Below are 57671 nucleotides of genomic sequence, written 5' to 3' on the forward strand. Positions count from 1 at the left end.
TTCGCGCCGCTAACGCTCGGACCTCATCAGCAACGACAGCAAATCCACGTCCTTGTTCGCCAGCTCGAGCAGCCTCTATCGCCGCATTTAAAGCTAATAAATTCGTTTGATCAGCGATCTCTCCAATGATGTCGAGGATACGATTTATCTCTTGTGTTTCTTTATTGATGTTAATAATTCTTTCAGAAACCTGATCAACATCGTCAATCATTTTTCTTGCAGTTGTCGCTGCTTCATTAACCGTGACACTGATTTCGGTCACTTGAGAATGCGTTGACTGAGTTAATTGTGAAGCTTGAGCAGTATTATTGGCTACGTCACTCGCAGTTGAACTCATTTCCTCAACCGCGGTAACGATCTGCTCCGTTTCTATTGAGTGACCATCCAATAACTTAGTGCTTGTTTCTGTTTGCAGTTTTAGCTCGTTGACACTTTGGGAAATGGATTGCGAGGACTGAGAAATATCTAGCATCATTTCTTGTAATCTTGAGACAAACGTATTTATACCTTGTGAAATTTGCCCCAAATCATCATCATTATCTACTGGTAACCGTTTAGTTAGATCACCATTTCCTTGAGATAAATCGATAACTAGCGACTTTAAATTAAGGATTGGTTGATACAATACTTTAAGTAACCCCAACACAATCGTGACGGAGATTAATACCATGATAAGAGAGGAAATAATCGATTCGGTGAGCGCTTTATTAGCGGCTGAGTAAGCAACTGATTTATCAATATTAACGAAAAGATACCAACGCTGGTCATTAGATAAGTTTATAGCCCTCGTGTAGGCAACCATCTCTTTACCTTGAAAGGTATACTCCATCATATTGGTCTCTTCCGTGCTCATCATTCTTTGCACATCAGATAAACCGGCATCGTTGAGCGTGGTTCCAAAACTTAAAGCCGAAAAATTAGACGCTAACGTATTACCTGCCTCATTTACAATGGCAGCGTGTGAACCAGGAATTTTAACATTAGCAATGACTTCCGATAATATGTCTAGCTCTATATCGCCAAGAATAGCACCGCCGCTGATGCTCTTTACTAATGAAATAACATACTTGCCGGTGGTTGAATCTGTGTAAACATCGGTAAATTCAACATGGTTAGCCGTCTTAGCTTGTGAATACCAAGGTCTTGAACGAGGATCGTAGTGGTTTGGATCAGCAACACCATTATTCCAACCTTTACCAGACAAAGTAGAGTATGCAATGCCATTGTCGAAGCCATAGAGAACGGTTGCTAGGTTACTCGTCTGCTGAGCTAACCTAGCAGTCTCGAGTAAACGTTTTGCATTATGTTCAACTTGATAATCCTTAGTGAGAACATCGATAGCTTGAGCTTTCTGTTTAAACCACCCTTCTATTCTATTCGCTTGATCGTTTACCGTGGCACTCGATCTTTGGCCAATATTATCAATGATTTGTTGTTTGATTTTTACATAAGACAACCAGTTTGATACTAGCAAACTAAGGATTACTAGTATAATAACCGATAGAGTAAGCTTTGCTTTGAAGCCAATTTTTTTCACTGTAAACCCTAATAGCCATGAAAATTGTAAGCTCAACTAGGTTGTCAAGCATCGTAACTGTCAACTTTATCACTAAAAAGAATCACGCGGTAACCTAATGTTAAAAAAACAAATTAAAAACTAACAAACAACTTTAAAGATCAGAGACCTAATTTTTTATTGTGATAATTAAACAGTTTTCGTATTTTCCAACCGAGTTTTGTGAGTGACAAGGACCATTTCATATGCCGTACTGATTGAGGCCCAATCAAACTCATATCGTGTAGCATTAATTCACTAATTCCATAACCAACCTAGACTCTTCATCACCAAAATAATTCGCCTCCTCCTCCAGAACTTTGAAACCGAGAGAGAGGTAGAGTGATAAAGCGGGTTGGTTATTTGGTTCAACGGTCAATTTAACTCGTGAGCTTGGTTTTAGCTGAGCCACGGCGCTTTCAATCAGAGCTCGAGCAATACCTTTACCCCGATGTTGAGTATCAACAGCCAGTGACATAATCCAATACTGGTGCTCTGTCGAACTCGGTGTTAACAGGATATAGCCTGTGACTTGCGCTCCTTCCTTCGCAACCAATAAGCTCTCTCCCCAGCAGTCGAAGGCTTGTCGAAAGAAAAATTGAGGGTAGGCATGTTCTCCAAACAAGGTATTTTCTAGTGTGAACACCGTTAATAGGTCGTCTTTACGTGCAGATAAAATGTCCATCAAATTGTTTCTCCTTTTGCATCGGTGGCAGCAGTATACCTAAATAGCATCAAGATTCAGAGAAACACGCTGTTATCCTTGATGCTTTAAGGTGTTGGTTTACACTCGCCCATCGCGTATTTTTTCTTAGCGCACACCAATGCATAATCTTCACCTGCAATATCAAAAACCAACTATCAAATAAAATTCAGATTATAAAACTGCAAAAAAGACATAAAACTGAAACTAAACACCAGATTTTGAAAAAATTCATAGTTTGATAAGTTACAACACCTGTCAATTCATAGCATGATTCACCCCATTGTAGATGTGATCACAAACACTAAAACCTATACCATCCGCCATATTATTATTTTTATAAAGACGAGTATGAAGTGAAAGAATCTCAAAATACGTTAAATTCCAGTGAATTAGACACAACTACCTCTTGGTCAAAACACGACACACATTGGGTTCTTAGCTTATTTGGTACCGCCGTAGGTGCTGGTATTTTGTTTCTGCCAATCAATCTTGGTATTGGCGGTTTTTGGCCATTGGTCGCGATGGCTACGTTAGCCTTCCCAATGACTTATCTCGCGCATCGTGGTCTCGCTCGATTCGTACTCTCGTCTAAGATCAAAAATGCAGACTTTACCGATGTAGTAGAAGAACACTTTGGTGCCAAGACAGGTCGTTCGATTTCACTGCTGTATTTTCTTTCTATCTTTCCGATCCTTTTGATTTACGGTGTTGGTATTACCAATACTGTTGACAGTTTTATGGTTCACCAAGCCGATATGGCGTCCTTACCTCGTCCATTACTCTCTGGCGTCCTGGTTTTTGCATTGATTGCTATTATGATGGCCGGCGAAAAAGTCATGTTGCGTGCTTTTGCCATCATGGTTTATCCATTAGTCGCGATTCTGGCCTTTCTCTCTTTTTATTTAATACCCAACTGGACCTTGCCTGTCATGGATGCGCCAGACGCGGCTACTTTTGCTAGCACCATGTGGCTAGCAGTTCCTGTGGTTATTTTCTCATTTAGTCACGCCGCTGCGATTTCAAGCTTTTCCAATGTACAACGTCGCCATTATGGTGAAAACGCGGAAGCTAAAACCGAAACGATTCTCCGACGCACGAGTATCATGTTGATTGCGTTTGTGCTTCTTTTTGTTTTTTCATGTATTTTGGCTTTATCCCCTGAGCAACTGGCTCAAGCCAAAGAGCAAAACGTGTCAGTGCTGTCTTATTTAGCGAACGCGACAGATAATCCATTTATTGCCACACTCGGTCCTTTGGTGGCTTTTGTTGCTATTACCTCCTCTTTTTTGGGCCACTTTCTAGGCGCACGAGAGAGTTTAAATGGTTTGATTACAAAACATTCTAATTTGCCAAAACAACGCGTTGAATACATCAGTGTTGTTATTCTGTTTCTCTCCATTTGGGCAACGACGATTATGAACCCTAGTATTCTTGGCATGATGGAAGCATTATCCGGCCCTGTTATCGCTATGATCTTATTTATTATGCCAATGTTAGCGGTATATAAGATCGACGCGTTGAAGCAATATCGTAACAATCATTCGACTTACTTTGTGTTAATGACGGGAATTATTGCGGTAAGCGCGTTGGTTTTTAGTCTGTTTAGCTAAGAAGAAAAAATTGAGCTGCATATTCAGGGGAATACCTTACAGAGAGTAAGGTGGCCCCTGAATTTCTGTTGCTTTATATAAGACTGTTCATTCCTGTTTTCGATTAGAGCAGGAAAAACCCCCACGCTCGTCAATACTCAATCGATGCAAATACGCCCCATAATGCCAAAGCGTGAAAGTGATTTATTTCTTAAACAAAATAACCTCTGTGCGTAAATTCATACCTTCTGTTTCTTTTCGGTTATTCAGATAACGCTCAATGCCTAACGGGTTGCTCTTCACTTTGATCCCACTCTGACGAGTCAAAGTCATGGCTAACGACCACGCGTTACCCAAAAATTGATACTCACCTCGATGTTCAACCACAAATGTGTCGCACTTTGGTATGGTTCCAGCAACAAAACCCTGTGGCGCAGTAGCCGGATTATCAAGCGGAAAACAGGTGATAAATTCAAGCGCTCCCTGCTGCATATCCATCGACTGGTAATAGCAAAATAACTCTCCGTTTACAGATATACCTTCTTTCTTTGTTAACTGCTTCAACTGTTGAAGATGACCTTCTATCATCGACCCGAGTTCGGTAATCGTGCCCACCCCCTTTACCCCAATGTAATGCATCTTAGACTGAGTTCGATTACCGATTTCAACTAAATCAGAGAATACTTGCCCCGTTTCGAGCCGACTTTTGAGCATTTGCAGTCCGCGTTGATAATCCATCTCAAGCATCGACTTAAACATGTTTTTGAGGAAGAACAGATACCACGGAACACGTGATTGCATTTGCCATTCAACTGAGCAACCGATCTGTGACGGCATCACAATGAGAGTCACCTTACCGTGACTTTTAATCGGATGAAAAAAGTGAAGCTCCATGTCTAAACGATGCTTTTGGGTACTTTCTAGCACGATAGCACCAGTACCGATACGCTGACCATCCCATTGGAATCCTGCCCCGACGTGACCTTGGTTATCACTAAACGTCAGTTCACAGCTCGGTTCAAGAATGAGCCACGGTGACCACTCAGGCCAATTGTTAAAATCCTTGAGATAGTCAATGATCTCGCTTTGAGTCTTATTAATTTCAATGCTTTTGCTGACCTGATAAGAAAGCATGGCGGCTCCTCAAGTTTCCGCTGAACTAACTTCAGTCTAATTCAATTCCCAGTTTTTTCTTGTTTCACTGTGAGTTAGTGAGGAAAAAGCAAAAGAGCGTCAATCGACGCTCTTTTTTATCTGAACCAATCTATTTATCTGAACCTATACATCTCAGTTAGGCGACTTCCGCTTGACCAATCCAATGATAATGATGATTGGCTTTTTTGCCGACTAAGCCAAGCTCCGCTAACTCTTCAAACACCTTATCCACCTCTTCGGCGGACAGTCTAAATTGTTTGGCAACGGCTTTCTTAGTACACGTGATTTGATGCGTTGTGAGGGCATCGCTGACTTGTTCCAATAACGTCATTGCCGCTTGAGGTGGTTCCGGTGGGGTTGGCATTTTTTGCTCTTCCTCTGCTTTGATATGTGGAAGATAACCTGCTGGTTCGGGATCAATATCACGGAGCGTTTCTAAAGTCCCCCCTTCATGGCGACGATAAAAATAGCGAAAGCGCTGTTCTTCTCCAATCAAGCCAACAAAAAAGGCAGCAAAGAAATCCAATAAAATCGATAAAAACACAACCAAACCAAGCTGGGCTTGTTGAGACGTCGTGCCGAACGCTTTGGCTAGGCTGTCGATCAAACCGATCACAGAACCTTGGGTTACGGGTGGTAAGTTATCTCGCTCCATCGCTAACCGCTGCTGTTCTTTACGCAGCTTTTTGTTCTGCCCTTGAATACGACTCACGCCTGTTGCAATACGTTCCATCTCGATATACTTCTGAGCCGCCATATTGTTGAGATCAATCTGTTTATCAATCGCCGCAATCTGGCGATTAAACGCTTCCACCTTTGCTTGCTCGACAGAAATATGACTTTGTGCACTGTTCGTTGCGCTATTGATGCCACCAATACTGCCACCGATAGAGATGGCGGCCAACACCGAGTAAAATGTCAACGCCGTTATCGCGCCTGCGTAGTTACGGTGTGCTCGACGCTCACCATATTCATACCAAGCATAGAACTTACCCGCTTCAAAAATAATCGCTAAGCCACCAAATAAGGCCTGCATCATGGGGTTTTCATCGATCGACAAAAACAGCAGTAAAGAAAAAATAGTCGATGCTAAAATCGCAGCACCAGTGAATGTATAAACACTCACCATCGCAAATCGACCTTTAGGGTATCGATATCCAATCTGTTGTTCGTATTTCATTTGAGAAATTTCTTAAGATTAATCGTCCCTCCTATTAAGCAGGACGGACGTTCAGGCATGTACAAAGGCGCGGAGAATACCGTATCCTTTATTAAATTACTGTCATAATTACGTTAATCGAAAACAAGTGAATACTCTGCGTACATTTTGAGTCCATATCGGCCAAGGCTAGCGCATAAAAACACCAATTTATTACCAGAATGCTATGGTTAAATCGCATGAGCGGAAACTTTGCCTTACCCAAGTGATGCACACTTGTATCACTTTTTAGCAAACTCGCAATTACATTATTTAGGTAATTTGTTAATATCTTGCACCGAAGAAAACAAACATCCAATCGTATGGAAACAGTCCGACTACCGCATAAAAAGCAACATATCACCGCTTTAGCGATCATATTCGCGGTGTTGTTTCAACTGTACCTTGCTTCCACTGCGGTACTTAATCCGACGCAACTCCACAGTAAAAACTGGCTTCATACAGTACAGAGTGAAAAAGTACTTCTTTGTACCGCTGACGGATTTAAATGGGTGGATATCAACACGCTGATTAAAGCCAACGCCCAATCTTCTTCTGGGTTCATTCAAAGTCTCCATTTACATGAAGGCTTTCAGTTTGAATGCCCATTACTCCAAGCCATACAGTTCTTTCTGCTGGTTGTTATTGGGCTCTACCTAGCGACCGTTCTCTGGTTACGACGTGTCAAGCATACCTTCAATCCTTATCGTTTCGCGAAATGCGACAAGCTCGTGTATAAACACATCGCCCCAAAACACTCCCCACCCAATGTTTTTCCTGCTTAATCATTACGAATTTTGGTTCAAAAACGACAACCATCTGATCAGCTTACGATCAGAATTGCTATATATTCAAAAGGAAAAACAGATGCTTAAACAAATGAAAACCGTCGCGATTGCTCTTGTTGCGCTTGTCGCCAGCCCAGTTAGTCTTGCTGACGATTATGAAGTGGGAGAGATCCATATTGCTCACCCATGGAGTCGAGAAGCGCCACCTAATGCCCCTGTGATTGGTGGTTTTTTCCAACTGACTAACCATGGTGATATCGAAGACGCTTTAATCGCAGCGGAAAGTCCGATTGCGGGACACGTTGAGATTCATACTCATAAAAAAGAAGACGGTGTGATGAAAATGATTAAGATCGATGAGGTGCGCGTCCCTGCCAGTGGCTCTGTATTATTTAAGCCGGGCAGCTTCCACTTGATGATTTTTAATCCAACTCAAATTCTAAAAGAAGGAAACCGTTTCCCTATGACGTTGACGTTTAAAAACGCCGGGAAAGTGCAAGTAGAAATGGTGGTAGAAAAGCAAGATCGTATGAAAAAAAACATGCATCATTAATTTTCTTTTCCGCTTTCTGGGATGTCTTAACTCAAAAGTCACAGGAGCCGAGTATATACTCGGCTTCTTTTTTTATGTTCTACCCATATATTAAGTCACTATTTCGATGGTTATAACGAGCTCAAACCTAGTGAGGTGCACACTAAAAGAGGGTTTAACACGCCAATTGAGATAATGACCGCTATGAGCTATGGATAAAGTCACGACTCCAAGCGGTCGGAAAGTTTGGTGAAGGGCATTTACGGGTTGTGATTATTTCTCAAGCTTTTCTTCAAATACGCCAAGCTCTCTACCTAACCAAATTGCACGTTCCGTATGATCAAGCAATTCTTCTTCACTCACAGGATGAATCAATACAGAAAAGTCGCCTCGGATAGTATCGAGCCAAGCAAGGAACTCTTCACTCAATGATTCCAAGTGAAGTTCAAACATCGGCATTTTATGTGGACCAACCAACCTTCCGACTAAAGGATACACACGCAACACATCTTGCCGTTCTTGGCGAATGATCTCATTCAAAGCCTGCGCTTTATCTTGTTGTCTTAAAGGAAAATAAACATGGGCGTGGTACATAACTTCTCCATAATACTTCTGCTTGAGTACCGTTTACACGATGCGAACTCAAGAATCGCCAAGGTTATACATTTATGATTCGTCACCCTACCTTGATTCCACTCTGTTGAAAAGAAGTTATCCCTTCCTCCAACCAGAGCTCGGGGTCTCCCCGTTATCACGAGTCCTCGCTCAAGCAACAACAACCAATTTACATACATAAATTAATAATGGTTCAGTTTGTCACATTTTACAGGCTAATTTTGGTGCAAATACACTTCAACCCTCGTGACTGCATTCGGGCTTTAAACTTTAAAATAGACAAGCGCAAAGATTCACCTATTACGCCACAGAATCAAGTTGTAAGTAAAAATTTACTGTTGAGAGAAAGTCAAAATAGAGCACAAATTAACAATTTGATTACACTTATTGTATCTAGCCTTACTGCGATTAAATTAAAGGTCTAGGCATTGGATGTGGTCTTCATATTGCCTTGTGTTTGAACAAACACCCTGTATTAACGGGAGGCAATCCAAAAGACCCGCTGCGTCAAAAGGAGCTTGAGATGAACGTTCAAGCATTACCCATGTACCGGTTTATCGACCATCATGGGAACCTAGTCGGCCAACTACCCAACTGGGCTGATACTGAAACTTTAGTCGGGTTTTACCGTGACATGGTATTAACTCGCACCTACGACAACAAAGCTGTTGCGCTACAACGTACTGGTAAACTCGGTACCTACCCCTCGCATCTTGGTGCAGAAGCCATCGGAGTAGCTGTCGGTCGTGCGCTAAAACCTGACGATGTCCTTGTCCCTTACTACCGTGATATGCCTGCGATGTGGTGCCGTGGTATTGGTATGGAAAAAAACCTTCAATACTGGGGGGGAGACGAGTCTGGTAGCGACTTTGCACCAGCGGGCAGTCTCACTCCAAGTCGAGATCTGCCATTTTGTGTGCCTATCGCAACACAATGCACACACGCCGTTGGTGTTGCCTCTGCATTGAAAATTCAGGGCAATCATGAAGCGGCATTAGTTATGTGTGGTGATGGTGGCACGTCAAAAGGTGACTTTCTTGAGTCCATAAACTGTGCGGGCGCTTGGAACATTCCTCTGGTTTTCGTTGTAAACAACAATCAATGGGCAATTTCGGTGCCTCGCAGCCTGCAATGTGCTGCCGAATTTTTGTCAGAAAAAGCCCAAGGCGCAGGTATCCCTGGTATCACAGTGGATGGTAATGATGTGGTTGCCGTTTACGATGCCACCATGACGGCACTAGAGCGGGCACGAAAAGGAAAAGGCGCAACCTTGATTGAAGCGGTCAGTTATCGGTTAAGCGATCACACAACCGCTGATGATGCCACTCGTTATCGTAAAGAAGAAGAGGTTCAAACCGCATGGCGATTTGAACCCGTGGGACGCCTTAAAGCTTACTTAATCAATCAAGGTGCTTGGAGTGACACACAAGAACAGCAATGGCTCGACTATTGCAAAGAACAAGTCGACCTCGCCGTTGAACGCTATCTCAGCTTACCTCAACAAGCGCCAGAAACTGGGTTTGATTATCTTTATGAATCTCTCCCTACAGAGCTTCATCCGCAAAGAGATGAGCTCATCAACAAAGCAGTGCGAATGCAGGAAGGCAAACATGGCTGAGCTAACGTTAGTTGAAGCGGTAAACCTCGCTCTGCACTATGAAATGCAGCACGACCCGAATGTAATTGTGCTTGGCGAAGACGTGGGCGATAACGGCGGGGTATTCCGCGCCACTGTGGGGCTAAAACAAGAATTTGGGCTTAAGCGCGTGATTGATACTCCACTCGCAGAAGCGTTAATCGGCGGGGTCGCGGTCGGTATGGCGACGCAAGGACTTCGCCCAGTCGCAGAGTTCCAGTTCCAAGGTTTTATCTTCCCTGCCATGGAACATTTGATGTGTCATGCCGCTCGAATGCGTAACCGAACTCGCGGGCGCCTCACTTGCCCAGCCGTGTTTCGTGCGCCATTTGGTGGCGGCATTCATGCTCCAGAGCATCACTCGGAGAGTATCGAAGCACTTTTTGCTCATATCGCTGGCTTTAAAGTCGTGATCCCTTCCTCTCCTCAACGTGCGTATGGTCTGCTTCTCGCTTCTATTCGCAGCAACGATCCAGTGATGTTCTTTGAGCCAAAACGTATTTATCGCACCGTAAAATCCGAAGTGATCGATAACGGTGAAGCGCTCCCACTCGATACCTGCTTTACGCTGCGTAAAGGGCGCGATATTACGCTCGTGACTTGGGGCGCATGTGTTTTGGAGTCACTGCAAGCGGCACAAACGTTGTCGAGTCAAGGAATTGAAGTGGAACTCATTGATTTAGCAAGCATCAAACCTATTGATATGGCCACCGTCTTCCGCTCACTAGAAAAAACCGGGCGCCTCCTTGTCGTACATGAAGCGAGCCGGACCTGCGGGGTGGGTTCAGAGCTTTTAGCACGAACAGCTGAGCACGCTATGTGCTTATTAAAAGCCCCTCCTAAACGCGTCACTGGGATGGACACCATTATGCCTTATTACCGTAACGAAGATTATTTCATGGTTCAGGAAGAAGACATTGTGACAGCAGCACGTGAGCTCGTGGAGGGTTGGAAATGAAAACATTTCACTTACCTGATCTCGGCGAAGGCCTCGCTGAGTCAGAAATTGTCACATGGCACGTCAATGTCGGCGATATGGTTCAGTTAGATCAAGTGATCTTAACCGTAGAGACGGCAAAGGCGACGGTCGATGTTCCCGCGCCTTACTCGGGTCGAGTGGTGAGTCGTCATGGGGAAGAAGGCGATATCGTTAACATTGGTGCATTATTACTCGAAATCGATGAGACGGGCGCGGAGCACGAAGCAACCACAGAGAAAGAACAAAGCGTAGATGCCGCGACGGTGGTCGGTAATGTTTCTCGATCAGGCCCATCACGTTAACCTCGATGATTTTTGGGTGGGCGGGAATCACAGCACGACAAAAGACAACTTGATTACCGCACTTCCCTCTGCTCGTTTATTAGCGAAAAAGCTGGGTGTAGACCTCAATCTCGTATCCGGTCGTGGCCCAAACGGCCTCATTGTTGATGCTGATATTTACGACGAAGCCAGAAAACAACGCCCAGGCACTGAAGTGCTGAAAGGTGCCCGACGCACCATGGTTTCGACCATGACCGAATCACACAAGAATGTTGCAGCGGTAACCATTACCGAAGAAGCATTGCTGGAAGATTGGCTGCCAAGCGAAGACATCAGCATTCGTCTTGTTCAAGCGATTGTTCACGCTTGTCAGAAGGAGCCAGCTCTAAACGCTTGGTTTGATGCCGAGACTATGACGCGTTGCATACATAACACCGTCAACTTGGGAATTGCCGTCGATAGTCGTCACGGCTTATACGTCCCCGTGCTACGCCATGCAGACGAGTATGAACCACTAGATGTTCGTCGTTGGCTTGATCAAACTGCCGAAGAGATCAGAGAGAGAAAAATTGGCCGTGAGCAATTGCAGCATGCGACTATCACACTTTCTAACTTCGGGGCCATTGGTGGCCTCTTCGCGACACCAGTGGTATCACCGCCGCAAGTGGCCATTGTCGGTGCGGGTCGTCTCGTTGACCGAGTGGTGATAAGAAACGGCCAAGTGATAGCAGTAAAAGCAATGCCGTTATCCATAACATTCGATCATCGCGCTTGCACTGGCGGTGAAGCCGCAAAGTTCACCAAAATACTGGCTGAGCATTTGCAACGCCCCAGTGAGAAGTGACGATGAAAAAAGCTTCCATGACGGCAGCCTTTCATTCCTACCATGGTACTGAATGACCAACATGGGTAACTAAGAACACGCATCGTTCACTTTTTATCCTAACAAGCCTTAGCAGACTTGAAATGTAATTGCAGTGCTTTAAAGCTTATCCAGCAATTCAGGCATAACCTCAAACAAATCACCAACCAAACCATAATCCGCGATGTCGAAAATTGGCGCATCGGGGTCGCGGTTAATTGCAACAATCACCTTAGAGTCCTTCATCCCTGCCAAATGCTGAATGGCACCAGAAATACCCACTGCAATATACAACTCAGGAGCCACAATTTTACCGGTTTGCCCGACTTGGTGATCATTGGACACGTAACCCGCATCAACCGCTGCGCGAGAAGCCCCCACCGCTCCACCCAACTTATCCGCCAGTTGCTCAACCAAGGCGAAGCTCTCTTTACTTCCAAAGCCACGGCCACCAGAAACCACCACGCGCGCTGCAGGCAATTCTGGACGCTCACTTTCTGGCTTCTGCTGTGACACAAACTCACAACGCTCGGCAGCAACCACTGTATCCACTTGAGTCACTTTAGGCACCACCGCTGTGTCGGACAACCCCACCGCCTCAAACACTGTGCTTCGCACTGTCATGACTTTAATTGCATCACTGGACACAATTCTGGCCAATGCGTTCCCGGCATAAATCGGACGAATCACCGTATCAAGTGACTCGATTGCCATCACATCAGATAACTGCCCGACATCAAGTAGGGCAGCGACGCGAGGCATTACGTTCTTACCAAACGTGCTGGCTGGCGCGAGAAGATGTGAGAAGTCTTGCCCGACTTGCGAGCTCAATACAGCTAAGTTTTCTGCTAACCCATGCTCGTATTCTTTCGCATCCACCCAGATGATTTCTGCGATTTCTTTAATACGTTTTAGATCATCGACAACCAAGGAACACTGATGCCCTACAACTAAAACTGAAATTGGCAGTGGCACCCCATTATCCTTTATGCATGCGGCGGCTTGGATCGTGCGTAAAGTATCGACTGCCAGCGCCTTGTTATCGTGCTCAGCGATGACAAGTGTTGCTAATGGTCTACTGTCCATGACGGGCCTCTTATCACACGTCGGAGATTTTACTTGAGCTTAGTTTAATTCACGTTAACGTCAACTGAGCTATAGTTCTGTATATACACTAAGAATGGTCACATTGATGACGACAGTAGAAAGGATACCTATACATGGAACGAGAATGCATGGAATTTGACGTCGTGATCGTAGGTGCAGGACCAGCAGGATTAAGTGCAGCCTGTCGATTAGCACAGTTAAACCCAGCACGTGAGAGCGAAGCATTATCCATTTGTGTCATAGAAAAAGGGGCTGAAGTTGGCGCGCATATTTTGTCTGGCGCCGTGTTTGAGACTCACGCGTTAGATGAGCTTTTCCCTGATTGGAAAAAGATGGACGCGCCACTCTCAGCCTCTGTGCAACAGGATGATTTCCTTTATCTGACTACCGCTATCAATCATGTCCGAGTGCCTCACTTTATTACGCCAAAACCCATGAAAAATGACCAAAATAATTATGTTATTAGCCTCGCTAACCTCTGCCGCTGGCTCGCGACCCAAGCAGAGAGCCTTGGCGTGGACATTTTCCCGGGTTTTGCTGCTGCGAGTATCAATTACGACCACTCTGGTAGCGTCACTGGCATCACTACCAGTGACATGGGGCTGGATAAACAGGGGCAAACGAAGCCAACTTTTGAGCCCGGAATCGAACTCAAAGCCAAATACACCATCTTTGCTGAAGGCTGTCGAGGGCACTTGGGTAAAGAGTTAATCCAAAGGTTTGACTTAGATGCAGGAAAATCACCGCAGCATTACGCTCTGGGATTAAAAGAGATATGGGATCTGCCAACTGATAGTGACAACCTATCTGGCAGTGTACTCCATTCGATTGGCTGGCCATTACGCGAGACTCAGACCACCGGTGGCGGTTTTTTATATCATATGGAAAACAACCAAATCGCTGTCGGTTTGATCGTCGACTTGAATTACAGTAATGCCTACCTAAGCCCTTTCGACGAATTCCAACGCTTTAAGCATCACCCTGCAATCAAAAAACATTTGCAAGGTGCTCATCGTGTCGCGTATGGCGCAAGAGCGCTCGCTAAAGGTGGGCTATCTTCCTTGCCTAAACAACAATTTGCTGGTGGGCTGCTTATTGGTTGTGATGCAGGCACGCTCAACGTAGCGAAAATCAAAGGCAGCCATACGGCAATGAAATCGGGGTTACTCGCGGCAGAAGCCGTCAATACCGCACTGCAACGCGCCTCTTCTGAGCCAGATTACCAAACATTGTTTGAATCATCATGGCTGTATGAAGAATTATCCGAAACACGTAACTTTGGCGCCAATATTCATACGTTCGGCTCCCTTCTTGGCGGTGCGATCTCAACCTTTGAGCACAATTTATGGCAACCACTAGTTAAAAAGCCGTTACCATGGGCGGTGACAAATCACTCCCACGATCACGAGCAACTGCTCCTTAAAGATGAATGTCAGCCTATCGAATATCCGAAGCCGGATGGTGAAATCAGTTTCGATAAGGCTTCATCGGTATTCTTATCGGGAACGCAACATGAAGAGAACCAGCCCTGTCACCTTGTCCTGACTTACCCTCACATTCCGATTGATGTTCACTTAGACAAGTACGATGAACCAAGCCAACGCTACTGTCCCGCAGGTGTTTACGAGGTGTTAGAAGTGGAAGGTAAATTCAGGTTTCAGATAAATGCAGCAAACTGCGTGCACTGTAAAACTTGCGATATTAAAGATCCTTCGCAAAATATTACATGGAAAACGCCTGAAGGCGGTGGCGGACCGAGTTATCAGAATATGTAATGACTCGGTGCCTGAACGTCCAAAGTAACGCTTGCTGATGGCAATCTTACTCCTGCCAATCAGCAAAATGAGACAACAAAAAATCGATCGCAAACCTTGCTCTTTGTGGCAGAAAGTGGCGATTTTGATAGACAATCCAACTGCTTGCACCGCTTCCCCAATACGGTTCTAATACTGGGATCAAACGCCCTGAGACTAATGCATCATTAAAGCTGCTTTTAGGTAAATACGCGATCCCTAACCCCTCCTCACACGCCTGCAAGACCGTATTGGTATTATTACTTCGCCATCGACCCTGAACTTTTACGCCATTCAATGGTTTACCATCGCATTCGAACTGCCAGAGATCTTTGTTAGTGATAATGCAACTGTGGCGTTTTAATTGTTCTGGATGCGTTGGAAGACCATGTTCATTAATGTATTTCTGACTCGCCGCTGCCGCCATGGAACGGTCCACCAGTTTTCTCGCCACTAAGCCAGAATCGTTAAGTCGTCCATAACGAATGGCAAAGTCAAAGCCGTCTTCGATGAAGTTAACCATGTTAGTGTTGAAGTTCATCTCCACCGTTAAGTTGGGATGATTCTTAGCAAACGCCATTAGCGCCGGCGCGACATGATTCTCCGACAATGCACCAGCGGCACTCACACGCAATGTGCCACTTAACTGAGTTTGTTGTGTGGTCAATTGTTCATTCGCTTGTTGAAGCCCAATCACTAACTCTTTGCACTGTCGATAATAACTTTGCCCCTCTTCCGTCAAGCTTACCATTCGTGTGGAGCGCGCGAACAGCGCGACACCCAAACGCTCTTCTAATCTAGTGACTTGTCGACTTACGTGACTGGTACTACAATCCAATTGTTTTGCTGCGGCAGAAAACCCTAAGCACTCCGCGACCGTAACAAACTCGTTAATGCCTTCAAAACTGTCCATGCTCACCTTTGCCATATAGCAATAATGTTTTGTCAATTAACCATATTATCACTCATTTGTTTAGCAATTAGTATGAAGGGGTGAAACAAATACCAACGAACCAATAAGGAAAGCACATGAAGAAAGTACTCATTGTTGTTACTAACCATGCGACTCTTGGTGACACTGATCAAGCAAACGGAACTTACGCTCCGGAGCTTACTCACGCTCTAAACGAGCTTCTCAATGCTGGCTTGGATTACGACATCGCTTCTCTTAAAGGCGGTAAAGCCCCACTTTACGGAACCGACATTGATGGTGACGAAGTCAACGCAAAAATATTAGCGGATGACGATTTCCAAAACCGCGTCAACAATACGATTCCTGTATCACAGGTTAACGGTGATAACTACGACGCGATTTTCTACCCAGGTGGTTTCGGCTTGCTCTCAGACTTAGCAAGCAATGAAGAGTTTGCCAAAATCTCGGCTAAACATTACGAAAATGGTGGTATCATTGCAGCGGTATGCCATGGTCCGGCCGCATTACTACCGATTACGTTAAGCAATGGCGAAAAGTTGCTGGCGTCTAAGTCAGTCACTGGTTTTACACGTGAAGAAGAGATTGACTTTGGTACCATCGAATACATCCCATTCCTATTAGAAGAGTCTCTGGCTCGCAATGCCGCCCGTTATACGAAAGTACAGCCTTGGCAAGAGTTTGTGATTGTTGATGACCGCCTCATTACTGGCCAAAACCCAACAAGCGCTCACGGTGTGGGCAAAGCGCTCGTAGATTTACTCGCTTAAGCACGGAACAACAAGGAAAACGGGGTATATCCTGTTTTCCTTAGTCCACCCCTTTCCCAACGTTAGTCTCCTCCCACTACTTAATACAAATGGCCGCCATCAATAAGTTAAGTTTGTGCTGATATAAGACATTAAGTAATCACAAAAGTGAACGTTCCAACTAGTCGTTCATCCACTTTTATTGGCTTAAATTGCAAATGATCACGCGCTTTTCCGCCCCACCATTCATTACCCGTTTGCCCTTTCAAATACAGCTGAGTAGTTAACAATTCTTGCTTACCACGCCAAAGCTTAACGTGAATATGTGGTGGCCTTGAACTGTATGGCACTGGATACAAGGTTTGAAAAAAGTAGCGTCCATCGGCTCTGGTTAATGCTGCTCCGAAACCGGCAAAATTAGGGTCGAAATTGTTATTGCTTGTCTGGTTCGGGTGATCGTAAATACCTTGTCCGTCACATTGCCAAATTTCTATTTTTACGCCAGACATTGGACGCCCTGCCGTATTAAGCACCTGCCCTTGAAGGATAATAGACTCGCCAATCAAACCATCCGGCTGTAAAACCAAATTTTGGCGGATAGGAATAGCGGATACGGGATAAAATGGACCTTCGGTTTGAGCTGGTGTTGGTTTCATTGAGCTAGACGCTTTTAACGAGGGCGCGAAGATCAAAGACCATAAGGCTAAGAAATGTCGGCGTTCCATAATGTCACCTGTCGTTGTAATCCTTCCTTAAGTTTGGTGAATCTGAACCAATTTGCCAGCTAACGCACTGGCTAAAACAACAATGCCCCTGTTCGAGAGTCCGAAAACAGAGGCATTATAGATAAATAGATAAGTTGCTGAAATTTGAGTTACACGGCTTCAAACGCCAATGCTTTTTTCTCAACTTGACGGAAAATCAACGTCAGGATGCCATTGACGCCCAAGTAAAATGCCCCTGCAATGCCAAACACGGTTAGCGTATCGTAAGTTTGTGCGTTAATGCGCTGAGCATACCCCATTAAGTCCATGATAGTGATGGTGCTTGCCAACGATGTACCTTTAAACACCAAAATCACTTCATTTGAGTAAGCGGGGACCGCACGGCGAATCGCATATGGCAGCAGCACTTTCAGCGTCGCGGTTTTATTCATCCCCAAAGCACGACACGCTTGCCACTGGCCTGAAGGAATCGCGTTAAACGCCCCTTTGAACAACTGGGTACTGTACGCCGCCGTATTCAGTGCCAAGGCCAACATGGCACAAAACCAAGGTTGGCTAAACCAATTCCAAAGAAAGCTTTCTCTTACTGCATCGAACTGACCCGGACCATAGTACACCAAGAAAATTTGAACCAACAAAGGCGTACCTGTGAACAGAGTAATAATACCGCGACTCACCCAATGCAAACCCGGAGTACGTAAGATCAGGGTAAACGTCATCAGCAGAGCAAGGATACAACCGGCCACTAAAGATGCGACGGTCAATTGTAAGCTTGTACCTAAGCCATCGAGCATCTGCCAAACGTGTTGTTCGTTCATGCGGTTGTCTCCTGTCCCATGCTCATCCCTTGGATGGAGAATTTTTTATCAATGCGCTTCACGGCGCGTTGCGTCACTAACGTAATTACCAAATAAATTGCTGCTGCTGTTGCGTACCAGGTAAAGGCTTCATGCGTTGCAGCAGACGTTAGCTGTGCCTGTTTTAGTAAGTCCGTTACACCGATCAGAGAAACCAGCGCCGTATCTTTTAGCAATACAAGCCATTGGTTAGTCAAACCTGGTAGTGCGTGTCTGACCGCTTGTGGCAAAACAATACGAACAAATGCGTGAGATTGGCTGATACCAAGCGCGCTTGCCGCCTCTCTCTGCCCTCTTCCCACCGCTTTTAATGCTCCGCGTAACGTTTGAGAAGCGTAAGAAGCAAAGATCAGAGACAATGCCACCACGCCAGATAAAAACGGGCTAACCTCAATAAAGTCTCCGGTGATCAAAAATAGAACCTGAGTCGAACCAAAATAAATGAACAACACGACAAGGATCTCTGGCAAGCCTCGTACAATCGTAACAAACGCCGTCATTGGCCATTTCACGACTGCACGACGAGACATTTCACCACTGGCGAATACCACCGCCAGGATCAAACCGACCAAAAGGCTTGTGAATGCCAGCTGAACCGTCATCCAGCTAGCTTGAACAAGCGACAGAGAGTAACCCGTTAATACCATATTACTTACCGAAGTACTTGTTGTAGATTACGTCATATTGACCATTCGCTTTTACTGCTTTTAGTGCCGTGTTCAGTTTACTCACTAGCTCGTCGTTATCTTTGTTGACTGCGATACCGAAACCGTTACCAAAGTATTTAGGGTTCGTCACGTGTTCACCAACGTACGCTAGGTTGTCTTCTTTCTTAAACCACTCTGCAACGACTGCGGTATCACCGAAGACTGAATCAATACGACCATTCTTCATATTGATGAATGCATCTTGATAGCTTGAGTAAGGTACTGCTGTGACACCCGGCATTTGATCGATTAGGTAGCTTTGGTGGGTAGAGCCGTTTTGCACGCCCACACGTTTATCTTTTAATGCTTGTTGGTCTGCTACTTTGTCTTTGATAGAAACAAATGCCGCAGAGTTATCATAGTAAGCGTCGGAGAAATTGACTTGTTCAAGGCGCGCTTCAGTAATGTCCATTGCAGAAATCGCCGCGTCGTAACGTTTGAATTTTAATGCAGGAATTAAGCTGTCAAAAGATTGGTTGTGAAAGCTACATTTCGCTTCTATTTCTTTACATAGAGCGTTCGCTAAGTCCACATCAAAACCTTGAATTTGGTTGTTTTCATCCATATATTCGAATGGTGCGTACGTCGCTTCCATTGCGAATTTAATCTCTTCTTGTGCCGCTACGTTTGCTGATACAAGGCCGATTAGTGAAGCCAGTAGAATCTTTTTCATTGCAATACTCCGTGTGTATGTCTTGGGCTGACACTCGCAATGACAGCCGAGCTTATCTGTGGTTAGTAAAACCGATTTTTTAGTGTTTTAAATAGTCCGCAAACTGAGTCGTTTGCGGATTAGAAAATGAATCGTGTGTGCCATGTTCAACAATGAAGCCTTTTTCAAGGTATAAAACATGGCTGGCGATCTTTTTAGCAAATTCAACTTCATGAGTGACAACAACTTGAGTAATCCCCGTACCACTTAAATCTTTAATAATCTTAACTACTTGGTTGGTTATCTCTGGGTCAAGCGCCGCTGTAGGCTCATCAAAAAGCAAAATTTCTGGTTTCATCATCAGGGCACGAGCAATCGCAACACGTTGTTGCTGACCACCAGATAATTGCATTGGCCATGCATCTGCTTTATCAGCCAAATGCAACGTCGTAAGAATTTGCATTGCCTGCTTTCTAGCTTCGTCTTTATCCATGCCAGCCACTTTAATTGGAGCCTCAAGCAGATTCTCCATCACTGTCATATGTGGCCACAAATTGTACTGTTGAAACACCATACCCACTTTACGACGAAGCGCTAAACCTTGCTTTTCTTTAATTTCAGTTGAGAAATCGAAAACGTCGTTCGCGATGTTTAACTTTCCGTTATCTGCTCCTTCTAGAAGGTTAAGAACACGCAGAAGAGAACTCTTCCCTGCACCACTTGGGCCCAGTAACACCAACGTTTCACCGCTTTCACAATTAAAACTGACATCGTGAAGAACCTGTGTATCGCCGTAGGATTTATTGACTCCGCTTACCTGAATACTCATGCTGTCATACCGCATTAATTGTCAACTTGGCATTTATATTACCAATACGGATTTTTTATGCAATAAAAATGTATAAAAATTTGGTTTGTTGCTTTTTTGTATAAGCATTGAGCAGCATAACAGAGCATATAACTGGTTTGATAAGTAGTATTCCTGTTCGGGTCATCATGTAGTCAGATGCCTGTGACAAACTTAAAATTCTGCCTCGCTCATGATCAAATAAGGCTGCCAAACGGCAGCCTTATACATTAATTGTCACCACTATCTTTATTTACGCAAAGTTAAACACGTATTTGTCCATCATGTTCACCATACGGCCTATTTCTGGCTTCGTGATGGTATCATTCGCCCCAAGCGAGAGTGCTTTTGAGCGGTTATCTTCACTCATTAGTGATGAGAACATGATGATTGGCATTTCTCGGAACGCTTCAGTATCACGTAGCCGTTTTACTAAGTGCATCCCGTCCATTCGAGGCATTTCTACGTCCGTAACAACCGCATCCAATAACTCTCGGACTGGCAAGTTTTCTTCTTTTGCTACTTCAATCAGGTTCATCAATTTCTCGTGAGCTTCACCGCCATCTTTACACGTGATCACGTTGTAGCCTGAAGACGCCAATGTATCTTGGATTAAAGAACGGATAAAAGCAGAATCATCAACAACCATGACTGTTTTGGCATTACGTTTGCCAACTATTCTCTGATTTAAATCTACCGACTTGTCCCCTTTCACATCGTACTTTTCCATACTCAGTTCAGGGTTAATATCGGCAATGATCTTCTCAAAATCGAGGATCATGATCAGATTCCCTTCTTTGCGGACCACAGCCACCACACAATCTTGCTCACCCGCTTCGAGGAACTGGCTTGGCGATTCCACATCATTCCAAGAAATACGGTGAATGCGCGAAATGCTATCAATAAGAAAGCCATTGGTCATTTTGTTGAAGTCAGTCACGATGACAAATTTGTGCTCGAGATCTTGTCGTGTAGGAACACCCAACCAACCGGCTAAGTCGACTAACGGTGTCAACACCTCTCTAGATGAAAATACACCTACCATATGAGGCTGTGCATTTGGATAATCGGTTGTTTCTGGTACGCGGATAACTTCTCGTACTTTTGCTACGTTAATACCGTAATAACACGTTTTCGTGCTGCCATCAGGCAATTGTTTTTCTAAATGGAACTCAATAATTTCAAGCTCATTGGTACCACTTTCTGTCAAAATAGTGCTGGTTACGTTACTCATAAACCCAATTATCCAACCAAAATACGCATCAGGAAAAAGTTTGATGCAAACGCCATGAGAAGCCATTCTCTGGCTAAAAATCCAAGAATCCTTTTTAGTCGTTACAACTAAATTTGTAAACCATCAAAAGGACGGTCACCGCACATTTCTATATCAAACAGTGAAAAAATGTCTCATTTTTGAACACGATAGAATGAGCCTTCTTGGGTGCGAATTTACTTTCCCACTTTTAACGACCATTTTTCTGAATAGTTTAGAGGTAATAGCGATCTCCCTGCTTCTTTTGTTGAACATAGTATTAATGCTCAACAAATAACCCAGTCTACACTTTAAGAAGTAATAGGCATGGTTCGAAATACAAGGATTGATAGAATTACTACAGACATTGAGCTTGCGACTAAGGCAAGCCGCTTTTTATTCTCATCTTGAATGCTTACCACAAATTCCATGATAAACTAGACAATTAATACAAAAGAGACGCTCAACTTTTCGAGACAGGGCAAACAAAGTAGACACCGTTTTAGTGCTCCTCGCCATAACAACATGTGTTACCCGATGCTCGTATTACTACTCGAATCCCGTTGCAGCAGTGAAAAACTAAGGCATTAAATTCAAATGGTTAATAACTCTATCCAGTGGTTTCCGGGCCACCAGTATTGAAATTTCACAACTTACCAAGAATTCCACTTAATCCTTTCAAATCAGCAATCTAAACACGAGCAACGTCCCAGGGCGTCTCAATAAAATTCACCACAATTCAGAATTTTGGTACCCCACCTGGTACCCCACCAAATCAATTTAATATACAATGGTCTTCAAGTAATCACCTCAAAAATCGTTGGCCATGGCAAAACGAATCACTGATACAACAATCAAAGCTCTCGTTATCAAAGACAAGGAATATACATTCACTGTTGAAGAGGGTTTGCAGCTTCGTATTCGCCCTAAGCGCTCAGACAAAGGGACGGGAACCAAAGCTTGGCAATTTAAGTACCGTCACCCTGTAACGCGGAAAATAACCAAAATTTCAATGGGTACCTATCCTTCACTGCGACTTGCTGCTGCGAAACTCGAAGCAGCCGAATATCGGAAACAAATAGCTGAAGGTATCGATCCCAAACGCTCCAAAGAAAACAAACGAATCGAAGAATTACGTAAGCACAATGACAGCTTTCTTGGAGTTTCAACCATGTGGTTTGATAGGAAACGCAAGTCAGTCAGCGCATTTCATGCAGAGCGAATCTGGAGAACGCTGGAAAAGTACGTATTTGATAACCTAGGGGCTCTTCCAGTGAGTGATATTACTCGACGTGATGCAATTGAAATGCTGCGCCCTCTCGAAATAGACGGAAAACTATCCACCATCAAAAGAATTTGTCAGAGCTTAAACCAAATTATGGAGTATGCGGTAGCAAGTGATGTGATTAACGCTAACCCATTAACCAAGATGATCAATTCATTTGAGAAACATAAAGTAGAAAACATGCCTACCATACGCCCTGAGTTGCTAGGTGAGTTTATGACCCGTTTATCGCACAACGAAAACATTCAAGACAAGACTAAACTACTTTTGCTGTGGCAACTACACACTATTTCCCGCCCAAAGGAAGCTGCTAGAACACGCTGGAAAGACATTGATTTCAATAATCAATGCTGGACTATACCTGCCGAAGAAATGAAGCGAAGAAGAGAGCACAGAGTTCCTCTGACCAAACAAGCAATCAATATCCTTGAAAAGATCAAAGCCCAAAGCAGCGGCAAAGAGTTCGTGTTCCCCAGTGGACGGAATCCTGATAGTCATGTAAGCGTCTATACAGCTAATGCTGCTTTAAAACGTAGTTTAGGATTTAAAGATGAACTCGTTGCACATGGTTTAAGAGCTATTGCATCGACCGCTCTGCACGAACAGGGCTTTGATACACTTCATATAGAAGCTTGCTTATCACATATGGATAAGAATGTGACAAGAGCAAGTTATAACCGTTCTGACTTTTTCGAACAAAGGAAAGAAATCATGCACTGGTGGAGTGAGTTTATTACAAGCACATATGAAAGCGATCAATATAAGGAAGCCGACTAAATACGATACTTACTTTATAAATAAAACTCGTATCAAGTGTATTAATTCAGACCTGTTCTGACAGTTACTCACTTTTCGACTCGGTGCCTGTCAGATTATATCTGGGCTAGATTCTTTTCAGCCCAGATTGATTTCCCATCCTCTAATCTTTCTATTGGCGTTCTGCCGCAGCACATTTTTCCTTGATGAGTACGATGATTGTTGTAGTAGTCCATCCATTCGTCCAGATCTTTCTGTAATTCTTCCATTGAGCCATACAGTTTCTTTCTGAACGTCACTTGGTAGAACTCATTCAATATGGTCTTGTGGAAGCGCTCGCAAATACCATTTGTCTGTGGCGACATCGCTTTAGTTTTAGTGTGGTCGATATCATTGATGGCAAGATAGAGTTGGTAATCGTGCTGCTCTAACGCTTTCGCCGCATGGCTCAAACGGAGGGTTTTGAGTTGGTCGTTCAGTGCGTTCATATCCTTTCTCCTAGTGATAACAGTTCGGGCCACGAACATTGCTGTAAACAAGGTTCGGCGTATTCGCTTTATCTTTACTCAGTTGCCCTTCACGATTGTTCTTGAGTAGATTGTTGACGAAGGTGTAATTGGGTTTTGTCAGCATCAGCGCATCTTTACAGGCTTGCTCTAAACGCGACTCGCCACGCGTTTTACTTAGATTGAGCAACCCAAGACAGGAACGATAAGCCTCCTCTGGGTGAGGCTTGGAGTTCAGCATCTTATTGACGACCTCTCGTGTAGCAGGGTCGATATTGGCTCCCCAGTTGAGCAAGCGCCCAGCAGACCATTTTTGATGTTGATGATTACTTGGCATGTGCTCTGCGTTGGTACTATTTCCACGCTCTCTTTGGCTGCGTAGATGTTGGGCGACCAAGTTACCTTGGTGGTAGATCTGCACCAGACGGTTGGAGGCTTCCAGCTCAACATAATGGCCAACAAGTTGATGGGGAACCGAGTAGTAATGGCGGCGATATTCGATGTGATAATCAGGCCCAACTTTGACTCGTTTGGTTTCGGTATAGAAATATCGCTGTTTAGGAAGGGGCTTTAACGCGGGTTTATCGAGTTTGTCGAACAGCGCTTTGCGGCTCGCACCATACTGCTTCATCTTACGTTGGTTTAAGTCATTCATAAGCTCACGGATGGCGAGATTCAGCTCTTTGAAGGTATGGAAGGTTTGATGGCGAAGTCGCATCATGATCCAACGTTCCACGAGGAGGACGGCATTCTCTGCCTTGGCTTTGTCTTTCGGTTTGTAGGGGCGAGCTGGCATTATGGCAGTTTGATAGTGATTCGCCAGTTTCTGATAGCTGTCGTTAAACCTCGGTTCATAACGGTTAGCTTTGCTGGCCGCGCTGCGTAGATTATCGGGAACCAAGAGTTGTGGTACGCCACCGAAGTGTTCGAACACATTCGCATGCGCCTCTAACCAGTAGGACTTACCTTGACTCGGGAAGGCTTCAACATAGGTGTAATTGGACGCACCTAAGGTCGCCACGAACACTTCTGCTTCGCGCACTTCGCCTGTGTCAGGATTGACTACCTGAAGCCGAGAGCCACAGTAATCAATAAACAGCTTATCACCTGCCACATGGAGCTGACGCATACTGCGCTTTTGAGTTTTGAACCAACGAGTGAAGTGCTCGCAGAACTGAGTGTAAGCGTAAGCTTGCTCTTGATATTGCTCATGATATTTCTGCCAGAGCAACATCTTCGTCATACCTTTACGTCTGAGTTCGACAGCGTATTGAGTGAAGTCTGGCATGACTTTATCGCGATTGGCTTTCTTGCCGTGATACAGAGCTTGAGTGATATCAGCATCGCTACAACTTTCAGGCAGAGGCCAACCAAGTTGACTTTGTTTAAAGCGAGTAAGGAGTTCCGATATGGTAGACGGGCCGAGTTTAAGGCAAGAAGCGATGCTGCGATTTGAGAGACCGCAGTCGTACTTAAGGCGTAATACCTCTTTGATTTTGTTCATTGAAGTTCTCTTTTTTGCCATGGTCGCTTCCTTACTTTCTTGTTTAAGAAGTAAACAATAGCGAGCTATTGATTTAAAAGAGAAAAAGGAAGGGTTTCGGGCATTCCGATCGCGGTTTTCGCAATTCCGATCACCGATTTCGGAGTTAGGCTAAAAGTGATCGGATAATCGGGGGAAACGCCTGATCGGAGTGCTCCGAAATATGCATGGCAAAGTTTCGTGACATGCGACTTGGTAGACAAGTCTCACTATCTTCGACCGTTTTAGTCCTGAAATAGATCAGTGACATAATCGCTCGGTTTATCGCATAATCTATAGCAAAGTAAGCTCAACCAGCGCCATCAATATGCACTATCGCTGATGACATGATCATAATGGTGATAATCTGCGCCGTCATAATGTAACGGTGCTGACATAAATGGAATTAAAAAGGCTTAAGTCAAACCAGGCAACCCAGATCACGGTAAACAGTGCAGCAAAATGGCAAAACCGCCAAAGCCAAGATGATGGCTTAAGAAGTTCCCAAGAACAAAAATCGATACCACATGGGCTAAATCGTAAAAAAGCTCAATCCAATGCACATGATCACTACTGGTATCGGCATCAAGATGATGTTTTGGTTTGCGCCACAATGGGTGTTTTTGGGATAAATCCATACAACTATGTCCTATAGGTTAGTACTCTATTCTGTTTGTGCGGTTTATTATGGTAACCTCCTGCGATATTTCAAGTAGTATCCTTTTGGTAACCTATTTCTGCTTATCTACGCCCGTCCTTAACCCTTAATAAAAAATAAAGCACTTATTAAACATTAACTTACTGTAAATTTGACTGAGATTTATAGTGGTTACAAAAAGTTAACTAGTTGTAGTCTAACTCTAGGTAACCATAATAAACCAAAAGACAGCGAAATCATCTTCGCTTTGTAAAATAGTCAATTCATTGAAGGGTTAATTATCATGAGTAACGTTCTAATCATTAACGCACACGAGCCATCTCCATTTTCTGAAGGCAAGCTAAATGCTGCTTTAGTCGAGAAAGCTCGCACCACTTTAGAGTCAAAAGGTCATGAGGTTCGTGTTGTTACCATGCAAGACGAAATTATTGTTGATGAGCAACTGGCACACTTTGAATGGGCAGGCCGCGTAATCCTTCAGTCGCCTGTTAACTGGATGACGATTCCATGGTCATTTAAAAAATACATGGACGAGGTATTTACTGCGGGTATGGGTGGAGCACTTTGTGCCTTTGATGGCCGTACTCCTGAAGAGCCAAAGAAAAACTACGGAACTGGTGGCACAAGAACAAAGACCAAGTACATGCTGTCCCTTACGTTCAACGCACCAGAAGAGTCATTTAACGATGAAAATGAACATCTTTTCCAGGGTAAGAGCGTTGATGACCTGATGTTCCACATGCATGCTAACTTCCGTTTCTTTGGTATGTCTGCACTACCAACGTTTGCTTGTTATGACGTAATGAAAAACGGTGACATCGAAAGTGATTTCGCTCGTTTTGAAGCGCACCTAGACGCTAACTTCTAAGGAGATAACCATGAGCACTGAATTTACTTATTACAATGCCGAAACCGCGCCTGAAGAGTCTAAAGCTCTGGTAGAACAGTCTCTTAAAGGCTTTGGCATGCTGCCAAATCTGCACGCAGTTCTTGCTGAAGCACCAGCGACGTACGAAGCATACAACACGGTTTTCGAACTGTTTATGAAGAACACAGCATTCAGCCCGCTAGAACAGCAGGTGGTCTTCATGACAGCAAACTTTGAAAACAACTGTCACTACTGCGTTCCGGGTCATACATGGATGATGAAAGCAGGCAAAATGCCAGATGAAGTGATTGAAGCGCTGCGCGAAGGCACTGCGATTCCTGATGTGAAGCTACAAGCGTTGCATGATTTTACCAAAGAGCTGCTTGATAACCGTGGTCATATTAGTGATGAAAGACTGCAAGCCTTCCTAGATGCAGGTTTCACCAAGCGTCAAGCACTTGAAGTATTGACGGGTTTGTCTGCAAAGCTTATCTCGAACTTCACAAACGCACTGGCACATACTGAACCTGATGCGCCATTCCAAAAATATGCGTGGACGCACCCTAGCGAGCGGTAATCTAAACCAATAGCAATCTAACACCATTCAAGGCACTATTTGACAAAGAGTTTACAGTGCTTTTCAATGAGGAGTTCTTATGAATATTCAATGCGATTGCGGCTCAATTGTCGCCTCCACAAACAATCGAGTTGTCACTACAGGCTATTGTCACTGTGAGGATTGCCGTGAGATTCGCCAAATACCCTTCTTCCCAGTTGTGGCATGGGAGGGAGACGATCTAAATATCGTTAAAGGTTCTGAACATTTAGAAACTTTTCAACATCCAACAAAACGTATGAAGCGTGTTTTTTGTAAACACTGCGGCGAGACCGTTTTTAGTACCAATGCGATGGGTTGGAAAATTGTCTCTCAGCCTCTTATCGCTAAAAACAATAATGATAAGTTACCAGCCGAGTATCAATCGCAAGCGCATTTCTTTTATAGTCGCCGAATCATCGACATTAACGATAACCTGCCTAAGATTGGATAAGAGAAATTCGGGTATTGCGTTCATTTCAACATTGAGTAAATTCTATGAATACTACGATTAACCTCGACATTATTAGTGATGTCGTTTGCCCTTGGTGCATTATTGGTTACAACCACTTACAAGCCGCTATTAAAGAGCTTGGTATTGAAGACCGTATTGAGATTGAATGGCAACCTTTTGAGCTCAATCCGGATATGTCTGCTGAGGGAGAAAACCTTCGTCAGTACGTTGCACGTAAATATGGCAGTACAGTTGAAGAGAGTAAGAATGCTCGTATCCGCATTGCTGGCATTGGCGCAGAGCATGACTTTGAATTCAACTACTTTGATGACATGAAGATGGTGAATACGTTTGATGCTCACATTCTGCTTGATTACGCCAAAGAGTTTGGCAAACAGACTGAGCTAAAATTACGTCTGTTCACGGCATTTTTCAGTGAACAGAAAGATGTGTTTGACCGTAACATTCTGAAGCAAGAGCTTATCTCTGTAGGTCTTGATGCTGATGAAGGAATGCGTTGGCTCGACGACACGCAGCGACGCAGTGCGATACGTAACGCAGAGAAGCAATGGCAGCAAATGGGGGTTTCAAGTGTGCCAACGGTCGTCTTCAACCGTGAGTCTAGCGTTTCTGGTGCGCACCCAGTTGAAGGTTATAAACAAATCCTATCTGAGTTGATGACTAAGGCGGATGCAGACTAACGCTTTGCTGTTTTCATCCAGACAATGTAGACGTTCTCACGCCGCTTATCGAGTTGAGCACTGGATAAACAGCGTGAATTCATGCTCACAGCTAGGTTACTAAAAGTATACCAGTTGCAACTGGTTTCCTAGTGACTTATTTTTTTTAGTGGTGAATCCAATTCAAGGAGTCGAGATGACATACTCACAGAAGCTCAAAGCCGGTGACACTTTCCCTACATTAGAAGCAACAACCTTGGATGGGTTCAAAGTTACGTTAGGTCAGCCTCAAGGTGGTGCAACATGGCAAGTGGTGTTTATCTATCGTGGTAAGCATTGCCCGCTTTGCACCAAATACCTTAACGAAATTGAGACTTACAAACAGACTTTCAGCGATGCAGGCGCTGATATTTTGGCTGTCTCTGGCGATTCAAAACAACAATTAGAGCAACATCTAGAAAAGCTCGATATCAGTTTCCCAATTGCTTATGGTCTAAGTGAGCAACAAATGAAGACGTTAGGGCTTTATATTTCTCTACCGCGTTCTGAAACAGAGACTGACCATAACTTTGCAGAGCCAGGGCTATTTGTCGCCAATGAGCACGGCAATGTCCATGTAGTTGACCTATCAAACAACCCATTTGTAAGACCAGAGCTTGGCGCATTAACCCGCGGCCTAGCCTGGATCCGTGATCCAAATAACCATTATCTAATCCGAGGTACGCTAGACTACTAAGTCTCAAACCTCACAAGGCAAGAATGAAAAAAGGCAACCTCGTAACAGGTTGCCTTTTTTATATCGGTTCAGTGATAGTTTGAGCTAACACTGTTGAGCGGCACATCATTTGATCTGAATATTGTTACTTTCAGACCACTTCCTCAATGCATCAAGAATTGTCAGAGCGCTTGTGCCAAACTCTGTCAGCTCGTAACTCACCGCTAGCGGCTTTTCATTGATCACGCGACGTACCACCATCTTTTCACTTTCTAGCTCTTTTAGGCGCTGGTCAACCATCTTCTTACTGGCTCCGCCCAACATTCTTGTAAGATCATTAAATCTGACTGGGCCGTCTTTCAGGTGGTAGATGATGGAACCCTTCCACTTAGAACCCAAGATCCGCATGCCTTTTTCTATCGCACAAGGTTCAAAGCAGGCATTGATAACATTTTTACGCCCTTTTGGGTCTACTTCTACTCTTGCTTTCATACAACCTCACCAATCAAGAAACCAGATAGTTGGGGTTCATTCATTGAAAGAAGCCACAAATATCTGGTTTAAGTCTTACGCTATAGTAGCACTACGCGCCAATTGAATTAAGTTCTCAGTAGAGGTAATTAACGACCCCTACTGGTCTTGTTAATTAAAATAGCTCGTTAAGGTGCGATTCAAAGCGTGCAAAGTCATTTTCAATATCGCCATTCTTCATCACGTCATAACAAGCAAAAGTCGACAATGCTGACATACCAAAGAAACGAAAGTTAGCGTGCATGTGGAACATTAAATCATCCACACCTTTACCTTGGAATAAGAACTCATCTTGATCATCAAAAGATTCTTTTGGTGCATTGAACGTCAGTGAAAGCATGTATTTGGTGTTAGTACGTGTGCCACCTGTACCGTAGTTCTTAGTCGGATCTTCTGCGCTGCGACCATCAAAAGCACACAATGCGCCGCCCATACCAGCAGTGAATACTTCATCCATATATTTTTTGAAAGACCAAGGGATCGTCATCCAGTTTACTGGTGATTGCAGAATCACACGATCAGCCCACTCGAAATGCGCTAACTGTTCATCAACGACCCATTCCTCTTGCATGGTTACGATGCGAACTGAATGACCTTTCTGCTCTAATAGTGTCGCCGCTTTATCTACCAAAGAAGCGTTAAGTTTACCTTCTGAGAATGATGATGGTTCGTGGGCATTGATGATAAGAACTTTACTCATAGCTAATTACTCCGCAAAAAAATAGATTAGATACACAAATGAAACCCTCGTCTCTTGAGTCTTGCGGTGTATATTAGTTACCTGATATTGGATTGCAATTAGTATACTTTTAGTAACCTACTCTAAAGAGTATATGGAATGACTCATATAGGGTCACAGATTGTCAGAGACTAGCTAATTGGAACCCTAAGAAATAGGACTCCTTTCAACTAACAATCAGTGCCTTCTGAAAGTAATAATGCATCTTCTAGTTCAACACCAAGATAGCGAATCGTGTTATCTACCTTTGTATGTCCCAGTAAAAGCTGCACCGCTCGAATGTTTTTCGTTTTTGCATAGACTAATGTAGCTTTGGTTCGCCTCATTGAGTGAGTACCATAAAGATTAGAATCCAACCCAAGATCTGACACCCACTTTCTGACTAGGGGCCTATAGTACGAATAACTAATTGGTTGTTGCTTTCGTCTTTGGCTTGGAAAAAGAAAATCGCTGGCGTCTAAAGCAGAAATCAAAATCCAGGTGAGTAGGCCACCGGAACCTCCCCGATAGCCTCTCGCAGAACCGTACGTGAACCTCTCAGCTCATACGGCTCCCATCAAGTAAAACTTCTTGCTGATCCAAATTTCCAATGAAGAAACAATCTAGGACATTGAACTGATAGCTTATCAAAGAAAGCTACGGCTCTTCTTTTGTGACATTTGAGTGATTTGAACTTCCTTCTCGCCCAACGTACTAAAGTCTTATTGAAGTGTCTGAATACCGAGTCTAATTCACTACGCCTGAACTTTCCGTAATAATTTATCCAACCATTCAGCATTGGACCGAGCCATTTGCTGAGTTGCTCTAAACTGTACTGAGTCTTCTGCCGTACTTTTAGCTCTTTGATTTTCTTACGCATGGTTTTCTTGGCTGCCATACTGATAGCGGGCAGGAATCGGTTATAGAGTTGACCTGTGCGTTTACACTTATTTGTTCTGACCCTGAAGGTATACCCTAGAAAATCAAATTGTGTATGCTCGATATGTTTTACAGACGCTCGTCTTATATCATCCCGGCAGTAAACAACCTTAGTTTTCGTTGGGTGCATCTCTAGACCACACTCGAGGAAACGCTGTGCTAACTTTCTCTTTAATTTCTCTGCCTCACCCCACGAGTCAGCATGTACTAACCCGTCGTCTGCGTCACTACACCACCTTGTGGCGTGCCTATTTTCTGTCCGTTTTCGTCCCATCGGCTTTCTGCAACGGTGCAACTAACCACCTTTCTATGTACAAAATCACCCATTGATAATCTCGGCTCTGACTTTCTTCAGCAAGCTGAATATGTTTCCTAACCGCTTTCATCAACAAATCATGACGAATGTTGTCAAAGAGACCTTTGATATCAAACTCCAGTACCCAATCGTCCTACCAACATCGCCTTCTCGTCACCTCTATCGCGTCATGAGCAGATTTCCCCATTCGATAGCCATAAGAATCATCTAAGAAGTGATGTTCGAGCATAATTTCAAGCTTATCTCTTACCACCGTCTGCGCCACGCGGTCACCGACCGTTGGGATACCTAGTATTCTTTCACCACCTGACTTCTTCGGTATACTTACCGCAGCGAAGGGTGGGGGGAAGTAGGCTCCCGATGACATTCTGTTCCATATCTTGTAAAGGTTGTTTTTAAGGTCTTTTTCAAAGTCCTCTATCGTTACTCCATCGACTCCGGCTCCGCCTTTATTGGCTTTTACCTTCTCGAAGGCCGTCATTACATCCCATTTGGATATTTCAACAGGTTTTGGTTGCTCGTGCGACCTCCTCCTACCTGTCGATAGTTGAGTCGTCGTTTCAACCGACTTGACGCAATCTCTTCGCTCCACGCTCATTACAAGCCCTTCATCACTACTACGAATTGCTCCGCCCCAGTATCACGCATCGGTACTCTCATATTCATGAATTTTGTCATTTATATTTCTTCCTTAACATCGTGATGACTGGTTCCCGTGGTTCCCACAAAGAGCCTAGTATAAGGTCATGCCCACTTTACGCCGAGCCCCGTACACCCAGCATTCGGAGTTCACCGGTATACTTATCCTGAAATAACGAAACGATTTCAGTTTTGATGCTACCTTAAGTTAACGACGCGTCCACATGGGTTCGGGTTTACTCATCTCCTTGCACCGTACCTCGCCAGAATTCTTATTCTGATTTTCTTTCAACGCTTCTGACCATTACTCTTAATAACAGCCACTTGAAAGTGGTTTAGAGCCGGCTTCCGACTGCAGACTCTGGAGGGCCTACCTCCATCTCTTCGTGAGCTTATGCTCATCTTCCTGTTTGCCTTCCTTAGAAAACAGGGGTCAGTGCCCACGGCACACTTTCATTAGACTTTGTTGAGTTCTTGTCGTTATTTCAAATTGAACTTCAATGTCTGTTTTTCGTTGAATATGCTTAACACGACTGAATATCCTACCTTGAGAAGATACATCGCAAACCCTTAGCGAGAGCAAGTCACTTGCTCTAAGTTTGCTATCAATAGCTAAGTTAAGTAGCGCAATCTGCATCAAACTATTTTCAATCTCTAGTCTGGTTCTGATCCGCCAAATTTCCTCAAGCCGAAAAGGCTTTTTGACGCCACTTCGTTTTGTTTTGTTGAAAACCACCATAATGACCTCCTTCTTCTTTGGTCATCACGATTGTAGTTGGAAGGAAATGGGCAAAACTGAGTGTATAATTAATCATTAGTAAAAGTAGGTCACTAGTGATGCAAGAAACAAGTCAATATTGTTGCGCTAAGTAACTTTGGGGCGTGCGACGTGAGATCGTATGAAGCGCTGTTCACCGCTCAACGAGTGAACCATCTGTATCACCAGATGAACCTAGGAGCCTGAATAAAGTAGCGGCTCTGACAATGTAACGAAGGTTGGCATTTGCCAATCGGGATTGAAATCGTGAGAGGATGACCCTCCTGATAACCACATAAATCGGGTGAGTGCTAGGTAGTCAGCATGATGAACATACGTGAATCCGTCCAAGGTGCGTTATGTTATGAAACAGCGGAAGTGGTTAATACGCTGTGGCCAAAAGGCATGAGAGTCGGAAAGAGATTGCCCCATGCTCTTTCGTGATCATTGAACTCTCCGCACCATAGCGGGCATCTAAACTGACATTGCGCGACATACGGAACACGGTAAGCCTGTATCACTCTCTCTGGGAAAGCCTTTGTGACCCATAGTGATGCAGGTAGAGGATGTTGGAAAAAGCGAACGCTGCATTGTAACGATGCAGATACAGATCCCTATCTGGCACGAAAGTGAACTGACTTCCGACTGGTCTTCCGTTGCAAGAGAATGTGAAGAACTTTATTCAAGGAGAAACGCAAATGATGATTTCAAAAGAAATTAGTGCCTCTCCTGACAGTGCTCAATGGCAATCCATAAACTGGACAGCTGTAGAATCCCATGTTTTAAAGCTTCAGATGCGTATTGCAAAGGCAACGAGAGAAGGTAAATACGGCAAAGCGAAAGCGTGGCGGTGGATACTAACTCACTCGCGTTCGGCAAAACTTCTTGCTGTTAAGCGGGTATCACAAAACAAAGGCAGTAAAACGCCTGGAATAGACGGCATCATCTGGAACACGGATACGCGCCGCATGAAAGCAGTCAATCAATTGAGCAGAAAAGCTTATCAAGCCAAACCGCTCAAGCGTATCTACATCCCCAAGAAAACGGTAAGCTCAGACCACTTGGTATCCCCTGCATGGGTCGATAGAGCGCAGCAAGCACTTCATCTTCTTGCACTAGAGCCAGTATCAGAAGCACTTGCCGATCCTAACTGCTATGGATTCAGACCAAACCGAAGCACTGCCGATGCTGTCGCGCAGTGCTTCAAGTGTCTGGCACTAAAGAAGTCAGCTCAGTGGGTACTTGAGGGAGACATCAAAGCCTGTTTCGACAAGATTGGGCATCAATGGCTTATGAACAACATTGCCGTAGATAAACGCATGTTGGAACAATGGTTAAAATCTGGTTTCATGGACAAAGGGCTGTTCTATCGCACTGATGAGGGAACACCACAAGGTGGGGTCATATCTCCGACCTTGATGCTAATGACGCTTGCAGGACTTGAGCAACGCATAAAGTCTACCGCACTCAAAAAGGGTGTTAGAGCCAACTTTATTGGATACGCCGACGATTTCGTCGTCACCTGTGCTTCAAAGGAAGTGCTGGAAAACGATATCAAACCGTTGATTGCTAATTTCTTAGCAGAAAGAGGCTTAACACTCTCCGAAGAGAACACGCACATTACCCATATCAGCCGTGGTTTTGATTTCTTAGGTTTTAATCATAGGAAGTACAAAGGTAAATTGCTCATTAAACCGAGCAAATCCAACACACTGCTGCTCTTGAGTAACTTGCGCGAACTCATCAAAAAGCACGCAACTATCCCCGTTAACGATTTAATCAAATTGATAAATCCGAAACTCAGGGGTTGGTCGAATTACTATCGACACTGCGTGGCTAAACAGATATTCGGATATATAGGTCACAAGCTATTCCATGCGTTATGGCACTGGGCTAAAAGGCGTCATCCGACTAAGTCTAGAACTTGGATCGACCTAAAATACTTCATTAACCGTCAAGGTCAATGGCAGTTTCACGGTTAGCAGAAGATCATGAATATGGATTACCAGTTCAATCTGTTTCAAATAGCCAAAGTGCCGATAGAGAGACATGTGAAAATCAGGAGTACCGCAACGCCTTTTAACCCTCAATACCAAGAATACTTGGCAAAGAGAAAATCAAAGAAGCAATGCCGTAACTCTTGGCATGAGCCAGCTCTCACTGCTTTATAAGTTGCTGGGTGCCAATCGGTGCCTTAGTGAAGGCTTGAGCCTAGTGCGGTGAAAGTTGCACGCTGGGTTCTTAGAGGGACGACACTTGGTAACAGGTGTCGTCTACTCGACATAAATGCTTCAGCCAGACTCGCAGTATCAAAATTCTATAATAGCAATCAACGACTAACCCGAAACGTAAAGAAAGTCCTTTGAGTTAACCCATTTTTCACGACATGTAAAAAATTGAGAAAAACTAACCTATCTGCCGATCTCTAAACTGGTTTTGGGTAACAACCTCTCAATTTGTAACACCGAGCCGCGCTTTACGCCCTCTTTTCAAGCATTTTTATCGGTGTATGTATATGATATTTGCGAATTATGCACGATAGGTGACCCTACTGCCGACCCGATACATCCTAAAACACTTAGTAGGGCAAGTGCGTTATTTTCTCTCTAATGCTCTTGACGATTAAACCATTTAGCCCCAAAATAACTGTATACATATACAGTTATTTTATTATGAAAGTTATCCCTATCCTTGCAAGCGCTGGTATTACAGGCTTTGAATCCCCTGCTGCTGAGTACAGACAACTAGGAATGAGCCTTGATGAACTGCTAGTTGAGCATCCAAGTGCTACATTCATCGGACAAGCAGTGGGAGAATCTATGCAAGAGATTGGCATTTTTGATGGTGACTTGTTGATTGTAGATCGTCACGTTGCAGTCCAAAACCTTGATGTAATCGTGGCCAATTATAATGGTGAGTTCGTTTGTAAAATGCTAGATATGACGCGTCGATTACTCTTATCTGCAAATGAAACAATGATGCCTGTCTGTATTCATGCTCAAGATACATTTTCGATTGAAGGTGTAGTGATTCGATCTATCCGTTGTCACCGCCCAAGCTATTTACTCTCATCTCGTAGAAAATAATGTTTGCCCTAGTTGATGCTAATTCCTTTTATTGTAGTGCTGAGCAAGTTTTTCGACCCGAGTGGAGAGGTAAGCCTGTAATCGTTCTGTCGAATAATGATGGCTGTGTTGTTGCAGCTAATCGTCAAGCTAAAGAAGCAGGTATAGCAAAGTTTAAACCTTACTTTGAAGTCAAAGCGTTGTGTGAGTTGAAAGGTGTAATTGCTCTATCATCTAATTATGAACTTTACGCAGATTTGTCGTCCAAAATGATGGATGTCATCGGGCGGTTTGCGCCTGAACAATATGTATACTCCATTGATGAATCATTTCTTTCCTTTCATCGCTGCTTTCCTGCAATTAAAGACTTACGAGAACATGGCTCTTTAATCCGACGAACCGTTTGGAAAGAGTGTCGATTACCAGTATGTATAGGTATTGGAACAACGCTAACCCTCGCCAAAATTGCCAATCATGCAGCTAAAAAAATTCAAGGCTATAAGGGCGTTTGCGTTATCGACAATGAACATCAGCGTACCTCTATATTAAAGCAGCTAGAAGTTGGGGATGTATGGGGAGTGGGCAAACAAATATCAACACGATTAAAACATACGGGGATTAACTCGGCTTATGATTTGTCTCAGTATGCCCCAGAACAAGCACGTCGAGAATTTTCAGTCGAAATTGAAAGAACCGTTCGTGAATTAAACGGTGTCGCTTGCAAGGGCTGGGACACAGCTAGAGCTGATAAAAAGCAGATTTACTCAACTCGTAGTGTTGGAACAAGAATCACCGATCTTGAACTACTGAAGCAAGCACTAAGTAAACACGCCGCTATAGCAGCACATAAAGCACGAAATCAAAAGTCGCTGTGTAAAGCTATGCTCTGTTTTGCTTCCAATTCACCGTTCGATGATAAACCTCAGAGCTTCCGTATAGTTCATCATTTTGCATATCCAACTGCTGACTCAATGCAGTTGGTCAAAATTGCTACAAAGGCAGCAACACAATTGTTCAGACCTGGTGTACGTTATTACAAAATTGGCATCGGCTTGATCGATCTAGTTAATGGGCAGCACGAACAATTAGATCTGTTAAATCAAACTCCGAGTAATGATAAGTTAATGAAAGTGTTTGATAGTCTTAATAATAGGTATGGCACTGATACGTTTTTTGTTGGTTCCCAAGGCATAGAGCAGAAATGGAGCATGCGAAGAGAAATGCTTACTCCGCAATATACAACCAACTGGCTAGATATACCTAAAGTAACGTGCTAACAGTTCAACTCTGAACAAAGGCGTGTTTACCGTGCGCTGCGTTGATACACCTTTGGACAATTTCAATTTACGACGACAGGCCGATTTCTATCCTATCGATAAGTTTTAGTATCCCAAAACGACAACAACCATTACTATTGATGGTTGTTGTGACAAGAAATGGACAAAACTACGCAAAAGCTTTTTGACCAAACATATTTCGTTATGTAGGTTACGCTGGGTAATTATGCTGTTTAGGTCAATTTACCTCTTCCTTCTCAGTTCTTTTATTATTTCTGATTAGATCTTCTAAAATATCAGCCGAAAGAAACACTGTCTTTTCACACCTAAGATTCAGATCCCAAAGCTTGCTTGTTATCTGAACACAGCTATCCATCCCCATTTTTTCATAAAATCGTCTATAGAATTCAGCTGCCAATTTCATCTTGTCGGATTTACTTAGACTTTCATCATCTTTAAGCAGAACACCAAGAGCGGCAAGACTATCTGTGAGTGCCCCACATACTGAACCAACACCCATGCCTCCTCCAAACGGAGACATAGTTGAAAGCGCATCAGAATTCAGACCTAAGTTGAATACTTCGTTTGCACCATGAAGCATAGATTCTGCACAATTCAGATGCTGATTTTCGCGATAAATGATCGATGCTTTCTCTTTTAACATGTGGAATATCTCTAATTAGAAAACAAACGGGAAATGCCCCTATAGAAAGGGGCAAGAATCAGTCTATAGCGCCTATGTTCTATAACGCCTGTATTAAGATCTTTCTCGCTATATCAGGAGTAAGATCTTGTGTTTCAGAAAGCGCTACCAGATTAAGCTCTTCAAGACCGGCAATAATGTTGTCGATAGCATTTTCACCTAGTTCGTAATCTGATAGCCTGGTTCCGACATCCAATGAATGGAAAAAAGACTCCGTATTTACAATTGCCTGCTCAATACGTTTATCTTCTGTTCCCTCTTTCAGATCCCAGACACGCTCGGCATACTGAAGCAGCTTCTCACGTTTTTTCTCTTTACATTCACGCAAAAGTGATGGCAACACAATAGCCAGACTACGACCATGAGCGATACCGAACTGAGTAGTTAACTCGTGACCAATCATATGAGTTGACCAGTCTTGAGGAACACCATTAGCTAAAAGCCCGTTAAGGGCATTGGAAGCAGCCCAGATAAAGTTCTTTCTTGCTTCTACATCCTGATTATCGAGATAAGTAACCAGACCATCTTCAAGCAATGTATTTAGAATACCTTCAGCCAGACGATCCTGAACCTTAGCATTTACCGGATATGTCATGTATTGCTCAAGTACATGTACAAAAGCATCAATCACACCATTCGCTACCTGTGATTTAGGTAGAGTCTGAGTTAATTGCGGGTCAAGGAATGAAAACTGCGGAAAAGCGAGTGGTGAGTTAACTACGTACTTCTTCTGTTGATAAGTAACAACACTGTTTGAGTTCATTTCAGAGCCTGTAGCCGGTAACGTTGTGATACAACCGAATGGTATAGCCTTATCTATAGGAGCCGGTGCGAAGCCATTGAATAAAAGCGATTCGAACTCACTCTCTTTTTCAGCCGCCAGAGCAATGAACTTAGTGCCATCGATAACCGAACCACCACCAACTGCCAGCATGAAGTCGATATTTTCCTGTTTAACAATATCTATCGCTTTCAGCAACGTCGTGTATTCAGGATTAGCTTCGATACCACCAAACTCTATTTGCTCACGCTTCCCAAGGGCTTGACGCACTTTATTGATAGTGCCATATTTTTTAGCACTCTCACCTCCATAGATGATCATCACTTTTGCTTCAGCAGGGATCAATTGGTCCAGCTCATTCAAACGATTTTGCCCGAATACAATTCGGGTAGGGTTGTAATATTCAAAATCAAGCATAACGTTTTCCATCAACTTAAAAAAAGAAATATGCCCCTTATAAGAAGCACAATAAATTCAAATTTACTCTACAAAAACAAATGCTTCGTCTAGTTCAGGATCAATAATATGTACTGCATAGTTAGCAATCATTTTACGGCCAATGTGCACAAGAATTTCGTACAGTTCCGGACGTGTGATGCCCATTTCTTCCACTTTTTTCAGGTCATCTTTTGTAAGGTAACCTCGTTTTTCAAGAATAGTTTTGGTTGTCCATACAAGGTTTGCTACACGCACTTCTTTTGGTGTTTCACCTTTACGGATTGCCAGTACGTCATCATGAGTAACACCATTCAGTTCGGAAAACTTCGAGTGCATAGATGAGCAATATTCACAACCATTAAATAGTGACGTTACCAGTTGAACAACCTGCTGCTCTTTTTGCGACAGATTTGCGTTGTGCATTAGTTTGTCACTGCGAGAGTAGACAAGAGGTGTTGCCGGACTAACTGACATCTCTCTTAGCAAATTTGGCACGAAACCAAAATCAGCTGTAATTTCGGCAAGTGCTTCTTCCTGTGTGATTTTATGGTTATCAGAAGACGCGAAAGTAAAACTGGAAACCATCGCCATAGCCGCAATAAGTAAAGTAGATAGGTATTTCATTTTTTAATCTCCGATAGGGTCAATTCAAAGTTCGGGTGTAGAATACGCTTATCTTTCATTACCGCAAGTACCTACCAAATTGTTATATACCAACCATTTAGCAAGTATGCAAAATGATGCATCAAACTCAAAATCAGACCTCCCTGAAATTGGATAAACCCTGTAACAATGGGGTGTGAAAGCATCGGAAAGGCTCCATTTTGAAGCCCTTATCATGAACAGACTTATGGAAAAAGACGAAAAACTGTAGAAAAAAGTTATGAAAAATTTATTACATTAAGCATAACTAATACAAAAACGCTCTACATCCCACCTTTCACGGTTGCTTTCTTTTTTGTTTATTAACTGCAATTAAGTACAATACCCGCTATAAAGTAAGTATTAATTCGTATACTGGAGCCGAATTGTGACTGAAGAATCTGTATGTGAACCCAAACGCGCTGGTGAGCGGGATTTTAACTGCTTCTTTGAACTGTCTCAGATGATTATTGGTGGCAAATGGAAGCCGAAAATCCTGTTTCATCTGAGTCAGTTCGATGTAATGAGATTTGGTGAACTGCGAAAATCAATCAATGGTATCTCTGAAAAAATGCTAATCCAGCAATTAAAAGAGTTGGTTGCCGATGGCGTCGTTCATAGGGAAATCTATCAGCAGGTACCACCTAAAGTGGAGTACTCATTGACACCCATTGGCAAGACCTTGATCCCTATTCTCGAACATATGTATTCCTGGGGGCAGCAGTATGCATCACATATTGTCGCGCAAGAAGAAAAGAAAAAAATAGAACCAGGTGAAATACTCGAAGATATAGAAAAACGGGTTCGGGTAGTCAATAGCTAACCAACCTTTGTATTATTTCAGGCAACATTATGTTGCCTTTTTTATATCAGGTACCTAAAAGTATACTAGTTGATTAATGTCGTGTGGCTACCATAATACACCACAACATTCGACACCCTCCCAAGACTGTGCCGATGATTTTTTCTGAACTAACTAAAACAGTCCCCCGAACATGAAAGCACCAATCACAAATCAATTAACCAACAACAGAAAGGTGGCACTAGCCCTGGCCCCATGGATTTTTGTGTTTCTGTGGAGTACAGGTTTTATCAGTGCAAAATTTACGGTTGCCTATAGCGAACCTTTCTATCTGCTGTTTCTGCGTGGAATGCTTTCTTGCGTAGCTTTCGCAACTTTAGCTTTTTTAGCCAAAGCTAAATGGCCAACAGTAACAACTGCTATAAAACAGTTAACAACCGGTCTGTTGATTCAGGCAATGTTCCTTGGCGGTTGCTTCAAGGCAATTACTCTTGGTATGCCTACGGCATTTGTTTCGCTGATAACTGGAATGCAACCAATTCTTACTGCTGTAATTCTAACTTCACTATACAGAAAGAGATTTAGCACTATGCAGTGGATTAGTATGGCAGTCGGCTTTGTAGGTGTATTTCTGGTACTCAGCCCAGATAGGGAGCACGGTTCTTCCATTCAGATCACGGCCATTCTCGCTTCAGTTGTTGGTCTGCTAGGCATGACTATGGGTAGCATCTACCAAAAACGCTTTAAAGGGGACGGGCATATTCTGACTCAGGTGTTCTTTCAATACGTCTCGCTAACACTGATTATGGGGATTCTGACCCTTGTGTTTGAGAAACAGCAAGCCAATTGGAGCATGAGCTTTATACTGGGACTTGGCTGGTTAGTATTTGTCGTCTCCGTCAGCGCGATCCTTCTTTTGATGTTTATCATAGAAAACGGAGAGTCAACCAAAGTTGCGACATATTTCTATCTGGTGCCTGTATTTACGGCTATTGAGTCGTGGTTGCTATTTGATGAAAACATATCTGTAATGGCGCTAACTGGAATGGGTTTATCTCTTAGTGGGTTACTGCTATTCCTCCGATCTGCTGATTAGCTAGTTCCCCCTAATAGACATGTAAAAAATAATCACTTACTCAAAAAACACATAATCACCTGTTTTTAAACAAAATAAAACCAGAATATCTTCTGAGAAATATAGGTTACCAAAAGTATACTAATTGAAATGAAAAATGCAGGTTACCATAATAAACCACAAGCAATGAGCTTCGCGTATTATCGTAAGCGGGTGATTCCACCCACCTAGCTATTGAGCGGACGTATTGCTATAGGGTAAGAGGTCACTGATATCACAGCCTTCATCACGCTGTGGTAATTCTGTCAGGACGTGACGCAGATAGGCATATGGCTCCACCCCGTTAGCTCGGCAACTGAGGATAATACTGAACAAGGTCGCACTGGCATTAGCCCCGCTTTGCGTATCGGCGAACAGCCATGCTTTCCGACCGGTCGCAACCGGACGGATATCCCGCTCAACACGGTTGTTATCTATCGGGTAATCGCCATCCTCGACATACCTTTCAAGATATACCCACTGTTTGAGCGCATAACTGACCGCTTTTCCCATCGGACTTTCAGGAAGCAGTTGCGAAGCGGCTTTTTCAAGCCAGGCTTTGAACGCATTGAGTATGGGAATACTTTCTTTTTGACGTACTATATATTTTTCCGATGATGACTTGTCTTTCAGCCGCTTTTCGATGCCATATAGCTTTTGGATATAACTCAGCGCTTGTTTAGGCCGACCCGCTTTCTTGGGGCTTAAGTTGAGGGCATCGTTGAACTTACGTCGGGCATGCGCCCAGCATCCAAGGTGTGTCACCTTATCCAGCATCCTCCATGCCGAGTAGCCATCAGTCATGATAGTACCCTCATAGCCATCAAGGAACGCTTTAGGGTAACTATGCGCTCGACCAGGCTGGTACTCGAACAGCACCACCGGTGTTTGACTTTGCTCCGGGCTGGAATATGCCCAGAGATAAGATTTACTTTGGGCTTTTTTCCCTGGCTCTTTCAGGACTTGAAGTGTTGTCTCGTCACCATGAACAACCGGCTCTTTGTGCAGCGTTTTATGCATCGCTTTGTAAATCGGCGAGAGCAGTTTGGCGGTCTTTATCATCCAGTTTGCCAGTGTCGTACGTTGGATATCAACGCCCACACGGGCCAGCTCTTTTTCAATACGGTACAGCGGCAGGCCATCGGCGTACTTGCTTACCGCTACGGTTGCTAATGTTCCCGCCGTGGCAATACTACCGGGAAGCGGCTGCTTTGGCATTGAAGCTGTAATGATTTTGCTGCCTTCTCCGTGATTTTCACAGTGACGGCACGCATATTTTTTACGTTCATGGCGCAGGATTTTCACTTGCTTGGGGATGATTTCAAGCTGCTCTGAGGTCTCGATACCAATGCTATGAAGCGTACCCTGACAACAAGGGCAATTTTTTTCATCATCCGGTAAATCGTACTCAATGACCTCACGAGGTAAATCTGGGTTTAGAGGCTTGCGACCACGCTTGCGCGTGTAGGTGACGGTTTCCATTTCCGGCTCATCGTCAAGTCGCTCGTTATCTATCAGTGATTCCGCTTCGTTAAACAAACAGCCTTGAGCTGGGAACTTCTCGCTCTGTGGCAAGAAACGCTTGGCTTGAGTCAGCCGAAATTGCTCCCACATCTCAGCAATGCGGGTTTCGTAATCTTGAACCAAACTATCGATGTAGGCTTGGATTTCTGGGGTGATGCCCGTGGGCTTTTCAAGTTCCTTTTGCATACAATAAGTATAGTAAAAACAGCCGCTTTAACCAGTTTAACTGGCTGTTTTTATGATATTTTCAGGCTTGGTAAGGGTTGGTGTGCCACTGCATTTTGCCAGTTCAAGCCATCGAGCAACCACCGTAGCTGACGAGCGGTAATTTCCATCGCTATGGTATCTTGCGGGTGTCTGGGCCAGCTGAATTTACCTTTCTCGAGGCGGCGGTAATAAAGCCAAAATCCGTTTGTATCCCACTGCAAGATTTTGAGTTTGTCACGACTACGGTTGCAGAACACGAACCAGTGAGAGCTGACCGGATTTAGCTCCAAAACCTCTTCAACCAACAGGCCGAGTGTATTGATGGACTTTCTCATGTCGGTCACGCCCGTCGCCAAATAGACATTGCCAGCAGGTGCCGGGATCATGGTAACGCCTTGATGATATCTGGCAGCGACCCCATAACAGTCGTGTCATTGACGGAGATCCGGTAACCACTGGGCGTCTCGATAACAACAGCAGCAGAAGGTGACGACATCGAAATAGGAATGATGACATTATCGGCTTCTTGTGGCGGATTAGTGATTCTCTTTTGCCAGTAATAAAACTGCGATTGAGCAATCTGATTTTCCTCGCACCAGGTAGTTACTGTGTGCCCGCTTTCAGCCTGCTGTTGCAAGCGTTCATTCCATAAGTTCCACTTGTCTTCGCGTGTCATGATTTAGCTCCATTGGTAAAGGAGCTATATCAATATCAAGCTTTTATCTTAAAGAGAATGCGGGGGGAAATGGGCGCTTACGTATTATCGGAGATAGCTCTGCCAGAATCAGGATTAAGGTAAAGGGATGTCAAAATCATAGGATGTATTTGCCGACATATATTGTCAGGCAGAATGACTTAAGAGCCTTAATTACATTGAACCATTTTGATTAGAATGCGAGAACCGCTCCATGAATTTTCTCAGCAAGGTTTTTAGAAAAAAAGAGAGTGTTCAACCAGAAAGTGTTGAGCAAGGCTACACCGCCAAAATCGCTATCCCTTTAAAAGATCTGACTCCTGAAGCTATCAAGCCGTTACAGTTTGAAGAAGGAACGCCGCTTGTCATTGCATACGTGAACTCGCAGGCAGATATAGACTCTGCGCGTCGCATCATTTCAAACAGTACTCAATTTGCGAAGAAGACCATTGTTCTTGTCTCTTCAGATATCGACCCACTGGCAAAAGATAATCTTTCCTCTTCAGGTAAAGACTTTATTGCTCTGCATAGCTTCTCATCGGCTATGGTGGAATCTGTAGAGTCAATTTCGGTATCTCTTCATCTGGATCGTAGCGGACAGGCACAAATCGATGCCATCAAACGCGAGATAGAATCCAAAGCACGATCATTCCGTGATGAAATTGATGCTAAAAACACACTGGCACTCACCTATTTCGATTTTCGTACCAAACATGAAGATACCTTTATTCAGGCACTCTACCAGTCGAACAAGTTCCCTTGCTACTTTATCGGAGGGGGAACATTTGAAAGTGATGAGCGACGTGCCGGTATCTTTGATAACGGAACACCAATAACAGACAGTGTTCATCTGGTATTCCTAAAGCTCGCCCCTAAGATCCGCTATGGAGTGTTCAAAACACATAACTTCGTTGAAACCAGAACCTCTTTCACCGTTGCAGAGTTTGACGATGTAAACCGCAGACTAAAAGGATTTATTGACCCTGTTACTCATCAAATCCGCACGCCAGTAGATGTACTTTGCGAACACTTCGAATGCCTGCCGGAACAACTTAATGAAAAAATGTCTCAGTATTCATTTGCGGTTAAGATCAATGACGAGTTGTTTATTCGCTCTATCGCCGATATCTCTCCTGAAGATGGCTCGTTAACCTATTACTGTGATACTTTCTTTGGTGTCGAGCTTCATCTGGTTAAAACCGTAGAGATTAACAAGCGTACTGCTGATGATTTTCGTGAGTTCAACAAAGACAAGCCTGGTAAACCTTTTGCTATGCTGGCAAACGACTGTGCACTTCGCAGGATCCGACATGGTCTGAAATCAGAAGAGACAGAAGCGTTTAGCGATATATCTCTTTCATCGCTGCCATCTTATGGTGAAATACTGGGTGTTCAGATGAACGAAACCCTTACGGCAGTGGCCTTCTACAAAGTTGAAAAAGGCGAGTCGTTCTACGATCAGTATTCCAGTCAGTTCGCGCTTTATTACGCCTTCTATCGTACTTACTATCTGGATATTCGCTTAAGAGCAATGGGACAGATTAATGATGCTCAAAGCTCTCTTATTGACTATTTTTTGAATTTCCGCCCATCAATCCTGAAAGTTACCGAGCAGTTAGCTGATATATCGACTCTAACCAACGACACCATGGGTGAAATGACCGGAGCCCGAGATGGCTTTGAAGGCTTCTTCTCAATTATCAAACAGCAGGAAAACCTGCTAAGAAATGAACTTGAACATAAAGTAGGTGCGCTTAAGACCAGTTATGAAGAAGTGACAACCATTGTTGACTCTATTTCAACGATTGCCGAACAGACTAACCTTCTGGCCCTTAACGCTGCGATAGAAGCAGCCAGAGCAGGAGAACATGGCCGGGGTTTTGCCGTAGTTGCAGATGAAGTAAGAAAACTGGCGATGACAACCAAAGATCAGCTGGATACCGCTTCCAGAACCATAGATCACGTTGACTCTTCAATAGATGAGATCAACCACTCTATCGAAGAGATTGGACTGTTAATGAAAGATGTAACTGAACAGTCTGTTGGTTTACAGGATCTTGTAAACCACACCATAGACAGCTCATCGACAACGCTAAGCCGATCTGCTGAAGGTAATTCTGCAGCTGCCAATACCCATGAACAAATGGCGAAATTTGACGAACAGATTCAGTTGCTGCAAAAGGCGACACAACTAATTAATAAGTAATGAAAAAACGGAGAAAGAGAATGGCGTACTCAACAAAACTGAAAGCAGGCGATGCATTCCCGGATCTGACTGCAACACTACTGGACGGTACCGGTGTAAAACTTGGTGAACCAAAGGGAGACGCGACATGGCAGGCAGTATTTGTCTATCGCGGAAAGCACTGCCCGCTTTGTACCAGGTATTTGAACGAACTGGAGTCGTATAAGCAAGCCTTTGCTGATTCGGGAGTAGATATTCTGGCAGTGTCTGGTGATTCTAAAGAGCAGCTTGAGGAGCATCTGAGTAAACTAGATATGAGTTTTCCACTAGCTTACGGCTTAACAGAAGAGCAAATGAAAGCTCTGGGTGTTTACATCTCACTACCGCGTTCGGATCAGGAAACTGACCATAACTTCTCAGAGCCGGGTCTGTTTGTTGTGAATGAGAAAAGCCAGCTTCATGTAGTAGATATTTCTAACAACCCATTCGTTCGCCCGGAATTAGGAGCGCTATCGCGTGGACTGGCTTGGATACGTAATCCTGACAATAATTATCCGATTCGAGGCACACTGGATTATTAATCAGTTTATTTGCTCTAGAGCAGCGGTCGTAAAACGAACTGCTGCTGTAGATTCAAATGGTCATAGCAACAGTTTTACTAAAATACTGATTTGCACAGGCACTCATGATGAAACGAGCAAAACGTACATTTACACAGGACGAAAAAGATCTGGTCTTCAGATTATGGAAACAAGGAACTGGTTTTAGCGATATTGGCCGTATTTTAAATGCAGCTCCTGGTACGGTATTCACAGCTCTACGTGAAACTGGCGGTATTAAACCAAATCCTCGGAAAAGGAATAAGCAACACCTAACGCTCGAAGAACGAGAAGAAATTAGAGTCGCGTTATCAGCCAAAATGTCGTTAAGAGCCATAGCACGTATGCTAAATCGGTCCCCTTCAACGATTTCAAGAGAAGTCGCTCGTAATCGAGGTCGTCACTATTACAAAGCTGTTGATGCTGACAACCGTACAAAGCGTATGGCTAAGCGCCCAAAGCTAGGGACCTTAGAACGCAATCCTGAACTTAGAAAAATTATCATGGAAAAACTCGAGCTTAAGTGGTCTCCAGAGCAAATTTCTGGATGGCTGAGTGTTGAGTATTCGCGTAGCAAATACATGCAGGTATCACATGAGACGATATATAAATCCATTTATGTCCGAGCCAAAAGTATCATTCACCACTCGTTCACTCAGTACTTGCGTAGAGGTCGACCAATGCGCCACAGTCGGTATCATCGCCGTAGTGGTGATCGGAGCTTCACGAATATTGTAAACGGCGTTTCTATACATAAGCGCTCTAAGAACATTGATCTTGGTCACTGGGAAGGCGACCTTGTATCGGGTTCAAGAAATACACACATTGCTACTCTTGTAGACCGAAAGTTACGCTTTACTATCATCCTTAAGTTAACAGGTAAAAATGCCGAATCTGCGCATACTGCTCTGTTAGCAGCGTTTAAACAAATGCCTGTTGAATATAGAAGATCGCTGACATGGAATAGAGGAATGGAATTAGCGAAACATGCTGAGTTGACTAAAGAAATAGGCATAACTGTCTATTTTTTTGACCCTCAGTGTCCATGGCAAAGAGGTTCTAACTAAAATACCAACAGCCTAATTCGACAATACTTCCCTCGAAAAACAGATTTATCACCTCACTCACAAGAGCAACTCAATGATGTGGCTACTCAACTGAATGAACGTCCAAGGAAAATATTGAAATATAAAACACCATCACACATGATTGAAAAAGGTGTTGCGATGATCTCTTGAATCTACAACGGCTTTTTTTAATATATCCCGCTCTTCGGTAACTCTTTGCAGTTCTTTCCGAAGTCTACGAATTTCAGCACTTTCATCAGATTGAGCTTGGTGTTGGGAGGAATCGGGACCATAGCTCTTCACCCAAGCATAAAGACTGTGGGTAGTTGTCCCTAAGCGGTTGGCGACATCAGCCACGCTATGACCTTTTTCAGTGATCTGTTTTACCGCTTCAATTTTAAATTCTTCTGGATATCTTTTGCTGCTCATAAGCACCTCTCTGTTAATCATTTTGTCTAACTAAAAGGTGTCTATCAAGTCGGTGGCTATTCAGGCTCATGCAGCCCCCGACAGGTTAACCACACGTCAGGCTCAGAAGGACTATACAAACAAAAACCTTGAAGATAAGGCACGCCAGTTGACGTCAATCGGTCAAACATTTCTGTGGTTTCCACCCCTTCGGCCACTACCGTAACACCATGACTTTGACCATAGTCGCATAAATGTGAAATAAGCTTCAAACAAGCAGGTAATCGCATGGCTTCCATGACCAGCGCCCTGTCAAGTTTGACCTGATAGAGCGGCAAACTGAACAACTCCGTAATTGCGGTCATTCCCGCACCAAAATCATCAATGGAAAGCTTAAAGCCGAGACAATGCAACTCATTAAGAATTGTCATCAAAGCGTCCGTGTTTTCAAGCAAATACGATTCGGTGATTTCAAGCACCACCCGTAACGGTGATAGTTGACTTTCTGTAACCGCCTTCATCACATCTATTATAAAGGTAGGTTTTAGCAGTTGCTGTGCAGACACATTAACATTAATGTTAGGTCTAGATTGATGTACCTTGTCAAACGCACTTAAAAACTTGCACGCCTTTTCCAGAACGACCATTCCTAGTGCGTGTATGTAACCTAACTTTTCTGCCATGGGGATAAACTCCCCCGGTGACACCGCGCCTAAAACAGGGTGAGTCCAACGAGCCAAAGCTTCGTAACTCACCAAATCCCCCGTTGCCGCAGCAACAATCGGCTGCAACGCAATATCTATCTGGCGATGGGTTATCGCAGCATCTAACGCATCCTCTATTTGAAAATAACGGTCAATTTTCTTTCGTGAAGAGCCCGCATAAGTAACCGGTGATTCAATTAGCCGAGCATATTCAGACAAATTAAATACTTGCGTTAGCAACTGCGCCGACTCCATATCCGCGCGAGGCAATGCACCTAACCCTAGCTGCGTGGTCAGTGTTACTTCACGGGCACGCCCCTGCTTGAGAAAGCGCGCTTCCACTTTCTTCATTAGCGCCATTGTGCGTTTGGGCGTCATAGGTTGCTCTACCGTGAACACCAGGGTATCGGCACTGATGCGATATAAACCGTAGCGCAACGACAGGATTTCATCCAATACCGCAACAAGCGAAGAGATTAAACGAGATGTCGCTTCCTGTCCTCCCCGTCGCTGTGCCTCATGAAATTGATTGAAACAGCACACAAACAACCAATCACTATCATCAATCTTCACCATATTTTTGACAAACTGATGTCGGTTATAAAGCCCCGTTTCACTATCGTGGCTGGCAATGTGTGAAAGGTATTGATTAATGAAGACTTCCTCCGACACATTTCTATGTGTACCAACCATCACCATTTTGCCTTCTTGCTCAACCAAAGTCCCGGTTGCCTCAATCCATAAATAGTGTCCCAATCGGTTTTTGACACGATAACGGGTTTTTACACGTGCTGAAGACACCTCTTGCTGGTGCTCACACACCTTACTTTGCAAGCCCTGACGGTCTTCTGGATGCACCAGGGCCAGCCAATCCTCTAAGGTCGAGTTTTCGAGTGGCATATCAAATTGCTCGTAAAACGGCGTGTTATAAAAAGCCACCACATTATCACGAGCCATAAACCAAAGACCTTCGCTGGTGGTATTGAACAATTGCAATACCGAAGTCGGAAAAACGTGTTTCATCATAGCACCACAAATCCATCCTTGTTGCTCATTCCTATTACGAACTTGATAACTGAAGTCGACCCATTTTAGATTGACTCAGCACACCTAAATCCTTGGCAGCTAACTGCACATTCGCAAACCAAAATAGCTTGTGTTTATCGACGAACACCTGCCTTCGCTCAAGTGCGTCATAAATCGAAAACGCGCAGCCTTGAGCTAAGACTACACCAAACAGGTTACGCTCTAAAACAGGCACTTGATTAATGTTTTCTTCCAAGGCGAGCCGCAACGGTTGACTGCTCGTTGACCATGACACAGCCTCAATAATATTCTGCGTCAAAGGTTTTGACAGCGATATTAAAAGCTCGGGCAAAAGACTCATGTCCAGCGACACTTCAGCGCAGCGTAATACTCATCGCGCCTTTGTTGCTCACAATACGCTTGCATCTTGTTAATCAGTGCCTCTTCAAAAAAAACGAGGGTACTGATTGACAACAGCAAACATGCCTAATACATGAAGAGTCCCAATAAAAGACCTTGATGAGGGTAACGCCACCCCGCGACTTCGAGACGCTGACAGGTGGCGTTGGTAGTGACCATCATGTATTGCCACAACTTAGGCACAATATTTTTAATCGCAGGCTCTTGCCATTTCACCAGCGCTTTGCTCATCAATATCGGGAAAAGACGTACGCAGTTGTCAATACCCAACGTCCCTATCGCGACATTGGGGGCCGAGACACGCTTAGGCTCTCGATGAAGGCGTGCCAAAAACTGCGCATTCCCCACAAGCGATAAAATTTCAGACTTAAGCATCGCGTCATTCGTGTTAAGAAGCGACAACTTGTTAATCCCCAAGGAGGGCGAGTAAGCGATATCAGCAAAGTAAGAGAAAGCAGGAAAGCGCCCAAACAGCTGCGTTGGTGTCATGGCAAGCAACTGCTTCTCCAGTGAGGCCTTACACCTCTTGTACCACCGCAGCATAGACACGTTGAAGCTGCGCCTGCTTTTGCCTCTTATCCTGCACCCGCGCACTTTCACACTCCAGTAACAACCTTTGATTGCGGGTAATCCGCTCCCTTTCACTTACAATGACACTATCGCAATACCGCGCCCGCTCGCTAAGAAATCTGTCAACATTATCTTGGTCTAGAACAAACTGTCTACTTACGAGTCACTTGGCATGTCGAGCGCGTGTTATCGCCGAGACTTTGTCGGCGATGGCATTCGCTTCTTCGCTGTAGCGGCGTTGCGTGATAATCGCTTTACGCATGTTGCTTTGCGATGACGTTTGCTCACACGACTTCGTTTTACGCCTTTTCGCCCGATTAACGGTCATGGCACTCATCAACTGCACCTGCCAAAGTCACCTCTGCGCCCCGCGACATTGCCGTCATCAACGCCTGTGCGTTGAACTTCGATAGTGCATCATTAGCCCCCACTTGCCGCGCCCTATCTTGACTCATTTCACTCGACAATGAAGTTTGCAAAATTTTATACATCGCTCGAGTTCGAGGGTTGTCGTTCAGCGCAAAAATTAACTCATAACCATCGAGCCCAGGCATTTCAATGTCACTAATTACCATGTCAAATTTCACACCAACCCCACCCGTATCAAGCAGCAGTGCGAGCGCCTCATCACCGCTATGACATAATTGAAACTTCAGGCCAAAGCGGTCCAGTATCTCCGACATTAACCGGCGGGCAATGACCGAGTCATCCACCACCAAGACGTTGAGTTTTTGCAATAAAGCAATTTCTTCTTGTGACAACTGGACGCCCGTGTCTTCAATGTCAGCCGGAAAAATTTCTGTCAATACCCTTTCCACATCCAGTAGTTGAACCAATTGGTCATTGTAATGCGTACTCCCCAACACAAACGTGTCCTGACCAGCCGCTTTGGGTAAAGGCGTGACCGATTTCCAGTCACACGAGACAATGTGTTCAACCTTATCCACCATTAACGCCACTTGCATACGCATGCAATCGGCCACAATCAAGGTTTGCGTCCCTCGCTTCGACAAAGGAACACCGCACCCGCCCATGGCCAACGACAAATCAATCACAGGCAGACTGGCATCACGAATGGTCACCGCTCCTATGACGTAAGCATGGCAAGCAGGAAGGACCGTTGGTGCTTGATAAGGTACAATTCCCTTGATTTTCATTGTCCCTAACGCAAATAGGGTGGCTTTTGTGTGCAGACGAAACATTAGGACGCCTTGAGACTGCTCTGAAAACTGGGGCATATGTGTATTCCTTTACTTAGGGCGTTTACGTTCTAAATATCGACAATGCTTGTGTTAACTTGGTGATATCCGACACTAAAATGTGAGCATGACGGGTAGATTCTGAGGTCATATGATTATATTGATCACTGAGCGTATCAACGACCCCGGCTTGCTCTGATAAACTAGCCGCAGCTTGTGCTGACGATGCGCTCATATACTCACAATATGGTTCATGTCTTTCTGAGTATTCGACAACTGACTCATCATGGCTTCACTTTGCTCGGTCACCAAACGCATCGTGCCGGAGATATCGGCTAACTCCTGAACTAATGCCGAGAAAATTCCTTCTATATCGACAATGGAGCCTTGGGTTTTGGCAGCAAGTGAGCGCACCTCATCGGCGACGACTACAAAACCACGTCCCGCTTCACCTGCGCGAGCCGCTTCTATTGCCGCATTTAAGGCCAACAAGTTCGTTTGCTCATCCACTTCACCGATAATGTGAATAACCGAGCGAATATGATCAGTCTGTTGATTAAGACCTTGAACTTTGACATTCCGCTTCTGCTGCTCGTTCACCACACGATGAACCGTTTTGATACCTTGCCTTAAATGACCAATCCCAGTTTGGGTTAAGCTGTCTACTTCAACAATACTGTCTGATAGGTTTTCGATTTGAGTAGCGATTTCCTGTGATGATGTTGACAGCTGCTCTACGACTCTGACCATTTGAGACAACTCAGACTTGACACCTGACCCGTCACATCGTTGGGCATAACATCAATATCAATCGCATTTTTAACACCTTGCTGTGCAGTCACTTGAGCAGACATCACCATTTATCTAATGGACTCAGTCATCACTTCAGCCGCCTGAGATAGCAAGCGAAATTAGTTACTCCCTGCCACAGCATCGTTATTAAAACTCTTCGTCAAGTCACCTCTACCTAAGTCAGTCAAGGTGGAAGTGATCGTTGATGGCGGTTTAAAAGTCTTATTGATATACCAAGTCAGCACAACAAACAAAATTGCACCACCAACTGAAAATTGCCACGGCAAAGACGTTAAAAACGACGGGCTCTCTTTGCCTAACTCGGATTCAAACGAACCACCTATGATCATCCAATTCCAATTCGGGACACGAATAAACGCCATATGTTTCACATCAACCTTGCCATTTGACATCTCAAAAACATACGAAATAACACCACTGTCTTTGTTAAATATATGAGAAAAGGGCGACTGCCATCAGGCAAGATTTACTATTAAATCAATTATTTTCATTTCTCTTCCTGTGAATCTTCAAGCCAAATTATGGCGACCGGCCTTCCTAGCTTTAACGCTTTAACTCACACGTATACACTCCGTTAGCTTTAACGAATGGATTGCTGGGATACTTCTCCGTCACTGGTGACAACAATAGATTTAAACAACCCTAAAATGCTCGCCACTCTTTAAACAAACAACAACCTCACTGACTTTATATAACTCAGTCATCTGTATTACCGTCATTACAGCGTTGCTCTTAAAGGCTCGATGCTCTTCAAGGTTAACTAGAAAGGACAGAATCAACATCAATAATGCTTCCCGATTTGCCAACTTAATGTATTCTTGTATTTTGCTTACATTCGAAGGCTTGTTGACCGTTAACGCGCCTGCATAGCCATAATGCTTAAATGTCACTTCGACCAAAATTGTCGCTTCCTATTGCACCTAATGATATAAACGAATAAGGCTGTGGTATTCTGAAAGTACTTCCGAGACTGATGGATAATCCTGAATGGAGTCTTCCAACTGGCGCTCTATGGCACACACCTCTGTGCGTACACGCTCAAGAGCCTGATCAACTTCTCTCTGGCAACTAAGTCGCTGTAAAGAGTGTCTTAGTTTTCGTAGGTTTAACTTAAGATTGAGTTCCTCATTTCTGAACAGGTGAGATGATTGTAGAAAAGTATAGATATCACCCATACAAATTTCACAGACTTTATGTTCAACATGAAACGGTGTGACACTTTGCTCCTCAAACATCAATTCAATTGTACATAACTTACAGGTATATTTTCTCATCACTTCATTTTCTTCTCGGTTTGATTATGAGTTAATAATTTTCGCCTACTAGAGCTCATTTAAACCTTGAACTGACGAATGGTTTCACTCAATCCAACATTCAATTTTTGAATTTTCTCAGCTTCATCAGCCAATGTTTCACTACCTGTGCTCAATGACACTACGATATCTTTAATTTGATTCATGTTCTGACTAATGTCTGCCGCCACTGCTGACTGCTCTTCCGCTGCTGTAGAAATTTGGGTGCTAGCGTCGTCTGTTTGTTGCGCATAATCAGCTAATGTTCTCAAGCTCCCACCGACCTGCTCTTGTCCTGCCGCTGTATCTAAACACATCTGCTTGGTACGAGAGATAGCTTCTGACATTTTATGATTACTCTCAAGCAACGCGCTCAGTACCTTGTCTATTTCTCCTGTACTATCCATAGTGCGGCTTGCTAAAGTTCGGACCTCATCCGCTACGACAGCAAACCCCCGTCCCTGCTCCCCAGCACGAGCCGCCTCTATCGCTGCATTTAAAGCCAGTAAGTTGGTTTGTTCTGCTATCTCACCAATTACCTTAAGAGCATCGCTGATATTTCGGCTGTTTTGGTCCATCTGCTCAACCAACAAAACCGAGCTCTCCATATCTTGCAGTAAGTCTTCTGTCAAAGATTGAGCACGCTTCACTACTTGCTCCGACTCAACACCAAGCTCCGATGCTTGCACTGTAATCTCAGAGGCTTTCACCGCGCTTTGAGCAACCGATTGCGCCGTGCTATTCATTTCATCAATCGCGGTAGCGACTTGCTCAGTTTCTATGGAGTGCTGGCTAATGCTCTCCGCATTTTCCACCGTCAAGGATTGAAGCTTAGCTACATTGCTTGAGAGGTTACCGGAGATACCGACTATTTCTTTAACTGCCAAGTGGACTTTATCGATAAATGAGTCAATGCCATCAGCTATCTGCCCCAAATCATCACGTCGACCAAGCTCTAAACGTTTGGTTAGGTCTGCTTCGCCTTTTGATAAGTCCAGCGCTAGCTCACGAAGTGATGTAATCGGTTGGTAAAGTTTTGTGATAAGTAGATAGAAGAGAATCAAGGTAATTATGATACCACCGACCACCATAATCGCTGAACTCGTACGCGTGTTGTAAATTGGAGCAAAAGTTCTGTCATCTTTAAGAGCGACCCCCAAGTACCAGACAGTGTCAGCCACTTCTATAGGGATGGAGTAGAACATTTTGTCGTCACCACCAAAAGTATACTCTTGAAGCAACGCTGCTTTGGAATCTAATGCTTTTCTGGCAACATCAGAAAACCCTTTAAGCTTAAGCGCTTGCTCACCATTATTAATCGCGGGGGATGACGTCGCTAAAACCGTCGACTCACTATCCATGATAATACCGACAGCCCCATCCATAGATTTAAAACTATTAACAATCTCGTTGAGCTTTGATAACTCGAAGTCAAAAGAAATAACCCCGTCACGTTTTAAAATAGAAACTGACACCCACATTGCTCCGGCACCACTATATGGCTTAGTAGCTGCAAGACCTTTTGTTTTTTGAGCAACTTGATACCACTCTCTTTTGGTTGCATCTTCATTATAAACGTGGTTTGTCCAACCCGGCCCATTTTGATTCCAATAAGCCATACCACTATGTTCTGTAAACACAACGCTACCCACATTGGCAGCCTTCGCCAACTGTTTTACAAAACTCACTTTATCTTCAGGTACCGGGTTCTGACTATAAAACTCCGCCACACCCTCTAGAGAAGAAGTTTTCTCGAAGAAATAGTTGTAAACGGTTTCTCCTTTCGCCTCTACATACTCCTGTACAGTTTTGGTTTTATCTTCTCTAAAAGCAGAGGACACATTATTGTAAGTGATGAAACTCACTACCCCCAAAGCAAGAGAAGTCAACACAAGGACGCCAACAATTAGGCTTTGTTTAAATCCGATATTCATAAGCAAATAATCAATCAACTGAAATGAGGGTCAATGATACGACACATTTTCAACTATAAAATAGTACTTAGGTAGCATAAGGGGAAACTCCAATCACGGCTAACCCCGCCCCTAGCAGGACTGTTGTCACTATTAAATTTAACTAATATCGCCGAAAAAAGGTCTGCTCCCTGAGCAAGTCCCAAACTGGCGTACAGAGCTTCATGCCTAACAAGCAAAGTGAGGTCGAAGCAAAGAAACAAGTTAAAGCTGACCAACTTGAAATCAAAGAATTGAAGAAAGACTTACAACTCAAAGAAAAAGCACGGGGAAGAACCATAGGACGACTAAACTCCACCGATGATAGACAGAAGGTCAGCTTCATAAGCGAGGCCGCCAGCGGAGCAAGCAAAAGCACGCTAAGCCTGAGAGCTATACTGCGACAGGACCAAACCAAATATACACATAGGATATTACCTACTTTCCATTAGCAGTACGAGGACAGCACTATTACCTGTACGTTATTGAAGATATCTACAGCCGAAAAATTGTCGGTTATAATGTCTATGAGTGTGAGTGCGCTGAATTAGCGTCACAATTATTACAGCTACACATTAGTGTGAGCTAGGCATCACCTCATCTTACAGTCGTCCGAGATTCAGTGATGACAAGCACTGTTCCGTACCGTGAAGTGCATGCCGAGTTAACCAGTAAAAGGCTTTGACGCTCTTGAGGTAAGTCGAGTCTGGTGATATTAGAAGTTGTGAGCCAGT

Annotated in this window: 54 protein-coding genes and 9 pseudogenes (2 of these 63 cut by a window edge); 23 read left to right on the top strand and 40 right to left on the bottom strand. The window is 44.0% G+C overall.

Annotation, left to right across the window (positions count from 1 at the left end; all coding sequences use genetic code 11):
- Positions 1 to 1537 carry the 5' portion of a methyl-accepting chemotaxis protein gene (locus AC3D28_RS15180; protein WP_488536560.1) on the bottom strand. It extends 371 nt beyond the left edge of the window, so the window shows 1537 of its 1908 coding nt (coding positions 1-1537); it begins with the start codon at positions 1535 to 1537; the stop codon falls past the left edge of the window.
- A gap of 268 nt (positions 1538 to 1805) precedes the next feature.
- Entirely contained in the window at positions 1806 to 2240 is a 435-nt protein-coding gene (locus tag AC3D28_RS15185; RefSeq protein WP_488536561.1) for a GNAT family N-acetyltransferase, read from the bottom strand.
- 374 nt (positions 2241 to 2614) lie between these two features.
- Here AC3D28_RS15185 and AC3D28_RS15190 point away from each other — a divergent pair, with 374 nt between their 5' ends.
- A complete protein-coding gene (locus AC3D28_RS15190; RefSeq protein ID WP_488536562.1) occupies positions 2615 to 3871 on the top strand; it encodes an aromatic amino acid transport family protein in 1257 nt (418 codons plus the stop codon).
- 183 nt (positions 3872 to 4054) lie between these two features.
- On the opposite strand, the gene AC3D28_RS15195 is transcribed toward AC3D28_RS15190, so the two are convergent.
- Positions 4055 to 4984, bottom strand: coding sequence for an SRPBCC family protein (locus AC3D28_RS15195; RefSeq protein WP_488536563.1), 930 nt, complete (start codon positions 4982 to 4984; stop codon positions 4055 to 4057).
- A 157-nt stretch (positions 4985 to 5141) separates the two neighbouring features.
- Entirely contained in the window at positions 5142 to 6185 is a 1044-nt protein-coding gene (locus tag AC3D28_RS15200; RefSeq protein WP_488536564.1) for a Preprotein translocase subunit SecY, read from the bottom strand.
- Positions 6186 to 6526: 341 nt separating this feature from the next.
- Between AC3D28_RS15200 and AC3D28_RS15205 the strand changes: the two genes are divergently transcribed.
- Positions 6527 to 6988 carry a hypothetical protein gene (locus AC3D28_RS15205; protein WP_098414083.1) on the top strand — a complete coding sequence of 154 codons (462 nt, stop codon included), beginning with the start codon at positions 6527 to 6529 and terminating at the stop codon, positions 6986 to 6988.
- 82 nt (positions 6989 to 7070) lie between these two features.
- Positions 7071 to 7544, top strand: a complete 474-nt coding sequence (locus AC3D28_RS15210) for a copper chaperone PCu(A)C (RefSeq protein WP_098414084.1) — start codon at positions 7071 to 7073, stop codon at positions 7542 to 7544.
- A 252-nt stretch (positions 7545 to 7796) separates the two neighbouring features.
- On the opposite strand, the gene AC3D28_RS15215 is transcribed toward AC3D28_RS15210, so the two are convergent.
- Positions 7797 to 8117, bottom strand: coding sequence for a DOPA 4,5-dioxygenase family protein (locus AC3D28_RS15215; protein WP_098414085.1), 321 nt, complete (start codon positions 8115 to 8117; stop codon positions 7797 to 7799).
- A 544-nt stretch (positions 8118 to 8661) separates the two neighbouring features.
- Here AC3D28_RS15215 and pdhA point away from each other — a divergent pair.
- The 3 genes and pseudogenes from pdhA to AC3D28_RS15230 all read left to right on the top strand — a co-directional run bounded on the left by pdhA (position 8662) and on the right by AC3D28_RS15230 (position 11878).
- Positions 8662 to 9756 carry a pyruvate dehydrogenase (acetyl-transferring) E1 component subunit alpha gene (gene pdhA, locus AC3D28_RS15220; RefSeq protein ID WP_488536565.1) on the top strand — a complete coding sequence of 365 codons (1095 nt, stop codon included), beginning with the start codon at positions 8662 to 8664 and terminating at the stop codon, positions 9754 to 9756.
- Complete coding sequence (locus AC3D28_RS15225; RefSeq protein WP_488536566.1) at positions 9749 to 10732, top strand: alpha-ketoacid dehydrogenase subunit beta; 984 nt, start codon at positions 9749 to 9751, stop codon at positions 10730 to 10732. Before pdhA ends, AC3D28_RS15225 begins: the two co-directional genes overlap by 8 nt.
- Positions 10729 to 11878: pseudogene (locus AC3D28_RS15230) on the top strand (dihydrolipoamide acetyltransferase family protein). The gene AC3D28_RS15225 and the pseudogene AC3D28_RS15230 overlap by 4 nt, the downstream one beginning before the upstream one ends.
- A gap of 138 nt (positions 11879 to 12016) precedes the next feature.
- Here the strand turns inward: AC3D28_RS15230 and AC3D28_RS15235 are convergent.
- Complete coding sequence (locus AC3D28_RS15235) at positions 12017 to 12982, bottom strand: electron transfer flavoprotein subunit alpha/FixB family protein (protein ID WP_488536567.1); 966 nt, start codon at positions 12980 to 12982, stop codon at positions 12017 to 12019.
- Positions 12983 to 13116: 134 nt separating this feature from the next.
- Here AC3D28_RS15235 and AC3D28_RS15240 point away from each other — a divergent pair, with 134 nt between their 5' ends.
- Positions 13117 to 14778 carry an electron transfer flavoprotein-ubiquinone oxidoreductase gene (locus tag AC3D28_RS15240; RefSeq protein ID WP_488536568.1) on the top strand — a complete coding sequence of 554 codons (1662 nt, stop codon included), beginning with the start codon at positions 13117 to 13119 and terminating at the stop codon, positions 14776 to 14778.
- Positions 14779 to 14824: 46 nt separating this feature from the next.
- Here AC3D28_RS15240 and AC3D28_RS15245 read toward each other — a convergent pair whose 3' ends face one another.
- Positions 14825 to 15709, bottom strand: a complete 885-nt coding sequence (locus tag AC3D28_RS15245; RefSeq protein ID WP_488536569.1) for a LysR family transcriptional regulator — start codon at positions 15707 to 15709, stop codon at positions 14825 to 14827.
- A gap of 116 nt (positions 15710 to 15825) precedes the next feature.
- Between AC3D28_RS15245 and AC3D28_RS15250 the strand changes: the two genes are divergently transcribed.
- Positions 15826 to 16497, top strand: coding sequence for a type 1 glutamine amidotransferase domain-containing protein (locus AC3D28_RS15250; RefSeq protein ID WP_488536570.1), 672 nt, complete (start codon positions 15826 to 15828; stop codon positions 16495 to 16497).
- A gap of 131 nt (positions 16498 to 16628) precedes the next feature.
- On the opposite strand, the gene AC3D28_RS15255 is transcribed toward AC3D28_RS15250, so the two are convergent.
- From AC3D28_RS15255 to AC3D28_RS15280, 6 genes are all read right to left on the bottom strand, one after another.
- Positions 16629 to 17201, bottom strand: coding sequence for a dioxygenase family protein (locus tag AC3D28_RS15255; protein ID WP_098414093.1), 573 nt, complete (start codon positions 17199 to 17201; stop codon positions 16629 to 16631).
- A 149-nt stretch (positions 17202 to 17350) separates the two neighbouring features.
- Positions 17351 to 18019, bottom strand: a complete 669-nt coding sequence (gene artM, locus AC3D28_RS15260; RefSeq protein WP_488536571.1) for an arginine ABC transporter permease ArtM — start codon at positions 18017 to 18019, stop codon at positions 17351 to 17353.
- Positions 18016 to 18705, bottom strand: coding sequence for an arginine ABC transporter permease ArtQ (artQ, locus tag AC3D28_RS15265; RefSeq protein WP_098414095.1), 690 nt, complete (start codon positions 18703 to 18705; stop codon positions 18016 to 18018). The genes artM and artQ overlap by 4 nt, the downstream gene beginning before the upstream one ends.
- 1 nt (position 18706) lies before the next feature.
- Positions 18707 to 19438, bottom strand: a complete 732-nt coding sequence (locus tag AC3D28_RS15270) for an arginine ABC transporter substrate-binding protein (RefSeq protein WP_488536572.1) — start codon at positions 19436 to 19438, stop codon at positions 18707 to 18709.
- Positions 19439 to 19517: 79 nt separating this feature from the next.
- Positions 19518 to 20246: an arginine ABC transporter ATP-binding protein ArtP gene (gene artP, locus AC3D28_RS15275; RefSeq protein WP_488536573.1), complete on the bottom strand. Its 729-nt coding sequence runs from the start codon at positions 20244 to 20246 to the stop codon at positions 19518 to 19520.
- A 271-nt stretch (positions 20247 to 20517) separates the two neighbouring features.
- A complete protein-coding gene (locus tag AC3D28_RS15280) occupies positions 20518 to 21498 on the bottom strand; it encodes a chemotaxis protein (RefSeq protein ID WP_098414513.1) in 981 nt (326 codons plus the stop codon).
- 844 nt (positions 21499 to 22342) lie between these two features.
- On the opposite strand from AC3D28_RS15280, the gene AC3D28_RS15285 reads away from it, so the two are divergent.
- A complete protein-coding gene (locus AC3D28_RS15285) occupies positions 22343 to 23578 on the top strand; it encodes a tyrosine-type recombinase/integrase (RefSeq protein ID WP_488536574.1) in 1236 nt (411 codons plus the stop codon).
- Positions 23579 to 23673: 95 nt separating this feature from the next.
- Here the strand turns inward: AC3D28_RS15285 and AC3D28_RS15290 are convergent.
- The 4 genes and pseudogenes from AC3D28_RS15290 to AC3D28_RS15305 all read right to left on the bottom strand — a co-directional run.
- Positions 23674 to 23988 (bottom strand): annotated as a pseudogene (locus AC3D28_RS15290) (integrase core domain-containing protein); the annotation flags it as partial.
- Positions 23965 to 24045: pseudogene (locus AC3D28_RS15295) on the bottom strand (IS21-like element ISVch3 family helper ATPase IstB); the annotation flags it as partial. The pseudogenes AC3D28_RS15295 and AC3D28_RS15290, both read right to left, overlap by 24 nt.
- 10 nt (positions 24046 to 24055) lie before the next feature.
- Entirely contained in the window at positions 24056 to 25588 is a 1533-nt protein-coding gene (gene istA, locus AC3D28_RS15300) for an IS21 family transposase (protein ID WP_488536575.1), read from the bottom strand.
- Positions 25589 to 26025: 437 nt separating this feature from the next.
- A complete protein-coding gene (locus AC3D28_RS15305; protein WP_488536576.1) occupies positions 26026 to 26223 on the bottom strand; it encodes a hypothetical protein in 198 nt (65 codons plus the stop codon).
- A 303-nt stretch (positions 26224 to 26526) separates the two neighbouring features.
- Between AC3D28_RS15305 and AC3D28_RS15310 the strand changes: the two genes are divergently transcribed.
- From AC3D28_RS15310 to AC3D28_RS15330, 5 genes are all read left to right on the top strand, one after another.
- Complete coding sequence (locus tag AC3D28_RS15310) at positions 26527 to 27111, top strand: NAD(P)H-dependent oxidoreductase (protein ID WP_488536577.1); 585 nt, start codon at positions 26527 to 26529, stop codon at positions 27109 to 27111.
- A 10-nt stretch (positions 27112 to 27121) separates the two neighbouring features.
- A complete protein-coding gene (locus tag AC3D28_RS15315) occupies positions 27122 to 27688 on the top strand; it encodes a carboxymuconolactone decarboxylase family protein (RefSeq protein WP_488536578.1) in 567 nt (188 codons plus the stop codon).
- 79 nt (positions 27689 to 27767) lie between these two features.
- Positions 27768 to 28160, top strand: coding sequence for a GFA family protein (locus AC3D28_RS15320; RefSeq protein WP_488536579.1), 393 nt, complete (start codon positions 27768 to 27770; stop codon positions 28158 to 28160).
- Between the two features lie 44 nt (positions 28161 to 28204).
- Positions 28205 to 28861 carry a DsbA family oxidoreductase gene (locus tag AC3D28_RS15325; RefSeq protein ID WP_488536580.1) on the top strand — a complete coding sequence of 219 codons (657 nt, stop codon included), beginning with the start codon at positions 28205 to 28207 and terminating at the stop codon, positions 28859 to 28861.
- Between the two features lie 175 nt (positions 28862 to 29036).
- Complete coding sequence (locus AC3D28_RS15330) at positions 29037 to 29576, top strand: redoxin domain-containing protein (RefSeq protein WP_488536581.1); 540 nt, start codon at positions 29037 to 29039, stop codon at positions 29574 to 29576.
- A gap of 105 nt (positions 29577 to 29681) precedes the next feature.
- On the opposite strand, the gene AC3D28_RS15335 is transcribed toward AC3D28_RS15330, so the two are convergent.
- From AC3D28_RS15335 to AC3D28_RS15360, 6 genes and pseudogenes are all read right to left on the bottom strand, one after another.
- Positions 29682 to 30047, bottom strand: coding sequence for a winged helix-turn-helix transcriptional regulator (locus AC3D28_RS15335; protein ID WP_488536582.1), 366 nt, complete (start codon positions 30045 to 30047; stop codon positions 29682 to 29684).
- Between the two features lie 154 nt (positions 30048 to 30201).
- Positions 30202 to 30786: an NAD(P)H-dependent oxidoreductase gene (locus AC3D28_RS15340; protein ID WP_488536583.1), complete on the bottom strand. Its 585-nt coding sequence runs from the start codon at positions 30784 to 30786 to the stop codon at positions 30202 to 30204.
- A 209-nt stretch (positions 30787 to 30995) separates the two neighbouring features.
- Positions 30996 to 31313, bottom strand: a pseudogene (locus AC3D28_RS15345) (tyrosine-type recombinase/integrase); the annotation flags it as partial.
- Between the two features lie 68 nt (positions 31314 to 31381).
- Complete coding sequence (locus AC3D28_RS15350) at positions 31382 to 32017, bottom strand: group II intron maturase-specific domain-containing protein (RefSeq protein WP_488536584.1); 636 nt, start codon at positions 32015 to 32017, stop codon at positions 31382 to 31384.
- A 175-nt stretch (positions 32018 to 32192) separates the two neighbouring features.
- Complete coding sequence (locus AC3D28_RS15355) at positions 32193 to 32540, bottom strand: hypothetical protein (RefSeq protein WP_488536585.1); 348 nt, start codon at positions 32538 to 32540, stop codon at positions 32193 to 32195.
- Positions 32541 to 33149: 609 nt separating this feature from the next.
- Positions 33150 to 33437, bottom strand: a pseudogene (locus AC3D28_RS15360) (site-specific integrase); the annotation flags it as partial.
- 716 nt (positions 33438 to 34153) lie between these two features.
- On the opposite strand from AC3D28_RS15360, the gene ltrA reads away from it, so the two are divergent.
- The 3 genes from ltrA (at position 34154) to AC3D28_RS15375 (ending at position 37797) form a co-directional block, all read left to right on the top strand.
- Positions 34154 to 35437 carry a group II intron reverse transcriptase/maturase gene (gene ltrA, locus AC3D28_RS15365; protein WP_488536586.1) on the top strand — a complete coding sequence of 428 codons (1284 nt, stop codon included), beginning with the start codon at positions 34154 to 34156 and terminating at the stop codon, positions 35435 to 35437.
- A 690-nt stretch (positions 35438 to 36127) separates the two neighbouring features.
- Entirely contained in the window at positions 36128 to 36541 is a 414-nt protein-coding gene (locus AC3D28_RS15370) for a LexA family protein (protein WP_488536587.1), read from the top strand.
- On the top strand, positions 36541 to 37797 hold the full coding sequence (locus tag AC3D28_RS15375; protein ID WP_488536588.1) for a Y-family DNA polymerase: 1257 nt from the start codon (positions 36541 to 36543) through the stop codon (positions 37795 to 37797). The genes AC3D28_RS15370 and AC3D28_RS15375 overlap by 1 nt, the downstream gene beginning before the upstream one ends.
- A 238-nt stretch (positions 37798 to 38035) precedes the next feature.
- On the opposite strand, the gene AC3D28_RS15380 is transcribed toward AC3D28_RS15375, so the two are convergent.
- From AC3D28_RS15380 to AC3D28_RS15390, 3 genes are all read right to left on the bottom strand, one after another.
- Complete coding sequence (locus AC3D28_RS15380) at positions 38036 to 38461, bottom strand: C-GCAxxG-C-C family (seleno)protein (RefSeq protein WP_488536589.1); 426 nt, start codon at positions 38459 to 38461, stop codon at positions 38036 to 38038.
- Between the two features lie 79 nt (positions 38462 to 38540).
- A complete protein-coding gene (locus AC3D28_RS15385) occupies positions 38541 to 39698 on the bottom strand; it encodes an iron-containing alcohol dehydrogenase (protein ID WP_488536590.1) in 1158 nt (385 codons plus the stop codon).
- Between the two features lie 63 nt (positions 39699 to 39761).
- Complete coding sequence (locus AC3D28_RS15390; protein WP_488536591.1) at positions 39762 to 40343, bottom strand: carboxymuconolactone decarboxylase family protein; 582 nt, start codon at positions 40341 to 40343, stop codon at positions 39762 to 39764.
- Between the two features lie 406 nt (positions 40344 to 40749).
- On the opposite strand from AC3D28_RS15390, the gene AC3D28_RS15395 reads away from it, so the two are divergent.
- Entirely contained in the window at positions 40750 to 41184 is a 435-nt protein-coding gene (locus AC3D28_RS15395; protein ID WP_488536592.1) for a winged helix-turn-helix transcriptional regulator, read from the top strand.
- A gap of 172 nt (positions 41185 to 41356) precedes the next feature.
- A complete protein-coding gene (locus AC3D28_RS15400) occupies positions 41357 to 42259 on the top strand; it encodes a DMT family transporter (RefSeq protein WP_488536593.1) in 903 nt (300 codons plus the stop codon).
- 210 nt (positions 42260 to 42469) lie between these two features.
- Here the strand turns inward: AC3D28_RS15400 and tnpC are convergent, their stop codons facing one another.
- From tnpC to tnpA, 3 genes are read right to left on the bottom strand one after another with little or no spacing between them, the layout of a single operon-like run.
- Positions 42470 to 43987 carry an IS66 family transposase gene (tnpC, locus tag AC3D28_RS15405; RefSeq protein ID WP_488536594.1) on the bottom strand — a complete coding sequence of 506 codons (1518 nt, stop codon included), beginning with the start codon at positions 43985 to 43987 and terminating at the stop codon, positions 42470 to 42472.
- Between the two features lie 50 nt (positions 43988 to 44037).
- Positions 44038 to 44394: an IS66 family insertion sequence element accessory protein TnpB gene (gene tnpB, locus AC3D28_RS15410; protein ID WP_488536595.1), complete on the bottom strand. Its 357-nt coding sequence runs from the start codon at positions 44392 to 44394 to the stop codon at positions 44038 to 44040.
- Positions 44391 to 44684 carry an IS66 family insertion sequence element accessory protein TnpA gene (tnpA, locus tag AC3D28_RS15415; RefSeq protein WP_488536596.1) on the bottom strand — a complete coding sequence of 98 codons (294 nt, stop codon included), beginning with the start codon at positions 44682 to 44684 and terminating at the stop codon, positions 44391 to 44393. The genes tnpB and tnpA overlap by 4 nt, the downstream gene beginning before the upstream one ends.
- A gap of 562 nt (positions 44685 to 45246) precedes the next feature.
- On the opposite strand from tnpA, the pseudogene AC3D28_RS15420 reads away from it, so the two are divergent.
- The 4 genes and pseudogenes from AC3D28_RS15420 to AC3D28_RS15435 all read left to right on the top strand — a co-directional run.
- Positions 45247 to 46074, top strand: a pseudogene (locus tag AC3D28_RS15420) (FIST C-terminal domain-containing protein); the annotation flags it as partial.
- Positions 46075 to 46491: 417 nt separating this feature from the next.
- Positions 46492 to 46908, top strand: a pseudogene (locus AC3D28_RS15425) (methyl-accepting chemotaxis protein); the annotation flags it as partial.
- A 20-nt stretch (positions 46909 to 46928) separates the two neighbouring features.
- A complete protein-coding gene (locus AC3D28_RS15430) occupies positions 46929 to 47468 on the top strand; it encodes a peroxiredoxin family protein (RefSeq protein ID WP_488536597.1) in 540 nt (179 codons plus the stop codon).
- Positions 47469 to 47575: 107 nt separating this feature from the next.
- Positions 47576 to 48724 (top strand): annotated as a pseudogene (locus AC3D28_RS15435) (IS30 family transposase).
- Between the two features lie 12 nt (positions 48725 to 48736).
- On the opposite strand, the pseudogene AC3D28_RS15440 reads toward AC3D28_RS15435, so the two are convergent.
- The 11 genes and pseudogenes from AC3D28_RS15440 to AC3D28_RS15490 form a co-directional block, all read right to left on the bottom strand.
- A pseudogene (locus AC3D28_RS15440) lies at positions 48737 to 48982 on the bottom strand (transposase); the annotation flags it as partial.
- Positions 48983 to 49038: 56 nt separating this feature from the next.
- Positions 49039 to 50691, bottom strand: a complete 1653-nt coding sequence (locus AC3D28_RS15445; protein WP_488536598.1) for an EAL domain-containing protein — start codon at positions 50689 to 50691, stop codon at positions 49039 to 49041.
- Positions 50692 to 50725: 34 nt separating this feature from the next.
- Positions 50726 to 51052: a hypothetical protein gene (locus AC3D28_RS15450; RefSeq protein ID WP_488536599.1), complete on the bottom strand. Its 327-nt coding sequence runs from the start codon at positions 51050 to 51052 to the stop codon at positions 50726 to 50728.
- A gap of 125 nt (positions 51053 to 51177) precedes the next feature.
- Positions 51178 to 51600: a hypothetical protein gene (locus tag AC3D28_RS15455; protein WP_488536600.1), complete on the bottom strand. Its 423-nt coding sequence runs from the start codon at positions 51598 to 51600 to the stop codon at positions 51178 to 51180.
- Positions 51601 to 51844: 244 nt separating this feature from the next.
- Positions 51845 to 52018 carry a hypothetical protein gene (locus AC3D28_RS15460; protein ID WP_488536601.1) on the bottom strand — a complete coding sequence of 58 codons (174 nt, stop codon included), beginning with the start codon at positions 52016 to 52018 and terminating at the stop codon, positions 51845 to 51847.
- Positions 51999 to 52919, bottom strand: a complete 921-nt coding sequence (locus AC3D28_RS15465; RefSeq protein WP_488536602.1) for a chemotaxis protein — start codon at positions 52917 to 52919, stop codon at positions 51999 to 52001. The genes AC3D28_RS15460 and AC3D28_RS15465 overlap by 20 nt, the downstream gene beginning before the upstream one ends.
- 25 nt (positions 52920 to 52944) lie before the next feature.
- The gene (locus AC3D28_RS15470; protein ID WP_488536603.1) at positions 52945 to 53115 is read right to left on the bottom strand and encodes a hypothetical protein; all 171 of its coding nucleotides are present in this window, start codon (positions 53113 to 53115) and stop codon (positions 52945 to 52947) included.
- Entirely contained in the window at positions 53112 to 53630 is a 519-nt protein-coding gene (locus AC3D28_RS15475) for a methyl-accepting chemotaxis protein (RefSeq protein ID WP_488536604.1), read from the bottom strand. Before AC3D28_RS15475 ends, AC3D28_RS15470 begins: the two co-directional genes overlap by 4 nt.
- Before the next feature lie 161 nt (positions 53631 to 53791).
- Entirely contained in the window at positions 53792 to 54085 is a 294-nt protein-coding gene (locus AC3D28_RS15480; protein WP_488536605.1) for a hypothetical protein, read from the bottom strand.
- 941 nt (positions 54086 to 55026) lie between these two features.
- The gene (locus tag AC3D28_RS15485; protein ID WP_488536606.1) at positions 55027 to 56919 is read right to left on the bottom strand and encodes a methyl-accepting chemotaxis protein; all 1893 of its coding nucleotides are present in this window, start codon (positions 56917 to 56919) and stop codon (positions 55027 to 55029) included.
- A gap of 733 nt (positions 56920 to 57652) precedes the next feature.
- On the bottom strand, positions 57653 to 57671 hold the 3' end of the coding sequence (locus AC3D28_RS15490) for a hypothetical protein (RefSeq protein WP_488536607.1). Its footprint extends 200 nt past the window's final position; the window shows 19 of its 219 coding nt (coding positions 201-219); its start codon lies off the right edge, out of view — the gene reads right to left on this strand; it ends in the stop codon at positions 57653 to 57655.

The sequence above is a fragment of the Vibrio sp. TAP-3B genome, assembly GCF_057784735.1.

Coding starts and splice junctions, on each gene's coding strand:
- AC3D28_RS15390 (WP_488536591.1), bottom strand. CDS start 40,343: ATGAAATACCTATCTACTTTACTTATTGCGGCTATGGCGATGGTTTCC.
- AC3D28_RS15305 (WP_488536576.1), bottom strand. CDS start 26,223: ATGGATTTATCCCAAAAACACCCATTGTGGCGCAAACCAAAACATCAT.
- AC3D28_RS15320 (WP_488536579.1), top strand. CDS start 27,768: ATGAATATTCAATGCGATTGCGGCTCAATTGTCGCCTCCACAAACAAT.
- tnpB (WP_488536595.1), bottom strand. CDS start 44,394: ATGATCCCGGCACCTGCTGGCAATGTCTATTTGGCGACGGGCGTGACC.
- AC3D28_RS15355 (WP_488536585.1), bottom strand. CDS start 32,540: ATGACGGCCTTCGAGAAGGTAAAAGCCAATAAAGGCGGAGCCGGAGTC.
- AC3D28_RS15470 (WP_488536603.1), bottom strand. CDS start 53,115: ATGAGCGCATCGTCAGCACAAGCTGCGGCTAGTTTATCAGAGCAAGCC.
- AC3D28_RS15460 (WP_488536601.1), bottom strand. CDS start 52,018: ATGAGTGCCATGACCGTTAATCGGGCGAAAAGGCGTAAAACGAAGTCG.
- AC3D28_RS15465 (WP_488536602.1), bottom strand. CDS start 52,919: ATGCCCCAGTTTTCAGAGCAGTCTCAAGGCGTCCTAATGTTTCGTCTG.
- AC3D28_RS15315 (WP_488536578.1), top strand. CDS start 27,122: ATGAGCACTGAATTTACTTATTACAATGCCGAAACCGCGCCTGAAGAG.
- AC3D28_RS15245 (WP_488536569.1), bottom strand. CDS start 15,709: ATGGACAGTTTTGAAGGCATTAACGAGTTTGTTACGGTCGCGGAGTGC.
- AC3D28_RS15475 (WP_488536604.1), bottom strand. CDS start 53,630: ATGGTCAGAGTCGTAGAGCAGCTGTCAACATCATCACAGGAAATCGCT.
- AC3D28_RS15240 (WP_488536568.1), top strand. CDS start 13,117: ATGGAACGAGAATGCATGGAATTTGACGTCGTGATCGTAGGTGCAGGA.
- AC3D28_RS15385 (WP_488536590.1), bottom strand. CDS start 39,698: ATGCTTGATTTTGAATATTACAACCCTACCCGAATTGTATTCGGGCAA.
- AC3D28_RS15310 (WP_488536577.1), top strand. CDS start 26,527: ATGAGTAACGTTCTAATCATTAACGCACACGAGCCATCTCCATTTTCT.
- AC3D28_RS15370 (WP_488536587.1), top strand. CDS start 36,128: ATGAAAGTTATCCCTATCCTTGCAAGCGCTGGTATTACAGGCTTTGAA.
- AC3D28_RS15255 (WP_098414093.1), bottom strand. CDS start 17,201: ATGGAACGCCGACATTTCTTAGCCTTATGGTCTTTGATCTTCGCGCCC.
- AC3D28_RS15325 (WP_488536580.1), top strand. CDS start 28,205: ATGAATACTACGATTAACCTCGACATTATTAGTGATGTCGTTTGCCCT.
- AC3D28_RS15195 (WP_488536563.1), bottom strand. CDS start 4,984: ATGCTTTCTTATCAGGTCAGCAAAAGCATTGAAATTAATAAGACTCAA.
- AC3D28_RS15205 (WP_098414083.1), top strand. CDS start 6,527: ATGGAAACAGTCCGACTACCGCATAAAAAGCAACATATCACCGCTTTA.
- pdhA (WP_488536565.1), top strand. CDS start 8,662: ATGAACGTTCAAGCATTACCCATGTACCGGTTTATCGACCATCATGGG.
- AC3D28_RS15225 (WP_488536566.1), top strand. CDS start 9,749: ATGGCTGAGCTAACGTTAGTTGAAGCGGTAAACCTCGCTCTGCACTAT.
- AC3D28_RS15200 (WP_488536564.1), bottom strand. CDS start 6,185: ATGAAATACGAACAACAGATTGGATATCGATACCCTAAAGGTCGATTT.
- AC3D28_RS15450 (WP_488536599.1), bottom strand. CDS start 51,052: ATGAGTCTTTTGCCCGAGCTTTTAATATCGCTGTCAAAACCTTTGACG.
- AC3D28_RS15335 (WP_488536582.1), bottom strand. CDS start 30,047: ATGAAAGCAAGAGTAGAAGTAGACCCAAAAGGGCGTAAAAATGTTATC.
- AC3D28_RS15235 (WP_488536567.1), bottom strand. CDS start 12,982: ATGGACAGTAGACCATTAGCAACACTTGTCATCGCTGAGCACGATAAC.
- AC3D28_RS15330 (WP_488536581.1), top strand. CDS start 29,037: ATGACATACTCACAGAAGCTCAAAGCCGGTGACACTTTCCCTACATTA.
- artQ (WP_098414095.1), bottom strand. CDS start 18,705: ATGGTATTAACGGGTTACTCTCTGTCGCTTGTTCAAGCTAGCTGGATG.
- artP (WP_488536573.1), bottom strand. CDS start 20,246: ATGAGTATTCAGGTAAGCGGAGTCAATAAATCCTACGGCGATACACAG.
- AC3D28_RS15480 (WP_488536605.1), bottom strand. CDS start 54,085: ATGTCAAATGGCAAGGTTGATGTGAAACATATGGCGTTTATTCGTGTC.
- istA (WP_488536575.1), bottom strand. CDS start 25,588: ATGGCAAAAAAGAGAACTTCAATGAACAAAATCAAAGAGGTATTACGC.
- AC3D28_RS15215 (WP_098414085.1), bottom strand. CDS start 8,117: ATGTACCACGCCCATGTTTATTTTCCTTTAAGACAACAAGATAAAGCG.
- AC3D28_RS15375 (WP_488536588.1), top strand. CDS start 36,541: ATGTTTGCCCTAGTTGATGCTAATTCCTTTTATTGTAGTGCTGAGCAA.
- AC3D28_RS15340 (WP_488536583.1), bottom strand. CDS start 30,786: ATGAGTAAAGTTCTTATCATCAATGCCCACGAACCATCATCATTCTCA.
- AC3D28_RS15400 (WP_488536593.1), top strand. CDS start 41,357: ATGAAAGCACCAATCACAAATCAATTAACCAACAACAGAAAGGTGGCA.
- AC3D28_RS15185 (WP_488536561.1), bottom strand. CDS start 2,240: ATGGACATTTTATCTGCACGTAAAGACGACCTATTAACGGTGTTCACA.
- ltrA (WP_488536586.1), top strand. CDS start 34,154: ATGATGATTTCAAAAGAAATTAGTGCCTCTCCTGACAGTGCTCAATGG.
- AC3D28_RS15485 (WP_488536606.1), bottom strand. CDS start 56,919: ATGAATATCGGATTTAAACAAAGCCTAATTGTTGGCGTCCTTGTGTTG.
- artM (WP_488536571.1), bottom strand. CDS start 18,019: ATGAACGAACAACACGTTTGGCAGATGCTCGATGGCTTAGGTACAAGC.
- tnpA (WP_488536596.1), bottom strand. CDS start 44,684: ATGACACGCGAAGACAAGTGGAACTTATGGAATGAACGCTTGCAACAG.
- AC3D28_RS15250 (WP_488536570.1), top strand. CDS start 15,826: ATGAAGAAAGTACTCATTGTTGTTACTAACCATGCGACTCTTGGTGAC.
- AC3D28_RS15350 (WP_488536584.1), bottom strand. CDS start 32,017: ATGGGACGAAAACGGACAGAAAATAGGCACGCCACAAGGTGGTGTAGT.
- AC3D28_RS15380 (WP_488536589.1), bottom strand. CDS start 38,461: ATGTTAAAAGAGAAAGCATCGATCATTTATCGCGAAAATCAGCATCTG.
- AC3D28_RS15285 (WP_488536574.1), top strand. CDS start 22,343: ATGGCAAAACGAATCACTGATACAACAATCAAAGCTCTCGTTATCAAA.
- AC3D28_RS15430 (WP_488536597.1), top strand. CDS start 46,929: ATGGCGTACTCAACAAAACTGAAAGCAGGCGATGCATTCCCGGATCTG.
- AC3D28_RS15210 (WP_098414084.1), top strand. CDS start 7,071: ATGCTTAAACAAATGAAAACCGTCGCGATTGCTCTTGTTGCGCTTGTC.
- AC3D28_RS15280 (WP_098414513.1), bottom strand. CDS start 21,498: ATGAGTAACGTAACCAGCACTATTTTGACAGAAAGTGGTACCAATGAG.
- AC3D28_RS15270 (WP_488536572.1), bottom strand. CDS start 19,438: ATGAAAAAGATTCTACTGGCTTCACTAATCGGCCTTGTATCAGCAAAC.
- AC3D28_RS15445 (WP_488536598.1), bottom strand. CDS start 50,691: ATGATGAAACACGTTTTTCCGACTTCGGTATTGCAATTGTTCAATACC.
- tnpC (WP_488536594.1), bottom strand. CDS start 43,987: ATGCAAAAGGAACTTGAAAAGCCCACGGGCATCACCCCAGAAATCCAA.
- AC3D28_RS15455 (WP_488536600.1), bottom strand. CDS start 51,600: ATGACACCAACGCAGCTGTTTGGGCGCTTTCCTGCTTTCTCTTACTTT.